This is a genomic window from Puniceispirillum sp. (SeqCode) (assembly GCF_965657105.1).
GTDB lineage: Bacteria > Pseudomonadota > Alphaproteobacteria > Puniceispirillales > Puniceispirillaceae > Puniceispirillum.
The window spans coordinates 1-48,204 of record NZ_CBFHNB010000006.1 but is presented as its reverse complement, the minus strand read 5'-3'; the positions used below and the strand labels follow the sequence as shown (position 1 = coordinate 48,204).

45 protein-coding genes and 1 pseudogene are annotated in these 48,204 nt (G+C 47.0%); 26 read left to right on the top strand and 20 right to left on the bottom strand.

Annotated elements, in window-relative coordinates; genetic code table 11:
• A pseudogene (locus tag ACTF7Q_RS01865) lies at nucleotides 1–236 on the bottom strand (GNAT family N-acetyltransferase); the annotation flags it as partial.
• Between the two features lie 48 nt (nucleotides 237–284).
• Entirely contained in the window at nucleotides 285–581 is a 297-nt protein-coding gene (locus ACTF7Q_RS01860) for a hypothetical protein (RefSeq protein ID WP_438996154.1), read from the bottom strand.
• Between the two features lie 54 nt (nucleotides 582–635).
• On the opposite strand from ACTF7Q_RS01860, the gene ACTF7Q_RS01855 reads away from it, so the two are divergent.
• From ACTF7Q_RS01855 to ACTF7Q_RS01845, 3 genes are all read left to right on the top strand, one after another.
• Nucleotides 636–863, top strand: a complete 228-nt coding sequence (locus ACTF7Q_RS01855; protein ID WP_438996153.1) for a hypothetical protein — start codon at nucleotides 636–638, stop codon at nucleotides 861–863.
• Nucleotides 864–1,071: 208 nt separating this feature from the next.
• Nucleotides 1,072–1,938, top strand: a complete 867-nt coding sequence (locus ACTF7Q_RS01850) for a YDG/SRA domain-containing protein (RefSeq protein WP_438996152.1) — start codon at nucleotides 1,072–1,074, stop codon at nucleotides 1,936–1,938.
• 181 nt (nucleotides 1,939–2,119) lie between these two features.
• Nucleotides 2,120–3,574, top strand: coding sequence for an N-acyl-D-amino-acid deacylase family protein (locus tag ACTF7Q_RS01845; protein ID WP_438996151.1), 1,455 nt, complete (start codon nucleotides 2,120–2,122; stop codon nucleotides 3,572–3,574).
• 9 nt (nucleotides 3,575–3,583) lie between these two features.
• Here the strand turns inward: ACTF7Q_RS01845 and ACTF7Q_RS01840 are convergent, their stop codons facing one another.
• The 4 genes from ACTF7Q_RS01840 to ACTF7Q_RS01825 all read right to left on the bottom strand — a co-directional run bounded on the left by ACTF7Q_RS01840 (nucleotide 3,584) and on the right by ACTF7Q_RS01825 (nucleotide 5,900).
• Nucleotides 3,584–4,258, bottom strand: a complete 675-nt coding sequence (locus ACTF7Q_RS01840; protein ID WP_438996150.1) for a class I SAM-dependent methyltransferase — start codon at nucleotides 4,256–4,258, stop codon at nucleotides 3,584–3,586.
• A 7-nt stretch (nucleotides 4,259–4,265) separates the two neighbouring features.
• Nucleotides 4,266–5,108 carry a carbon-nitrogen hydrolase family protein gene (locus ACTF7Q_RS01835; RefSeq protein WP_438996149.1) on the bottom strand — a complete coding sequence of 281 codons (843 nt, stop codon included), beginning with the start codon at nucleotides 5,106–5,108 and terminating at the stop codon, nucleotides 4,266–4,268.
• 29 nt (nucleotides 5,109–5,137) lie between these two features.
• A complete protein-coding gene (locus ACTF7Q_RS01830) occupies nucleotides 5,138–5,485 on the bottom strand; it encodes a RidA family protein (protein ID WP_438996148.1) in 348 nt (115 codons plus the stop codon).
• Between the two features lie 208 nt (nucleotides 5,486–5,693).
• Nucleotides 5,694–5,900, bottom strand: coding sequence for a SlyX family protein (locus tag ACTF7Q_RS01825; RefSeq protein WP_438996147.1), 207 nt, complete (start codon nucleotides 5,898–5,900; stop codon nucleotides 5,694–5,696).
• A gap of 153 nt (nucleotides 5,901–6,053) precedes the next feature.
• On the opposite strand from ACTF7Q_RS01825, the gene ACTF7Q_RS01820 reads away from it, so the two are divergent.
• Nucleotides 6,054–7,202, top strand: coding sequence for a cystathionine beta-lyase (locus ACTF7Q_RS01820; RefSeq protein WP_438996146.1), 1,149 nt, complete (start codon nucleotides 6,054–6,056; stop codon nucleotides 7,200–7,202).
• A gap of 147 nt (nucleotides 7,203–7,349) precedes the next feature.
• Here the strand turns inward: ACTF7Q_RS01820 and ACTF7Q_RS01815 are convergent, their stop codons facing one another.
• Nucleotides 7,350–7,646 (bottom strand): hypothetical protein, encoded by a 297-nt coding sequence (locus ACTF7Q_RS01815; protein ID WP_438996145.1) that lies wholly within the window; start codon nucleotides 7,644–7,646, stop codon nucleotides 7,350–7,352.
• A 10-nt stretch (nucleotides 7,647–7,656) separates the two neighbouring features.
• Nucleotides 7,657–8,268 carry a hypothetical protein gene (locus ACTF7Q_RS01810; RefSeq protein WP_438996144.1) on the bottom strand — a complete coding sequence of 204 codons (612 nt, stop codon included), beginning with the start codon at nucleotides 8,266–8,268 and terminating at the stop codon, nucleotides 7,657–7,659.
• Between the two features lie 411 nt (nucleotides 8,269–8,679).
• Here ACTF7Q_RS01810 and ACTF7Q_RS01805 point away from each other — a divergent pair, with 411 nt between their 5' ends.
• The 4 genes from ACTF7Q_RS01805 to ACTF7Q_RS01790 all read left to right on the top strand — a co-directional run bounded on the left by ACTF7Q_RS01805 (nucleotide 8,680) and on the right by ACTF7Q_RS01790 (nucleotide 13,192).
• Nucleotides 8,680–9,468 carry an MBL fold metallo-hydrolase gene (locus tag ACTF7Q_RS01805; protein WP_438996143.1) on the top strand — a complete coding sequence of 263 codons (789 nt, stop codon included), beginning with the start codon at nucleotides 8,680–8,682 and terminating at the stop codon, nucleotides 9,466–9,468.
• A gap of 299 nt (nucleotides 9,469–9,767) precedes the next feature.
• On the top strand, nucleotides 9,768–10,610 hold the full coding sequence (locus tag ACTF7Q_RS01800) for an EamA family transporter (protein ID WP_438996142.1): 843 nt from the start codon (nucleotides 9,768–9,770) through the stop codon (nucleotides 10,608–10,610).
• A gap of 238 nt (nucleotides 10,611–10,848) precedes the next feature.
• Entirely contained in the window at nucleotides 10,849–11,880 is a 1,032-nt protein-coding gene (locus ACTF7Q_RS01795) for a Fe(3+) ABC transporter substrate-binding protein (protein ID WP_438996141.1), read from the top strand.
• 133 nt (nucleotides 11,881–12,013) lie between these two features.
• The gene (locus ACTF7Q_RS01790) at nucleotides 12,014–13,192 is read left to right on the top strand and encodes a cytochrome P450 (protein WP_438996140.1); all 1,179 of its coding nucleotides are present in this window, start codon (nucleotides 12,014–12,016) and stop codon (nucleotides 13,190–13,192) included.
• Nucleotides 13,193–13,209: 17 nt separating this feature from the next.
• On the opposite strand, the gene ACTF7Q_RS01785 is transcribed toward ACTF7Q_RS01790, so the two are convergent.
• The 8 genes from ACTF7Q_RS01785 to ACTF7Q_RS01750 form a co-directional block, all read right to left on the bottom strand.
• The gene (locus ACTF7Q_RS01785) at nucleotides 13,210–15,786 is read right to left on the bottom strand and encodes a Gldg family protein (protein WP_438996139.1); all 2,577 of its coding nucleotides are present in this window, start codon (nucleotides 15,784–15,786) and stop codon (nucleotides 13,210–13,212) included.
• Entirely contained in the window at nucleotides 15,783–16,565 is a 783-nt protein-coding gene (locus tag ACTF7Q_RS01780; protein WP_438996138.1) for an ABC transporter ATP-binding protein, read from the bottom strand. Before ACTF7Q_RS01780 ends, ACTF7Q_RS01785 begins: the two co-directional genes overlap by 4 nt.
• A gap of 42 nt (nucleotides 16,566–16,607) precedes the next feature.
• The gene (locus ACTF7Q_RS01775; protein ID WP_438996137.1) at nucleotides 16,608–16,907 is read right to left on the bottom strand and encodes a hypothetical protein; all 300 of its coding nucleotides are present in this window, start codon (nucleotides 16,905–16,907) and stop codon (nucleotides 16,608–16,610) included.
• A 24-nt stretch (nucleotides 16,908–16,931) separates the two neighbouring features.
• A complete protein-coding gene (locus tag ACTF7Q_RS01770; RefSeq protein WP_438996136.1) occupies nucleotides 16,932–17,816 on the bottom strand; it encodes an ABC transporter ATP-binding protein in 885 nt (294 codons plus the stop codon).
• 55 nt (nucleotides 17,817–17,871) lie between these two features.
• Nucleotides 17,872–18,705: an ABC transporter permease gene (locus ACTF7Q_RS01765; protein WP_438996135.1), complete on the bottom strand. Its 834-nt coding sequence runs from the start codon at nucleotides 18,703–18,705 to the stop codon at nucleotides 17,872–17,874.
• A gap of 26 nt (nucleotides 18,706–18,731) precedes the next feature.
• Nucleotides 18,732–19,592: an ABC transporter ATP-binding protein gene (locus ACTF7Q_RS01760; protein WP_438996134.1), complete on the bottom strand. Its 861-nt coding sequence runs from the start codon at nucleotides 19,590–19,592 to the stop codon at nucleotides 18,732–18,734.
• A 40-nt stretch (nucleotides 19,593–19,632) separates the two neighbouring features.
• The gene (locus tag ACTF7Q_RS01755) at nucleotides 19,633–20,520 is read right to left on the bottom strand and encodes an ABC transporter permease (protein WP_438996133.1); all 888 of its coding nucleotides are present in this window, start codon (nucleotides 20,518–20,520) and stop codon (nucleotides 19,633–19,635) included.
• Between the two features lie 230 nt (nucleotides 20,521–20,750).
• Nucleotides 20,751–21,857, bottom strand: coding sequence for a taurine ABC transporter substrate-binding protein (locus ACTF7Q_RS01750; protein WP_438996132.1), 1,107 nt, complete (start codon nucleotides 21,855–21,857; stop codon nucleotides 20,751–20,753).
• 316 nt (nucleotides 21,858–22,173) lie between these two features.
• Here ACTF7Q_RS01750 and ACTF7Q_RS01745 point away from each other — a divergent pair, with 316 nt between their 5' ends.
• The 8 genes from ACTF7Q_RS01745 to ACTF7Q_RS01710 all read left to right on the top strand — a co-directional run bounded on the left by ACTF7Q_RS01745 (nucleotide 22,174) and on the right by ACTF7Q_RS01710 (nucleotide 32,684).
• Nucleotides 22,174–24,570: an FAD-dependent oxidoreductase gene (locus ACTF7Q_RS01745; protein WP_438996131.1), complete on the top strand. Its 2,397-nt coding sequence runs from the start codon at nucleotides 22,174–22,176 to the stop codon at nucleotides 24,568–24,570.
• A 215-nt stretch (nucleotides 24,571–24,785) separates the two neighbouring features.
• Nucleotides 24,786–25,274 carry an aromatic-ring-hydroxylating dioxygenase subunit beta gene (locus ACTF7Q_RS01740; protein ID WP_438996130.1) on the top strand — a complete coding sequence of 163 codons (489 nt, stop codon included), beginning with the start codon at nucleotides 24,786–24,788 and terminating at the stop codon, nucleotides 25,272–25,274.
• A gap of 76 nt (nucleotides 25,275–25,350) precedes the next feature.
• On the top strand, nucleotides 25,351–25,752 hold the full coding sequence (locus ACTF7Q_RS01735; protein ID WP_438996129.1) for a Rieske 2Fe-2S domain-containing protein: 402 nt from the start codon (nucleotides 25,351–25,353) through the stop codon (nucleotides 25,750–25,752).
• Between the two features lie 173 nt (nucleotides 25,753–25,925).
• Nucleotides 25,926–28,814, top strand: coding sequence for a molybdopterin oxidoreductase family protein (locus ACTF7Q_RS01730; RefSeq protein ID WP_438996128.1), 2,889 nt, complete (start codon nucleotides 25,926–25,928; stop codon nucleotides 28,812–28,814).
• Entirely contained in the window at nucleotides 28,811–29,560 is a 750-nt protein-coding gene (locus tag ACTF7Q_RS01725; protein ID WP_438996127.1) for a 4Fe-4S dicluster domain-containing protein, read from the top strand. The genes ACTF7Q_RS01730 and ACTF7Q_RS01725 overlap by 4 nt, the downstream gene beginning before the upstream one ends.
• Before the next feature lie 17 nt (nucleotides 29,561–29,577).
• The gene (locus ACTF7Q_RS01720; protein ID WP_438996126.1) at nucleotides 29,578–30,516 is read left to right on the top strand and encodes a dimethyl sulfoxide reductase anchor subunit family protein; all 939 of its coding nucleotides are present in this window, start codon (nucleotides 29,578–29,580) and stop codon (nucleotides 30,514–30,516) included.
• A gap of 208 nt (nucleotides 30,517–30,724) precedes the next feature.
• The gene (locus ACTF7Q_RS01715; RefSeq protein WP_438996125.1) at nucleotides 30,725–31,399 is read left to right on the top strand and encodes a hypothetical protein; all 675 of its coding nucleotides are present in this window, start codon (nucleotides 30,725–30,727) and stop codon (nucleotides 31,397–31,399) included.
• A gap of 190 nt (nucleotides 31,400–31,589) precedes the next feature.
• Nucleotides 31,590–32,684, top strand: a complete 1,095-nt coding sequence (locus tag ACTF7Q_RS01710; RefSeq protein ID WP_438996124.1) for an SRPBCC family protein — start codon at nucleotides 31,590–31,592, stop codon at nucleotides 32,682–32,684.
• A 235-nt stretch (nucleotides 32,685–32,919) separates the two neighbouring features.
• Here the strand turns inward: ACTF7Q_RS01710 and ACTF7Q_RS01705 are convergent, their stop codons facing one another.
• On the bottom strand, nucleotides 32,920–33,924 hold the full coding sequence (locus ACTF7Q_RS01705) for a LysR family transcriptional regulator (RefSeq protein WP_438996123.1): 1,005 nt from the start codon (nucleotides 33,922–33,924) through the stop codon (nucleotides 32,920–32,922).
• A gap of 329 nt (nucleotides 33,925–34,253) precedes the next feature.
• Between ACTF7Q_RS01705 and ACTF7Q_RS01700 the strand changes: the two genes are divergently transcribed.
• The 4 genes from ACTF7Q_RS01700 to ACTF7Q_RS01685 all read left to right on the top strand — a co-directional run bounded on the left by ACTF7Q_RS01700 (nucleotide 34,254) and on the right by ACTF7Q_RS01685 (nucleotide 38,682).
• Nucleotides 34,254–35,018, top strand: a complete 765-nt coding sequence (locus tag ACTF7Q_RS01700; protein WP_438996122.1) for a sulfite exporter TauE/SafE family protein — start codon at nucleotides 34,254–34,256, stop codon at nucleotides 35,016–35,018.
• Nucleotides 35,019–35,206: 188 nt separating this feature from the next.
• Complete coding sequence (panB, locus tag ACTF7Q_RS01695; protein WP_013046982.1) at nucleotides 35,207–36,094, top strand: 3-methyl-2-oxobutanoate hydroxymethyltransferase; 888 nt, start codon at nucleotides 35,207–35,209, stop codon at nucleotides 36,092–36,094.
• A 245-nt stretch (nucleotides 36,095–36,339) separates the two neighbouring features.
• The gene (locus tag ACTF7Q_RS01690) at nucleotides 36,340–38,016 is read left to right on the top strand and encodes a formate--tetrahydrofolate ligase (protein WP_438996121.1); all 1,677 of its coding nucleotides are present in this window, start codon (nucleotides 36,340–36,342) and stop codon (nucleotides 38,014–38,016) included.
• A 303-nt stretch (nucleotides 38,017–38,319) separates the two neighbouring features.
• Entirely contained in the window at nucleotides 38,320–38,682 is a 363-nt protein-coding gene (locus tag ACTF7Q_RS01685) for a hypothetical protein (RefSeq protein WP_438996120.1), read from the top strand.
• Here the strand turns inward: ACTF7Q_RS01685 and ACTF7Q_RS01680 are convergent, their stop codons facing one another.
• Together ACTF7Q_RS01680 and ACTF7Q_RS01675 are read right to left on the bottom strand one after the other, a co-directional pair.
• Nucleotides 38,683–39,378, bottom strand: a complete 696-nt coding sequence (locus ACTF7Q_RS01680) for a flagellar basal body-associated FliL family protein (protein ID WP_438996119.1) — start codon at nucleotides 39,376–39,378, stop codon at nucleotides 38,683–38,685. It lies immediately after the preceding gene.
• Nucleotides 39,379–39,515: 137 nt separating this feature from the next.
• Nucleotides 39,516–40,355, bottom strand: coding sequence for a LysR family transcriptional regulator (locus ACTF7Q_RS01675; protein ID WP_438996118.1), 840 nt, complete (start codon nucleotides 40,353–40,355; stop codon nucleotides 39,516–39,518).
• Between the two features lie 137 nt (nucleotides 40,356–40,492).
• Here ACTF7Q_RS01675 and ACTF7Q_RS01670 point away from each other — a divergent pair, with 137 nt between their 5' ends.
• Genes ACTF7Q_RS01670 through ACTF7Q_RS01650 form a run of 5 tightly spaced genes read left to right on the top strand, consistent with a single transcriptional unit; the run spans nucleotide 40,493 to nucleotide 46,008 of the window.
• A complete protein-coding gene (locus ACTF7Q_RS01670) occupies nucleotides 40,493–41,974 on the top strand; it encodes an aldehyde dehydrogenase (protein WP_438996117.1) in 1,482 nt (493 codons plus the stop codon).
• A gap of 16 nt (nucleotides 41,975–41,990) precedes the next feature.
• Nucleotides 41,991–43,034 (top strand): LLM class flavin-dependent oxidoreductase, encoded by a 1,044-nt coding sequence (locus ACTF7Q_RS01665; protein ID WP_438996116.1) that lies wholly within the window; start codon nucleotides 41,991–41,993, stop codon nucleotides 43,032–43,034.
• A gap of 29 nt (nucleotides 43,035–43,063) precedes the next feature.
• Entirely contained in the window at nucleotides 43,064–43,897 is an 834-nt protein-coding gene (locus ACTF7Q_RS01660; RefSeq protein WP_438996115.1) for an alpha/beta fold hydrolase, read from the top strand.
• Between the two features lie 31 nt (nucleotides 43,898–43,928).
• Nucleotides 43,929–45,617 carry a thiamine pyrophosphate-binding protein gene (locus ACTF7Q_RS01655; protein ID WP_438996114.1) on the top strand — a complete coding sequence of 563 codons (1,689 nt, stop codon included), beginning with the start codon at nucleotides 43,929–43,931 and terminating at the stop codon, nucleotides 45,615–45,617.
• Between the two features lie 4 nt (nucleotides 45,618–45,621).
• Entirely contained in the window at nucleotides 45,622–46,008 is a 387-nt protein-coding gene (locus tag ACTF7Q_RS01650; protein WP_438996113.1) for a carboxymuconolactone decarboxylase family protein, read from the top strand.
• A gap of 21 nt (nucleotides 46,009–46,029) precedes the next feature.
• On the opposite strand, the gene betC is transcribed toward ACTF7Q_RS01650, so the two are convergent.
• Entirely contained in the window at nucleotides 46,030–47,571 is a 1,542-nt protein-coding gene (betC, locus tag ACTF7Q_RS01645; RefSeq protein WP_438996112.1) for a choline-sulfatase, read from the bottom strand.
• Between the two features lie 200 nt (nucleotides 47,572–47,771).
• On the opposite strand from betC, the gene ACTF7Q_RS01640 reads away from it, so the two are divergent.
• Nucleotides 47,772–48,204: DNA-3-methyladenine glycosylase I (locus tag ACTF7Q_RS01640; RefSeq protein ID WP_438996111.1), on the top strand; the 433-nt coding region annotated here is incomplete at its 3' end.

Here is a 48,204-nt window from a genome sequence, read left to right as displayed (position 1 = left end):
GCATCGGTGGTTAGTACAACACCACCAATTAATTTGTGCTGTCTGAAAATACTCACATTGAATGGCTGGTCTTTTATGATGTGCAGAAATTCGTCAGCGTGATGTTCGGTATAGGGATAAGGAACCCGCGTAAGCCATTTGGCAACCTCCCATGCGCCAATTTCCCTGATAAGAGTGCTTTTGTCGCGCGATGTCGCTTTACGCAATATGAGGCGCTTAGTGGTGATTTCAGGCATGTTGCAAATTACCTTAACGGCATTAATATTTGCCAGAAACGGTTAGGGCTATGACGGGCATAAAGCGACAATGTCGGTTTCATATTCTGGAAAATAGCGCGCAATTACGGGCAATTCAAAGCGTGCCAAAATAGATATGTTTGGCTCGCGTGCCAATAGAAAGTCAAACGACAAAGCTATAAGCTGTTCTTTGGATATAACGCCCTTGGTCAATGTGTAATGATAGTCATCGCTGACGGTTACGATATGTGTCGTGTGGGTGGATGCGGAGACCGTGCCTGTGCCTGTGACTGTGCCTGTGACCGCAAAGGTGACGTCGGTCTGGGCTTTAATATCAATGGACATGCTTCATGGCACCGCTATATGTAAAGATACATGCGCACGATAAGGGAGGCCATAATGTTTAGAAACCCGAAATATCTTGAATGGTTTGGTGTGATCACCGCCATCACCTATTCGATGCTGGTCGCCCTGAATATAGGCCAAGAATTTGTTGGTTTTACATTGCTGTTTATATCAGCCATTTCAATTGGCCTATGGGCCTATGCAGGCAAGCATAGAGGCATTCTATTTTTACAGTTTTTCTACGCTGCCGCTGGCATTGTTGGCATGTTGAGATGGTTCTAGCCCTATAGCGAAAACCAGATTATCCAGCGTTAGTGAAGATATATTAGGTTAAAGATGCCCGCCGCACACAACTATTATAGTGGGTCTGATAGACTATAAAAGCAGGGGCATATGTCCCTGCTTTTTGGGTTGGGGAAACAAGTGTAGTTGTTGTTTAATTTGAGTATTATACTACCCAAATTAAACAACAACTATTTTATGGTAATATATGTTTGGGACTGTAGAAGGTGTCAGTATAGGACAAATTTTTAAGTCAAGAAAAGCGCTTGCGGAAGCTGGTGTTCACACTCCATTACAGGCGGGTATTTCGGGTGCGGCGGAAGGTGCCTATTCAATCGTGCTTTCTGGTGGTTATGAAGATGACGTCGATGATTTGGATTACATTATATATACTGGTCAGGGTGGTCGAGACTTGGCTACAGGGCACCAAGTATCAGATCAAGAATTTATTAGGGGCAACAAAGGTTTAAAATTGAGTTGTGATTACAACTTGTTGGTTAGGGTCGTTCGTGGGTATCAAATTGAATGCGGACCCGAAAGTGGTTACCGATATGATGGATTGTACCACGTCAAAAAATACGAAAGAGTTAGAGGCGCTAGTGGTTTCGTGATCTGTCGATTCCATTTGGAAAGTAATCAAAACCGTAAATATATTGAAAAAAAATTAGAAGGAAGCTTTAAGCCTGCTTTTCAGCCAACTGCCCGCCAAATGTCATTGGTTTCACGATTGAAACGTGATGTTAAATTGAGTGAAAAGCTTAAAACCATGTATGATCACACTTGTCAGGTATGTGGTATAAAACTTAATTCTGCTTTTGGACCAATAGCAATCGGTGCCCATATAAAGGCATTAGGGCACCCTCATAATGGTCCGGATATTATTCAAAACATGCTTTGTTTATGTCCAAACCACCATGAACAATTTGACGCGTTTGCCTATTATATTGACCCAAAAAAGTTATTAGTAAGAAACTTAAATGATCTTGATGGGCAAAGAATTAAAGTTCATGAAAACCATAAAATTTCAACTGACTTTCTTTATTATCATTATCAACAATATGAAAAAGCTAATTAAAGTTTCAAGATTGTGCCTACTATATATTTAGATTTTAGACCTTATTAACTTGGTGTCGGTCACGTCTAAATTGCCCCTATTATAAACGACTTCTGTTTTGGTATCTGAAACGCTAGCATATAGTGTGTGCTGGTTTCATGGCATGCTGTGCTGTGCAAGATCGCCCAGATAGGAGAAATAGATGCTAAAAGACATTATTCCAGATCATATCATCCGTAACGGTCTGGTCATTGATGGCAGTGGCACTGCGGGCGTGAAGGCTGATATCGCGATTGCGGGTGACCGGATCGTGGCTATTGGGGATCTGGCGCATAGTGACACTGCACATGTGACCGATGCAGACGGGCTGGTGGTTGCGCCTGGTTTTATCGATGTGCATACGCATGATGATGCCGCGCTGATTATCAGGCCTGATATGGAAGCCAAGCTAAGCCAGGGTGTGACCACGGTGATTTGTGGTAATTGCGGTATTAGCGGCGCGCCTTATGATCTGAATAGAGAACCACCAGGATTGCTAAGGTTAGTGTTCAAATCCGAAGAATTTGTCGCGCCTGACCTTGCTAGCTATATGGCCAAAGTCGATGCTGCGCAGCCCTCGGTCAATAGTGCGTTTCTGACTGGCCATACGACATTGCGTATGAATGCGATGGGCGAGGATCTGGATCGTGCCGCCACGCCTGATGAGATTGACTATATGAAAGCCCAGCTTGCACAGGCACTGCGTGACGGGTCTATTGGCCTGTCAACGGGGTTGTTCTATGATCCGGCACATGCCGCGCCAACCGAGGAAGTTGTCGCCCTTGCTAGCGTGCTGGCGGATTATAACGGTATTTATACAACGCATATGCGTGACGAAGCTGATCATGTTATCGAAAGTGTCGAAGAATCACTCCAGATTGGTGCCAGAGCCAATGTGCCTGTGGTTATTTCACATCATAAATGTCAGGGGAAGCAGAATTTCGGACGTAGTATCGAAACCCTGAAAATCATGGCGGCGGCGCGTAAAACCCAATCCGTAGCGCTAGATATATATCCCTATGAAGCTTGTTCGACTGTATTGAATAAAACTAATGTCATGGGCGCGTTGCGCACCATCGTCACGTGGTCGGATCCGCATCCTGAGATGAGTGGCCGTGATCTGGATGATATCGCCGATGAACTTGGCCTGAGCCCGCTTGAAGCGATGGAAAAGCTGATGCCAGGTGGTGCCATATATTTCATGATGGATGAAGCTGATATTGACCGGATCATGACGTCTGAAAATGCGATGATAGGGTCAGACGGTCTGCCCGAAGATGCGCATCCGCACCCTCGCTTATGGGGCACCTTTCCGCGGGTGCTTGGGCATTATGTGCGTGAAAAGCAGCTTATGCCGCTATATGACGCGGTGCATCGTATGACAGGTTTGTCGGCAGGTAATTTCATGCTGAAAGACCGGGGTTTGATCATGCCTGGCTATTATGCCGACATCACGATTTTTGATCCCGATACAGTCATTGACAAAGCAACCTATGAAAAACCAAAGCAATATGCTTCGGGTATTGAAGTGGTTATCGTCAATGGTCAGATAGCCTGGCAAAATGGCAGCGCATCAGGCGCGCGCGCTGGTAAAGTGTTAAAACGAACTATTGCCTGAGTGGATTATTTATGAATTGCGGGTGATTAAAAAGGTGTAATCCTCTTTCACCTCGCGCGTCGCGATCGCACGGGTAGGGCCAAAACGGGCGCTTGCCTTGTCGATAAAATCATCGCGGTTAGCGTAATAAATATGATTACTGATCTTGGCTTTAGGCGCGCATAAAAGATTTAGCGCCATACCCATGCGGCTGTTTTGCCAGCAGGAATCCAAACAGGTAAACATATAGGCTTCCCAGCGCCGGATATCGTCACTATGGCATAGGTTGAAGGTGCCTGAAAAGACACTGAAATCAACAGTCGAAACGGGTTTTTTACCGCATGTGAACAGATCTGATGCGTTTGGAAAATTTTCCTGACATGCGGCGATCATCGCTGGGTTTATATCCAGTCCCATATAGCGAAGATGGGCATATTGCGGATGTGTGTTGATAAATTCCAGCATGGCGCCGTATCCACAGCCAATATCAGCGATGCTAAGGGTGCGGGGGGCTGGCTTTTTCCATGCTACATGTCCGGTTACAACGGATAAAAGCGCGGCAAAGCGCACCATTTGATTTTGCCGTGAATTCCAGAACACGCCTTGAGGGGTGCTGCCGCGTTCATCTAACCGGTTGGCATAGGCCTTGTTGAGGCTTCGTTCGATAAATGACTGGCTGATAGCACGAAACAGAGTTGATAGCATATTTGGCCTAACCTGACTTTAGCGGCAGGGTGTAATCGTCAAGCCGGTCATGCAGGAACGCATAGTCACGGCGCGCATCTCGCATCATGCCTTTATTGAGTGTCACGAATTTAAAATCTTCCTGTGTTTCTGCAAATATGACAGGCGCAATTGTGTCATCCATCCACGGCCAGCAGAATAGCGAATGGCCATAATCTTCACCTGCACGATTAAGCGACATAAAAAAAACCTGGTTCTCAATGGCGCGGGTTGTTGCAAAGGCATGCCATGATGGAAATGACGGATCACGGAAATAGGCACCAGAATGCAAGATAACATCGACACCATGATCAAGCACCAAACTACGGGTCAGTTCGGGCATGCGAATGTCATAACAGATGATCGGGGCAAGACAGAATCCCCTTACCCTGAAGGTGAATAAATGCGAACCGCGTGTGAAATAGTCCTTTTCCATCGACGCACCATAATGTGCTAAATGGAGCTTGTCATAATGCCCGATGAGTTCGCCATCCGGATTGATAATTGCCACGCAAATGAAACAGCCGTTCTGATCCTGTCGGGCAAAGCTGTAGCTGATAAATACGCCACATTCGCGGGCGACATCGCGCCAAATTTCAAAAGATGCACCCGTTAGTGGCTCGGCAAGCTGGTCTAAACAGTCAAAGCTTGCACGTGCGTAATCAATACTTGAAAGTTCAGGCAAAACAACTAGGTCAGCATGCTGATACGATAATTGCTTTCGCACCTTTTTAGCCGTTACGGCTAAATGCGCATCGCGCTCGGCTGCTGAGGTCATTGCTGGGATGTCAATTTGGCATCCCAAAAGCGTGATTGTATCATTCGCTGTCATATCCGTTGCCCTCTAATGTGAAAGAGTGGCTATGATTTTGCGGCGATTATCGTGATTTCGACAAGCAATTCTTCCGAGGCCATTTCGACACGGCCACAAGCGCGTGCAGGCGCAGCACCATCGGGAACCCAAGCTTCCCAGATTTTATTCATGGCATCAAAATCATCCATTGATTTTAACCATACGACCGCCTGTAAGAGGTGTTGCTTTGAACTACCGGCTTCGGCTAGCAAAGCATCGACTCGTGACAAAGCTTCGGTGGTTTGGGCTTCGATTGAGTCGCCACGATTGCCAACCTGACCACATAGATAGATGGTTTCATTATGCGTTACGATTTTACTCATACGCTGGCTTGTGTGCATACGTTCAATGGTCATCAGGTAAACTCCTATAACAGCGATCTGCTTTTCATGCTAAAAACCAAGCTATACTAATGTTGACAATATGCCTAGATACAGGATTGTATTAGACAGTTCTTCCAAGCCATATGTGTATTGGGGGTAGGGACCTAAAGGCAGTCGCAGGGCTATTGTCAACAGACAGGAACGCGACACGCCGCAAATTGCTAGCTCATCAAAACATAAATTAATAATGCGGTGGCGGTACATCCTCATCGGCAGTCAATATGCCGCTGTCAGTTGGTGCATTTTGTAATTTGCTTTTGAGGGTGCCTATATCCAGGCGAAGCCGTTCAATTTCCTTTTGCTGGGCATATAGCTCATCACTCATCTGCAATAATTCAGCTTGCAGGATGGCAGTTTTTTCTTCGAGATTTTTGATTTTCGTGTCCATAGCCCTTTTTAGCATTGTTCGGCGACTGTGCAAGATGTGACATATATAACCTAGTGCCAAATGATAATGTTTTTCGCGTGACTTGACGGTACGCATAGCCATATGATTTTTGTAATAATGCCGGATGTCCGGTGGCTGACATAGGAAATCGATATGGACTGGCGTACTAAATTACTCGACCCAACCCCTCAAGCACGTAATGACTTCACCGCTTTGACGACACCTGTCTATCGGGGCTCAACGGTTGTTTTTGACAGTCAGGAAAAGGTAAGTGATGACTGGCAACAAGCTGAGAATGGCTATTCTTATGGTCTTTATGGAACGCCAACAACGCTTGAGCTAGCCACGCGCATTGCCACTATTGAGGGGGCGCATCGCACCTTTATCGTGCCTGGTGGGCAGGCTGCCATTGCGCTTGTCTATATGGCATTCTGTAAAGCGGGGAGTCATGCGCTTGTCCCTTTTTCAGCCTATGGCCCTAACCGAGAAATGGCCGAAGGGATATTGCGTGATTTTGGCGTAGAGGTTGAAGCTTATGACCCGTTAATCGGTGGTGATATCAGTGCTCTGTTTCGCGATAATACGACGCTGATCTGGTGTGAAAGTCCCGGTTCGGTGACGATGGAAGTTCAGGATGTCCCCGCCATTGTTGCGGCAGCCCATAGCCGAGGCGTTTCGGTAGCGCTTGATAATACCTATGCCGCTGGCGTGCTGTTTGATGCCTTTGCACATGATGTCGATGTCAGTATTCAGGCCTTAACCAAATATGTTGGTGGGCATAGCGACTTGCTTTTAGGGTCAGTATCATCACGTGATGCGCGCGCTTATAAGGCACTAGGTTCGGTTTATCGCCAGCTGGGTCTGGCGGTATCGCCTGATGATTGTTCATTGGCGTTACGTGGCTTGCAGACTTTGGCGGTGCGCCTTGAACATCTTGAAAAATCAACATTGAAGGTGGCGCACTGGCTGGCGGGTCATAAAAGCATCGCCAAGGTGTTTCATCCTGCCTTGCCTAGCTGTCCGGGGCATGCGCAGTGGCAACGCGATTTCAAAGGCTCGGCAAGTATATTTTCTTTTCTGTTTACTCACGAAGTAACCCCACAACAGGTCGTGGCCTTTTTGAATGCCTTAGCTATTTTCAAAATAGGCCTTAGCTGGGGTGGAGTAACAAGCCTTGCTGTTGTTTATCCTGACCTTGATCGACCTGGACAAGATTTTGGTGGTAGATTGGTTAGGTTGAACATTGGTCTGGAAAGCCCCGATGACCTGATAGCTGATCTGGAACAGGCTATTTCTGGATAATCTGAGTAGCCCTAGCATCAGGTTTTTCATCAGTGATAGATTGTTTCTGATGCGCGCTGTCGCGGTTTTAGATTTTTTGAGACAGTTCAACGTCTTTTCATATAGGCTGCCAGACACAAATTCGCGCCAGAGATGTATCAGGCTTAGCTAAACATCCTTTGCCACAATATGATACAGCCCAGACCGAACCGAGCCGACTTTTTTAATGAGCCCGTTTTTGATGAGTGTCTGGAATGACCGGTATAATGTAGGGCTGGGAATATACTGCGTTAGTTCGTGATTGCGAATATCATCAAGATGCACGGGCTGGTCTGTATTGCCTCTAAGCAACACCAATGTTGAAATGATCTTTTTGTCAATTTCGGTCAGGGAAGAAATTTGAAGATCATGTTCCATCTCGGCAAGCAATTGCCGTAGATTCGCATAATGGCTGAATGAAGACATTATTATCTCCTCATCTATTTTCGAAATATCTACCATAACGAAATAATATCATGAGGACAAACATTGAAACAATAAGACCTAAAGTATCACCAGTGATATATCTGAAGCTAAGCTCAACTACTTTGCCAAAGTCCAAACGAGCATCTATAAAATAAATGCCACCAAACGTACTAATAAATGACGCCAAAAACCCAGCAAACAAGATGTTGCGCCAGCTTTTCATCTTACCCGATGGATAGACATTCATTTTCATCAGTTTTAGAAATTCAAAGGCAATGACCGCGGACGCTGAACTGGCGAGGCAATATATATAAAGCGCCGGTGCCTGAAGAGTCAAAGGCTCATAAAGATGCGCGCTAATCACGGTCGCGGGGAAAAGTGCCAGAATGGCTTTGGGGCCAAGCAACCAAGCAGCGATTACACGCACCGCATGTGGAAGAAATAGAAGGCTAGCATATGTCGTAGACTCATCAAAATAAGCTTTTTCAATTGGAAATATAAAATTCACCTGCAAAAAAAACAGACAAATATAGGTAACTATGACGGCGCTAAACCAATGCGTGCCAATTGCGGTAAGTATAGATTTGACAATAGTATATGAGGCTTCAATCCTGTGCTTCATAAAACCATAACATGACCAAGAACTAACACTAAAATCTATACTTACTATATTATTGCGAAGTCTTAGCATGTCAACTGATATGGTTTTATATATAGCTAATTTTAAGAATACGTCTAACTTGTAATGTAAATATAAATCTTATTCTGAAACAGTGCAGTGTTCCATTCGCATAGGAAACACGCTTTTATATTTGATCAAGAAACACCAGTAAGTCTGAAACAAGGCAGATTAGTTTGTGCTTGGACAGCTTGTCTATGACTCCGATATGAATGGTGCCCAGATCGCCACCCTGTTGCCGAATGGGATATGGGTTAATCTTGTAAAACCCCGAACAGATATTGCAATCGCCGGTGCAAAGTGAGACGGTCTATCCATCGCCTTTGGCAAGATGGCTAGTCGTGAGCATGTAGTATGGATGTTACATTTTTTGGGGTTCGTGGATCGACGCCGGTATCGGGTAAGGATTATGTCGAATTTGGCGGTAGCACCACATCGCTTGATATCATCACCCCACAATGCCAGATTATTTTTGACACGGGCAGTGGATTCCGCAACATCAAAATTCGCGACGATCTGCCGGTCTTTATTATCTATAGCCATTTTCATCATGATCATATTCAGGGGCTGGCTTTTAATCCCAGCTTGTTTGCCAGCCGGCAGGATATCTATGTCTGTAGCGCGCTGACCGACAAGGCTGATCTTCGTGATAAGTTGCAAGGTTATTTCAGTGGAAGCTATTTTCCCGTTGATGCGATCTCGGCACTTAGTCATCTCGAATTTATCGATTTTGCCATGCTGAATGCCTTGTTGCCAGCTGGCCATATGATGGCGTCTATTCCGTTGTATCATCCGGGTGGTGCCAGTGGCTATCGGCTAACCGCAGGTGACAGGACGCTATGCTTCTTTCAGGATCATGAATATGAACCTGCCAGTCAGGTGGCATTACATGAATTTGCATCATATGCTGATCTGGTTGTCTGGGATGGGATGTTTACTGATGCCGAGTTGCAAAGCAAAAAGGGCTGGGGACATTCATCCGTTGAACAGGGGATTCAATTTGCGGCTGAGACTGTGTGTAAAAGGCTTGCGATAGCGCATCACGCACCGACACGAACTGATACAGATATCCGCACTTTGCAGGCTAAGTATGAAAATGAAATTGTTTTTTTTGCGCGTGAAGATATGGCACTGTCGATCTAATATTAGGGTTAAGTGAAAATGCGTAAAATTAAATCTTTGGTGATATGGGCGTTATCGAGGATGGATTTGATGGAGAAACACGTTGTTTGACAGCATGTGAAACCCCATGGTTTCGGAAAAGCCATTTGACGACAAGGTGGCGCAATCGGGTCTGTTTGCGCGTGATGTGTTGTGTATCTTGTCCTATCGCTTGCGGACGTTGCAAAAGCCCCGCTAGCTTCGCGTAGCAAAGCCTAGGCATGTGGTGTTGCTAGCACCTGAACAGAAAATTTGTTTATAGATATTCAGAGGCAGGCAAAATGGATTTTACTGTGATTATCGTGGTTTTGCTGGCGGCCTTTTTGCATGCCTTCTGGAATTTTCAGGTACGTGGAAGCGATGATAAAGCGCTGGGCATAGGCGCGATCATGATAGGGCATCTGCCACTTGCTGTTATAGGACTGCTGGTTGTTGGTTTACCACCTGTTTCCAGTTGGCCTTATCTGTTGGGAAGTGCGGTTTTTCATTTGGGGTATCAGGTGTTTTTGATGCACGCATATCGGCATGGCGAACTGACGCAGATTTATCCGATTGCGCGCGGTGTTGCCCCCCTGCTTATTACACTTGTCAGCATACTGGTGATCAAAAGCGATTTTTCACAGCAACAGCTTTTCGGCATTATGATGGTATCCGGGGGTATTATCTTACATGGCATTTTCCAGTTTCATCGGACACAGACACCGTTGACGGGTTTGGTTCTGGCGTTGATTACTGGTTGTTTTATTGCGGGCTATTCGCTGGTTGACGGGCATGGAACGCGTCATGCAGGAAATGCGTTAAGTTTTTATGGGATGGTGACCGTCATCAATGGCGCGGTTTTCATATTATATTTGCGGCTGTTTCATCACGGGGTTCTTGGCCGTATTTCGACAGAAGGGCGCAAAGTTCTACTGATTGGGGGGAATTTATCCTATATCGCCTATGTGCTGGTGTTATGGGCGTGTCTATCAGCACCCATTGCCGTTGTATCTGCTTTGCGCGAGACTTCGGTTATTTTTGCGTTGTTCCTTGGCACTATGCTGCTCAAAGAAAAGCTAACGGCTATGAAAATTGTGGTGACAATAATCATCCTTGCTGGGGTCATCACTTTACGGCTTGCCTGATCAGTGGCTGTGCCACCAAGTATAGTTAACAGAGTGAAATCATAAAGCTCATGTTGTTTTCAAATAAGAATGGGTAAAGACAATAGGGCAATGCTCATATATACGATTGCGAATTATTATCATTTATTGTTGACTAGATATAAGAAATCACCTAAGTAAATTTAATAATAATAACCATTCTCATTATTATTATCAGTAAATGGCACTTACAGAATAGATGTAATAAAGGAAAATTGACGTGAAGACCTATATAACAGGATTTTTTATCAAGCTTACGGTGGCGGGGATAGCTGTCTTTGGACATTTAGCGGCGCATGCCTCGGAGCTGAATATCTATTCGCATCGCCAAGCCTTTTTGATTACACCGTTTCTGGACGCCTTTACAGACGAAACAGGCATCAAGACAAATGTGGTCTTTGCGTCCAAAGGTCTGGCGCAACGGCTTGCAGCCGAAGGAGCCAACAGCCCTGCTGATCTTGTGCTGACGGTAGATATTGCCCGTCTTAGTGTATATGCCGAAAAGGGTTTATTTGCGCCGGTTCAGTCGGATATTCTCAATCAGGTCATCCCACAACATCTGCGTAGTCAGGATGGTACATGGTTTGGCTTATCAAAACGCAGCCGGATTGTTGGCGTGTCAAAGCACCGGGTTGCTGATGGCGCTGTTCTTCGCATTGAGGATCTTGCCGATCCAAAATGGCGCGGCAAGATTTGTTCGCGTCCGGGATCGCATGTATATAACCGCGCGCTGGTGGCATCGATGATTGCTGCCCATGGCGAGGTCAAGGCCGAAGCATGGGCGCGAGATTTGGTGGCCAATTTTGCCCGACGCCCTCAGGGTAATGACCGTGCGCAGGTGAAAGCTATTTTTGAGGGGCAATGCGATATCGCCATTCTCAATCATTATTATTACGGCAATTTGCTCACCTCTGATGATGCCGCGCATCGCCAATGGGCTGATTCAATCAATGTTGTTTTTCCCAATCAGGGCGCGAATGATCGCGGTGCACATGTGAATATTTCAGGTGGTGGCATCGCTATTCATTCCAAGAATAAGGGGGATGCCCAACGCTTACTGGAATTTCTGGTATCCGAAAAGGCACAAAGCCTCTATGCCAAAATCAATTATGAATATCCAGTCAATGAAAGCCTGGATCTTCCCGATGATCTCAAGCTTTGGGGCACCTTCAAAGAAGATCAAACGCCCATATCCGAAATTGCCAGACTATCAGTCACGGCGCAGAAAATCATTGATCGGGTTGGCTGGTAAACCGATCAGTTAAAGCGGTCCTCTGTGTGCAAAAATTTATGAACCTCATGGCATGAAGCGGTTTTGATACTGCTTTGCTTGTCCATGATTTATCTATAGGCTTAACATATCTATGTAAGTGATGGAGTTGTTTATGCCGTTAGCCCCATGTGATGACACTGTCACGATAGCTGACCTGACGCACGACCCTTATCGGTTTTATAAAAAAGCGCGACATCACCATCCTGTAGTCAATGTGTCGTCAGTCAAGCGCACTATGCTGACCAAGGCAGAAGATACAAAATTTGTCAAAGATAACTGGCAGATATTCAGTTCTGACGATCCAAGCACACCTATGAAACGGGCATTTCAGGCGCATACGCTTATGCGTAAGGATGGTGTCGAACATATGCGGGAACGTAATGCGATGACGGCGGCCTTTTCACAACGTAACATTCGTGATGTTTGGGTGCCGCTTTATGAAAAGATCGCTGATGATTATATTGGGCGTCTGCCTCGTGGCGAAACAGTTGACCTGTTTCACGCGCTGGCCGCGCCGGTATCGGCGCGCTGTCTGTCACATCTCATCGGTCTTGAACATGCATCAGATAATGAGTTATGTCGCTGGTCGCAGACGCTGATCGATGGGGCAGGTAATTTTGGGTGGGCGGACGCGCCATTTGCAGCAACCGACAGGGCTAATGATGAGATCAATAACGCTATCCAAAAAACCGTTGATGATCATGATGCGAATGAAACTCCACATGCCATTGCGGCTATGCTGAATCTTGATATGCCTATGGATATTGATGTGATCCGCTCTAACATAAAAATTGTGATTGGCGGCGGTATCAATGAACCACGTGATGCCATGCTAACGGCGATTTATGGCTTGCTGACCAATCCCGATCAACTTGCTGATGCCAAAAGTGATAACGGTTTGTGGCAGCATGCTTTTGAGGAATCAGTGCGCTGGGTGGCACCCATTCAGGTTAGTTCACGTCGCACACTAGAAGATGTCGAAATTCGCGGCTATTTAATTCCCAAAGGTGATGTTGTGATGACGATTCAAGCTTCGGCAAATCACGATGAAGATGTGTATGAAGATGGGCATCTTTTTAACCTTCATCGGCCAAAGCAACCACACCAGGCATTTGGTAATGGACCACATTTCTGTCTTGGAACGCATATTGCGCGTCGCACGGTTGCCGATATTGTTCTGCCAAGATTATTCGACCGGTTTCCCAATCTGGCGCTTGATCTGGGCAAACCAGTATTATTCCAGGGTTTTGGGTTTCGTGGACCAATCAATTTACCGGTAAAACTACATTAGGGCGTTTGGTCTGGTGCCTAGGCTTGTTTGCGCCGATACCAGAATAACAGGTTAAGTATCAGTGCCAGAAGTGGCCCTGCTATAATGTTAAAAACGGTTGCCTGCTGGAACAGGGTTTCAACATCCTCGCGCATGGATCGCCTTATTTGCCGTAATTTTTGACGCAGAGGTAATAGCATGGTTTGCAGGTCACGTATCTGATTCTGCAAATTGCTGGGCAGTTCATCAACCGATTTAGCCCCTGTGAGGCTCAGAACTTCGGTGATACTGCCTTCGACTTTGGCAATTTGATTGATGAAATTGGATTCGGTGTCTTTATAAATCTGCTGGGCGTTACGCATCATCTCTTCAACAAGAGTGAAAGAGCGCACCAGATTGCCACGTGACCGGATGCCAAGCAGGCGGTTATCCCCAGCAAGAAATTCGACCATATTCACCATGAAGGCAAAATTATCATTCAAAGGGCGCAGGAATGCGGCACCGCCTTCGCCTGAACCTTGCAAGCTCATCGGATCATAAATCCAATCAGTATCAGCGATCGCAAAAATAGACGCAGAATCCGCCCTAGAATCACCATCAAAGGCTGTTGGCAATGCGCCACCAACATGGACAGCAACCGAGCGCACACCGCCCTCATCGGGCTTAAAGCTGGCGGCAAGCTGATCAGGCGCGGAAGACCGGAATAATTTACGGTCTTGCGAACCGGTTTCGCCGCTTGTAGTGACCAGACTAGTGGCAGTCAGATCGCTATTTTCAAAGGATGACAGGCTGAAATAACCAGCTTCGGCAAAAAGCAGTTCGTTCAAATCGGCCGTTGTACTATGGGTGGTTGAGAGCGCATCACGCCGTACGCGAAGCCAATAAGGATAGTTGATTTGATTGCCATCATTACCCACAACGGTAGCCGCCATAGTGCTATCGCCAATAACCAGGTTTTGATCAAAGCTGATCCCATAGCTAGCTAGAAGATCGATGATTGTTAAGATGTCGGTCTGGCTGATCGGCGCTACCTCTAATTTGGCGTTGCCACGGTTTAGCCGTTGATGTGGGTCAACCATCACCATTAGCCCTTTGCCAGCCATGACATGGCTGTCAATCGCCCGCAACATGTCGGTTTTAAGAACAGGCGTGTCAATAACAAGTAACGCATCCAGATCGTTTGGCAGGCTATCACCAAAATAAGGGATGATAGCGATATCAAATTGGTTTTTCAGTTCTTCAAGGATAGCCAACCCCGGGCGTGGTTCATCAACATTCCGTGGAATGAATAATGATGAAAGGATGCCTATTTTCGGTGTTGTCTTGCGCCCCAGATTACTCACAGCAAGGGCAAGATCATATTCCAGCAATTCGGCACGGCGTTCATCAAAATAGGATATGGCGGCATGCCGGTCACCAAGCTGGAAAGTTGCGCCAAAATACAAGCTATCGCCAGATGACATGGGCACCCGCTGAATACCGTCGAGAAGTGCGCTTTCTTCGGTGACGCTATCCGGCTCGACAGCTACTTTTTTGATTATGATGCCACCATCCGCATAAGTTTCAAATTGGGTGAGCAGACTTTCAACCCGCCGTACATGCTGGCGGATACGTGCCGGTACAGGCGTTTCATCTTTGTTATAAAATAATGTGATATCAATCGGTGTTTTTACATGCGATCGGGTCTGTTTCATAATATGAATTGTTTCAGGATGCAGGCTAAAGCTTTTCTGTTGCGTAAGGTCGAGCGCAATAGGGACGCCTGATAATAGGCCAGACAAGCCCATGATTGATACAATGCCGCCAGTAACCAGGCCAAGGCGTGCACATATACTGGCCAGATTTAACGCTGCATTGCGCCGGAAACGCGACAGCAGAATGGTTGTCGCCCCCAGCGTCAGGCCTATCAGGGCGATAAAATAGACCAATCCAGCTAGATCAATCCGCCCATCAGCCATTTCATTAAGCCAATGGCGTGGGCTTGCCAGATATAATGTATCGGCAATCCATTGCAAAGCTGGTGGCAGGATCGTCACTTCACCAAGCCCTGAATCAAGCAACATCAATACCAGTAAAAACCCCAGTCCCAACACAAAAGCGGCAATCTGGTCTCGGCATAGCGCGGCGGCTAGCATTGAAACAGCATAGGCTGATGCCAATAACAAGCTGGCACCAATATACCCGGCAATGATGATGCCCCAGTCAGGTGACCCCAGATAGGCGATAGTCATTGCAAATGGGAATGTCATGGCAAGTGTGATCAACAGGATAAAGCTACCAGTAAGCCATTTGCCTATTGTGATACTGGCGGCTGATAGCGGCAGCGACAAGGTTAGTTCCATAGACCCTTCGTTATTCTGCCCATGAAAAGCCCGCATTGCCAATGCAGGTATAAAGACATTTGCGACCCACGGCAGAAACGTCCATTGCAAATCCATGACCACCAGATCAGTGCTGAAAAAGTCGCCAATAACAAAAACCGCAGTGGCCAAGGTCAGTAAGAACCCGACCTGAAAAATCAGTGTTAATGGCGAATAGGTTAATTGCCGCCATTCATGTCTGGCGGCCGCCATTATCATGGCCATTTGTGATGACTCAGCTTGGTTTGCTTTCATGATCCAGCCCCATTATCGGCTTTGACTGGTTCGGCTACACTTATATTATTGGGGTTTATACCATCTGTATTGGCGGCGGTTAACGCATGGATTGCGCTTTCAAGTCGTCCATTCTTATCAAGAAATTGCGCTGTTGGTCCATCGGCAACAAGTTGGCTATCGCGCATAACAACAAGACGCTCGCACATATTCTCGGCTTCTTCCAGAATATGCGTCGACATCAGGATTGTTTTGGTCTGGCCAAGATATTTAAGCTTTTCGCGCAATTGCGCTTTCTGGTTGGGATCAAGCCCGTCTGTTGGCTCGTCAAGGATCAATACAGGCGGATTGTGCAACAAAGCTTGACCAAGCCAGCTTCGTTGTCGCCAGCCTTTAGACAGTGTTCCCAGAAGCTTATGCCGAACACCGCCAAGATCAAGCTGGGCGACTACATCATCGATCAACGTGCGTTTCTGTTGTCCAGAAAAACCACGTGATTCGGCGGTAAAGGTCAAAAACTCCCGCACGCTGAGATTATTAAAGCCAAGCGCTGACTCTGGAAGATAACCAAGCTGATGTTGTGCCTGCCGACGCTGCGTGACAATGTCATAGCCATTGATAAAGGCTTGCCCCGCGTCGGGTGTTAGCGAGCCGACAAGCATCCGCATGATGGTTGATTTGCCAGCACCATTACTGCCCAGCAGACCAATAATCGAGCCCGCCTTAGCGCTGAATGATACATTCCGCGCAGCAGGTTTTGAGGCATAGGATTTGGATAGGTTTTGGGCGTCTATTAACACGATGATCCTGCTTGGCTACTTAATACCTGCGTGTCAGCCTATTCACCCGCGAAGATCGACAATGAACCCAGCAATAATAAACAAAATAACACTAACGCCCATAATGCCATAACCCAAGCGGTTAAGCCAACTTTCAAAAGATGGCTTGGGACGCGGTGATACATTTTTATCAAAGGCTGGTTTGGCAGCAGGATGAATATGCTTTTTGTCAATATCGTTATCGACAGTTTTGCCAGTAAAGAATTTTTCTATCGCAGCTGAGAATGTTGCGAGAATGGCACCAATTGTGGCCAGGGTGACAACGACCGGTTTAGCTGAAATAAGGAACAAGAAATCCAGCATGGTCGTTGCCCTGAAGCGTAGCCGTTAGGCTACGCCCTTAGATGTGTTTGCAAAGCTCTTCATCGCTTCTTCATGCAGAATAGCCATTGTTTCACGCTTATATTCAAACGCTTCGGCAGAGGTCAACATGCTGTAATTCCGCGGACGAGGAAGTTTGATATCAATAATCTTTTCAACCCTTGTTGGCTTATTCGTCAGAACAATCAGATTGTCAGCAAGGAAGATAGCTTCGTCGATTTCCGATGTAACAAACACATTTGTACGACGGTTCTCTTCAAATAGCTGCAGGAAGAACTCCTGCATTAGGCTTCGCGACATTGCATCAAGGCCACGGAATGGCTCATCCATGATCATCACTTTAGGCTCGTTGATAAGGGCCCGAGCCAGTTCGGCCCGACGTTGCATACCACCAGAAAGCTGAAGTGGGAATTTGCTCATGAATTCCCCAAGGCCAACTTTGACAAGTAGCTTTTTGGCTTCTTTTTCAAGATCCGCTGTTTTCATATCACCCCGTAATTTGGGGCCAAAAACAACGTTTTCAAAAGTTGTTTGCCATGGGATCAGCGCGGTTTCTTGAAACACCACCATCCGGTCTTTGCCGGGGCCAGTGATTTCAGCGCCATCAATTGTGATCTTGCCTGAGTCAGGCTCTTCAAAGCCGGCAAGCAAATTAACCAGAGTTGATTTTCCACAACCTGACGGCCCCACAATAACAGTCATTTCACCTGGCGCAATCGACAGGCTCAGATTATCAAGAATCTGATCTGACAACCATTCTTCACCAGAAGCCTTTGATACATTTGTTAGTTCGATCGTGCTACCTGCCTCTGGCTTACTTGCCGATTTATTTGCTTTGGTAGCACCGCCAGCACTAGCAGCGCGGGCGATGGAATTACGATTGGTCAACATTGGTATACTCCCTGTAACCTTTAATTGTTCTGTTGCCTAATATTACAAACGCTGTCTAGAACAGACGTCGCCACGGCATGAAGAATATCCCTAATTTACGAATTGAGCTCGAACAGAGATAGCCCGCGATTCCGATCGAAATCATGCCAACAACAATATGCTCAAGTGAACCACCCATATATGAACTCCAGATGAAGAAGCCGAGGCCACCGCCACCTTGTGTGCCACCACCTGAAATCATCTCGGCAGCCAGCACCACCTCCCAGGTAATACCCATACCCACGGCGGCACCTGTAAAGATTGACGGCAATGTGCCAGGCAGAATGATTCTATAGAACAGATGCCACTGGCTTGCGCCCATTGATTGCGCCGCACGTAGATACCTTACATCGATTGCCCGCGCGCCACCAAGAACGTTAATCACGATGGTAAAGAACGCCCCTAGGAAGGTCACAAACGCAATAGACATTTCGTTTGTAGGCCAGAAAATCAATGAAGCTGGCACCCAAGCTAGTGGTGGAATTGGACGAAGAATTTCAAATGGTGGGAAGAAAATCCCCCGGAAATACTTGTTCACTGCCAGCAGTAGTCCAAACGGAATACCCACAATCATGGCAACAAGGAATCCAGCCAGAACGCGTTGGAAGCTAGCAACCCAACTTTGCCAATAGCCCAGATTAGGAACAACATCAGCCCATGTGATCAGAACATCCACTGGTGGCGGGACAAGCCCGATTCCCAGCATGTCATAACCTGTCCAGTCATCAATCAATGCGCCAAACTGCCACACAACCAAAAACACAAAGATAGCCATGATTGCGCGTCTCAACTCAACGCTACGCATTATTTTTGAAAATTTAGAACGTTTTTGCACAGTACTATTTCCCATAATTCAATACCTTTCCGATCTGTGGCCTAAGCCATCTCGCGTTCGCCAGCCTGAAAGGCCTTGACTGCTTCTTCGTGGACCGCTTCATTCACTTCGCTCAGCAAGGCTCGGAAAGCTTCGGATGACTGCGTCTCGAATGAACGTGGACGCGGAATATTCACTTCGACAGTTTTCTTGAGCTGACATGGACGTGTGGTTACCACATGCGCTTTGTCGCCAAGGAAAATGGCTTCCTCAAGATCATGCGTGATGAAAAAGATTGTAACCTTTGTTCTGTCATAAGTCTCAAGCAGTGATTCGTGCATGATCTGTTTGGTCAATGCATCCATCGCGCGATAAGGCTCGTCTAGAAGCAGAACTTTTGGATCATTGATCAACGCTCGCACAATCTCGGCACGACGGCTCATGCCCGAAGATACTTCGCCAGGATATTTATTGATCACATCGCCAAGGCCAGCCTCGGCAAGCATCGTGCCAGCCTTGTCAATCGCCTGAACTTTGTTAAGTGCACCTTGAACCAATGGACCATAAGCGACATTCTCGACCAGTGTTTTCCATGGAAACAAAGCTCCATTTTGGAACACAACCATACGATCAGCACCCTGATCAGCTTTTTCACGGCCTGGACCACATAGCATCTCACCATCAACGTCGATCTGACCTTCGGTTATAGAGTGGAACCCAGCAATTGCGTTCAGCAAAGTCGATTTGCCACAGCCAGACGGGCCGACAATCATACAGATTTCGCCACCGGCAATTTCCATTGAACAATTATCAACAGCCTTAACATTCACCCCTTCAGGGTCATAGATTTTGGTCACATTACGGATGCTGATGGCACCTTTTGAAGCAGCCGCACCGTTTTTTGAAGCGTTTTGTTTTGTCATAACCTTATAATCCCTTTTTTAAATCGGTAATGAGGCGCTATTAGCGATCCTGTTGAGCTAGTTCGCGAACTTGCCAGTCCATGAGCTTGTCACCCAGAATGCGCACCATGACTGATGTTACATATCCAATGAAGCCGAGTGTGATCATGCCGATCACCATAGGTACGGTAACGTTGTTCATGTAGGCATCAACGATCAGATAGCCCAAACCAAGATCACCGGAGACCATTTCAGCGGCAACAAGCGAGAACCAAGCCACACCGATTGATATCTGTAATCCAGTAAAGATGTAAGGAAGTGCGCCCGGCACAACGACATTTTTGAACACGTCCCATTTGCTTGAACCAAGACAGCCAGCAGCACGGAAATAATCATCATCGATTGAGTCCACGCCAAGCATAGCATTCAATGTTGTCACGAACAAAGACGCCAAGGTGGCAAGGAAAATTACAGGCCCCTCAAAGCCCGGCAGAAGCAGGATCGATAGCGGCACCCATGCCAGAATAGGAATAGGGCGGAAGAGTTCCAGAAGGGGAAAAGCGTAGTCGCGTATCTTTTTAGACCAGCCCATGAACAGGCCAAGTGGCACACCAACACCTGTCGCAATACCAAAGGCAATGGCAATTCGCTGGCAACTTACCCAGATATGTTCGTAATATTCTGCGGTAAAAATTGAGATGCCCTGGAACGGCTCAGGTGAGAACCAGTCCTTTGAAATGGCAACTGGGCCAGGCAGTTTGGTAAAACGCCAAACTTCAAGCCCTTCACAAAGTATCCAGTAGGTAAACAACCACAATCCTACGCCTATTGCGGTTAGATATGGTGTTGGCGTGGATAACGCCTTTACAAATCGATATTGGACCATGTCCAATCCCTTGGGTGCTTCGGTGCGCCGTTGGCGTCCTGTCGCAACTTGTTGTGTGGCCATCTTTGTGAACTCCCAGAATTAGATTTTTGAATTCTTCTTAGACTAGTAACAAAATGTCGCACTTTTGCGCGCGCAATCAAAGCGTTTCAGTAATAGATCATTTTTAATAACTAAGTGACGCAATCAATAAGCTGAATTTAACAGTAAAAAAACAAATAAAAACATTCTCTTATATAAAAAAACCCTGAGAAAATTAATTCTCAGGGTGTCTATGTTATATTGCAAGCAAATTACTTTGCGTTGATAACACCAACTGGTGAAGTCATACCGCGGGCGCGAAGAACATCTTCAGCGAACTGTGGCATAACACCGCCTGAGCGAATTGTAGGTGTCGCAGCAGGCTTTTTCTTCAGTGAGTACAAGAATGCTGTAGCGTCAGCCATCAGGTTACGAGCACGATCACTGATAACGAAGTCCAGTGTTAACTTGTTAGAACCAGCGATTGGGCTGTCATACAGAGATGCTTTCAAGATTGACTTGTCAATCTGCTCTGTCTGTGCTTCGGCCATTGTTGCAACAGCGTCTGCGTTAGCTGGATCAGCCACGAAGATCTGCGCGTCAAGCTCGGCGTTCAACCAACCAGTAACGACATCAGGGCGCTGCTCGATCAAATCGTTCAGCATAACCATAAAGGCACCATCAAGTGCACCAAAATCGATGCCTGAAGCGCCACGACGTGCGATACCGCTCTCAACCATCTTTGTTGCAGTTGGCTCCCAGATAGCAGCCGCATCCAGCTTACCAGCACGGAAGTTAGTTGTGATAACTTCGATGTTCTGGTTCAGATACTTGCTTGGCTTGATGCCAGACTCAGCGAATGCAAGCTGGGCAAAACGGTCAGTACAAGCGCCATGTGGTGCAGATGTGATTTTGCCATCCATCCACTTAACAGCGTCTCTGCCATTAGCAAATTCAGGGGCGTCGTTACGAACTAGGAAGATGTTACACTGCTGCATTGATGTGCCAAGGGCTGCCACAATACGAATGTCTGTACCACCACGCTCAGGAATCACTTTAAATGTAGATGCAATCGCTGGCATGTCACCCATGTAACCAATATGCTGCTTCTCACCAGCCATCGCATTCACGATAACTGAACCCTGAAGACCAACTTGGAAATCAGCGGTTGAGCCAGCAGGTAGGTGATTCTTCCAGAATGCCATGCCGTTATTGACAACGCCTGTCCATGATTCTGTGTAATATGGCTGATAGCCAATTACCAAATCAACAGCTTCGCCGTCATTACCAAAATCTACAGTAGCCATACCTGTTACTGGAGACATTGCCATTGCACCAACCGCAATTGCTCCAAGAGTCTTAGATAGCTTGAAAGTCATACTTTCCTCCCATTTTTGAAAAACAGGGAAGCCGTGATACTGACACTTACATTATTAACAGAACTAGTAATAATAGTAGGCATAGAACCCATAACCCTTCCCCAAAAAACATGCTTATTATATGATTGTGCATGATATTGATTAAAGTAAAGGTTTATAACGCCTAACTATCAAGTCATATCTTTATTGGGTTCTTCAATCAAGTGATAGAACAATGCAATCGATTGTTGGCTACACTGTCATTTTCTTATTTGTTACAGTTCTTTCATAAATATAAAAAATTACTGAATATAAAGTAAAACGGGAATCAAAAGCCATGCCAACAATCAACGATCAGCAAGAGACAAATAAGTCAAAGGCGCCGCACAGCGACTGGATTGATCAGAAGATTTTTTCGGATAGCAATATATCGACTGAAGAACAGCAAAAAATATTCAAAAATATTTGGGTGCCTGTTTGTCACGAATCTGAGTTACCTGAGCCGTATGATTTTCGTACATCAAGCATTGGCAATGAGAATATTATAATTCTGCGAGCTGCTGACAATAAAGTTCATGCTTACTTAAATGTATGTCCGCATCGTGGCATGCTTATCGAGCGTCGGCCACAAGGTACGTTCCTCGAAGGGCAGGCATCGGGTAACCCAAAGCGCATCACATGTATGTTCCATGCTTGGCAGTTCGACATGAAAGGCAATTGTGTCTATGTGGCACGCGAAAAAGAAGGATACCAGGATCGCTTTTCAAAAGATGAGGCAGGTCTGCGCCGTTTGCGCTGTGAGATTAAATATGGTGGCTTTGTTTGGGTGAATATGAATGACAAACCATCCGTGTCGCTTGACGATTGGGTTGGCGCGCCTCTTAAAGTGCTTGCTGGCGCTCTTGATGATGAGCCTTTAGAGGTTTTCCATTATCATAAGGAAATTTTAAATACAAATTACAAGCTCAACCACGATAGAACCATCAAATTCCATCAGGATTTTATGAAGCAGGCCGATGATTCATCTGTGACGCCAACCAGAAAAAATGATTATGAGTTCGGCCACGCGGTAGCGGGCACCTTTGGCGAAGGCGGAAATGGCCAGGATGGTCTGACATTTCCAAAAATGAAACCAGGTCAGTGGTTTATGGTTGATCTATTCCCTGGTTTTAACTTTAGCTTGCATGGATCGGCTTTGAGCGTCAGCACAATCACACCGCTTGGTCCTGATGAGGTGATGATCGAATATCGTGGGCTTGGCCTGAAAAGCGATAGTGACGAGGCGCGGAGTGCCAGAGTCAAGCATCATAATAAAATCTGGGGCCCATTTAAAATTGGCGGTTCAGCGGTTAACGCGTCGGAAGCTGGCGATACGGCACCTAACGAAAACGCTTTGCGTCAGTATTATAATGAATGGGGGCGCTGGATGAAGCGTAACCCAGAAGATCTGGACAAGGCTTATTCTGCGGTGCCGTCTGAGCCAGCGTCAAATGATAGCGCCGCAAAGACAGGCTATAATGTCGTGGTTGTTGGTGCCAGTCATGCGGGTATTAGCTTTGCTGATAAAATGCGGAAAAGCGGTTTTGAAGGGAATATCACCATTCTTGACCGTCAAAGTGGTGGCCCGATGGAGCGCCCGCCGTTATCTAAGGCATTTCTGATTGATGAAGATGAAAAGGTTAATCCGGTTTTTCTACTCAAGCGGAAAAAATGGTATAATGACCAAGACATTACCTTGCGAACCAAAACCAACGTTCAAAAAATTGACCTTGAGGCAAAATCATTGATTCTCGACGATGGTGAGCAGGTTCATTTTGACAAGCTGGTTATAGCCAGCGGGGCTGTGCCACGGATGCTACCTAGTGCCGAAGGGATGCGGAATGCGTTTATTCTGCGGCAGCCTGCTGACGCCATAGCAATCCGTAACAAGATGAAGGAGGCAAAAAGCGCTATTATTATTGGTGGTGGATATATAGGCCTTGAAGTTGCAGCCTCATTCCGAAAAAAGGGGATCGAGGTTAACGTTATCGAAGCCGCAGATAGAATCCTTGCCCGCGTTGCAAGCCCCTCAACAGCCGACTATTTGGCTGACCTTCACAACAGCCATGGGGTGAATTTGTCAACTGGTATCGGCGTTGAAGATATAATGCAGGACAATGGCGCCTTCAGTGGGGTCAAGCTGACTGATGGAACCGTTCTGACAGGTGATATGCTGATTGTCGGCATTGGTGTGGTGCCGGATAGCAAATTGGCTAATGATGCAGGCATTGAAACACAGCGTGCAGATGGTGGCGCGATACTGGTTGATAGCCATATGTATTCAAGTCATCCGGATGTGTTGGCGATTGGTGACGTTGCTTTGCAACGCAGCGCTTCGCTAGCCATTGAATCAGTCCATAATGCCCAAGAAACCGGTGCAATAGCCGCTTCGACATTGATGAAAGTCGCACCACCTACCATTCAAACGCCGTGGTTCTGGTCGGATCAATATGATGCCAAGCTTCAATCAGTTGGCGTTGTACCGGTGGGTGATGACGAGGTTTATCAGGTTACCCGACCAGGTAGCCGCGAGGGTGGAATTTCGTTCTGGAGCTTCAGACAGAAACGGCTTGTTGCGGTAGAGGTGTTCAATGACCCAGCTACCTATATGATGGCCAAACAATGTCTTGATTCCAATGTGTCACCAGACCCGGATCAAATTGCCGACATAGCCTATTCGCCACTTGATCAATAATTATTTTGGAATTGATAAGTGGCAATCGGTTTGCACTTAAAAACACGAAACAGGATAATGTCTAAAAAGGATAGTTAGGGTTCGACTTAACCCTGATTTCAACAGCGAATTACTAACCACGTCTAAAAAAACTTATGATCTGAGAGCTATCGCTAATGGAGCTTTCAAGATCTAATAACAATATAATTAGCCATTATATGGCGAGAGGAGATGCAATGGGACAAGATATCGAAAAGCAGATTGAAAGAACAATCTACAAAGCAGCTATCGCTTTGGACGAGCTCAATTGGGGGGGCTGGTTCGAATTGTGTGATGATTCATTTCATTATTCGATTACATCCTTTAGCCCTGAAATCAATAAAGAGATGATTTACTTCTCTGGCGATAAGAAAGAGCTTCAAGGATTGATGGATATGCTGCCAAAGCATAATACAGATCATTCGCCGCTTCGCCGTCATACCTCTGTATATACGGTCGATATTTCTGACGATGGGCAGACAGCTGAAGCTGTAAGTTCGGTTGTTGTCTATCAAAATATGCTTGATGGCATCAATGCGCATCTAGACTCAGGCGAAAGCCGTCTTTTCGTAGTTGGTAAATATCATGACAAATTCACCATTAAAGATGGTGTGGCAAAATTTGTTAATCGTGAAACCAAGCTTGATAACCGCCGTATGGACAAAGGGTCGCATTGGCCAATCTAGTCGGTAAAAGCTATTTGCGGTTATGGTCTGACAAAGTTTATAAGATTAGGCCGAATTATGGAAGGAAACCATTGATATGAGCTGGATTAAAGTTTGTGCTACGAGTGAAGTGCCACCAGGTTCAATAAAAAAACTTTGGGCTAGTGTCGGGGGTGGTATTCCGCTTGTGGTCGCGCATCATAAGGCTGGTTTCACTGCGTTACCTCCTATTTGCCCTCATATGGAAGAACCATTGGACGAATCTGGAACAATTTTGGGTTGTAAGCTAACCTGCACAAAGCATTTGTGGTCTTGGGATCTGGAAACGCTGGAATTGCAAGATGAGGCTGAACTGCCCCTTAAGACCTATGATACCAAGGTCGATGGTGACAATGTTATGGTTTTCGTGACCGAGCAACTTGAGTATGATTTCAATGAGGAAGACGACATCGATGATGATGAATTCTTTGGCGATGATGACGATGACGATTTTGATTAGGGATATGGCAAACTAATCGCTTAATGTGTAACAAGTGTCAAAACAGAATAATTGATGTTATGTCATCAGTTTTTACTAACAAAACAGATGATTATCTGTATTACATGGAAAAGATTTTCACTTATTCTATGGAGCTGTATAGATAATCATGATGTTTTTAGGGGTCAATTAAGATGGATGCACCAATTAGTGACAATAACAAAGATCCGGTTATTGATCTTCAGACGAATCCCGCGGATGAGATTAAAACCACAACCTGTTACATGTGCGCATGCCGTTGCGGTATCAAAGTCTATCTCAAGGATGGTCAGGTACGCTATATTGAGGGTAACCGCGACCACCCCGTGAATAAGGGTGTTCTGTGTGGCAAGGGTGCTTCGGGCATCATGACGCAGGTGTCACCAGCGCGTTTGACCTCGCCGCTGAAACGGGTTGGTCCCCGCGGTTCAGGTGAATTTGCTGAAATTTCATGGGATGAAGCGCTTGATCTGGCATCAAGCTGGCTTGGCGATGTGCGGGCAAAAGACCCACGTAAACTTGCCCTATTTACCGGACGCGATCAAAGTCAGGCGCTTACAGGCTGGTGGGCGTCACAATTTGGCACACCAAATTTTGCCGCGCATGGGGGTTTTTGTTCGGTCAATATGGCGGCTGCCGGACTTTATACATTCGGTGGATCGTTCTGGGAATTTGGCGAGCCTGACTGGGATAAAACCGAATATTTCATGCTATGGGGTGTAGCCGAGGATCATGGTTCAAATCCAATCAAAAAGGCACTTGGCAAGCTGAAAGAACGCGGCGTCAAGGTTGTCGCCATTAACCCCGTCAGAACGGGTTACGGCGCAATTGCTGATGAATGGCTGGGCGTTAAGCCTGGCAGTGACGGTTTGTTCGTATCGGCATTGATTTATGAATTGATGCAGGCTGGCAAGGTCGATCTTGATTATCTTGTGCGCTACACCAATTCACATTGGCTTGTTATCCAGAATCCGGGTGCCGCCAATGATGGTTTGATCGCCCGTGACAAAGACGGCGAACCATTGGCTTGGGACAAAAACCAGAACAAGGCAGTTGGTGCCAATACCTTAGAGATCGATCCGGCGTTGAACGGCTCATTCAAGCTGACCGATGGATCGCAGGTCGTCCCGGTGATGTCGTTGATCGCAGAGCGCTTTCTGGATAGTAAATTTGCGCCTGAGTCAGTTGCCGAAGAAATTGGTATTCCGGCAGACACAATCAAGCGTATTGCAAGTGAACTTGCCGAAGCGGCTTTCGAGCGTGAAATTGTTATCGATCAGCCGTGGGTTGACTGGGCTGGCCGCAAACATGACAAGATGATCGGGCGTCCGGTATCAATGCATGCGATGCGCGGTATTTCGGCGCATTCAAACGGTTTTAATACATGTCGCTTAATTCATCTGCTTCAAATCTTGCTGGGTTCAATCGATTGTCCTGGCGGTTTCCGCTATAAGCCACCTTATCCAAAGACGATTCCACCAGGGATCCGTCCGGCAGGTAAAGTTGATCAGGTCAAACCCAATACACCGCTTCCAGGTCCGCCTCTTGGCTTTGTAAAGGGACCAGAAGATTTGCTGGTTGATGACAATGGAAAGCCATTGCGTATCGACAAAGCCTATTCGTGGGACGCTCCAGTATCGGCGCATGGCTTGATGCATATGGTCATCAATAATGCCGGCTCGATGGATCCGTATAATATCGATGTGCTGTTCATGTATATGGCCAATATGGGCTGGAATTCGTCGATGAACGTGCCTGATACATTGCGTCATCTGACAGCCAAAAACCCTGATACGGGTGAATATGTCATTCCAAAAATCATCTATTCGGATGCGTTTTATTCGGAAACGGTGCCGTATGCGGATCTGATCTTGCCTGACACGACCTATCTTGAAAGATGGGATTGTATTTCGATGCTGGATCGCCCGATCTCAGACCCTGATTCTGCGAATGATGCCATTCGCCAGCCAGTTATTGAGCCAGATCGTGATGTGCGCCCATTCCAGACTGTCATGCTTGACCTTGGTGCTCGCCTTGGTTTGCCTGGCATGACTAATGAAGATGGTTCGGCAAAATATCCAGGTGGTTATGCTGATTATATCACCAATCACCAGCGTGCTCCGGGCATTGGCCCGCTTGCAGGCTGGCGTGGTGAAGATGGTTCAAAATATGGTGTCGGCGAGCCGAACCAGAACCAGCTTCAGGAATATATTGATAATGGTTGTTTCCATGCCCACGAACTTGAGCCGGAAATGCGCTATTACAAGCATGCTAATAAAGCCTATCTGGACTGGGCTAAATCGGTTGGGTTTAATGGTTCAACAGACCAGATTGTCTTTGAGCTCTACAGCGAAACCTTGCAGAAATTCCGTCTAGCCGCCCAGGGACATGGTGATATTCAGCCGGAAGATTCGCATCGTGAGCGGATTACGTCATTCTTCGATCCTCTGCCATTCTGGTATCCGACTTTTGAAGGCGAAATGGTCAATAAAGATGACTATCCGTTTCATGCAATTACCCAGCGCCCCATGCATATGTATCACTCATGGGGATCACAGAATGCCTGGCTTCGTCAGATCACGAATGCGAACCGTTTATATATGAATCGTGAAAAGGCCGAAGCTCTGGATATCCATGATGATGACTGGGTCTGGCTTACCAGCCATATAGGCCGCGTCAAATGTCAGGTGAGTCTAATGGAAGGCTGTAATCCTGACACATTGTGGACATGGAATGCGATTGGCAAGCGCGGCGGTGCATGGGGCCTTGATAAGGATGCCCCAGAGATGAAGCAGGGCTTCCTGCTTAATCATCTGATCTCGGAATTGCTGCCGGAACGCGAAGGTGGCTATCGCTATTCAAATAGTGATCCGGTTACAGGACAGGCTGCGTGGTATGATTTGCGGGTGAAAATCAGCAAAGCTTTGCGAGAAGAAGCAGGCACGGCTGAGCCTTATTTTGAGCCGTTCAAGGCGCTTTCCGATGCCCCACTACCTGATGAGTTGGCGTATGGCGCACAATTTAACAAGGGATCAAAATCATGACATCGCTTCCTGCTACTACTAAGAAAAAGCTTGGCCTTGTCATCGACCTCGACACCTGCGTTGGCTGTCAGGGATGTGTGACCTCTTGTAAAGAATGGAACACGTCGGGCTATTCAGCGCCATTGACCGATATTGACCCTTACGGTCAGGATCCACAAGGCGCTTGGCTGAATCGTGTACATGGTTTTGAACTAGGCGAAGGTCTGGAAAGTCGGACCGTGCATTTCCCCCGTTCATGCCTGCATTGTGAAGAACCAGCCTGTGTAACGGTCTGTCCCACAGGTGCCAGCTATAAGCGTGAAGAAGACGGCATCGTTCTGGTCAATCCGGATACATGTATCGGCTGTAAACTTTGTTCATGGGCGTGCCCATATGGTGCGCGTGAATATGATCCATCACACGGCGTTATGAAGAAATGTACATTGTGCGTTGACCGTATTTATAACGAAAACCTTGAACCTGAAGATCGTCAGCCAGCCTGTGTGCGTGCCTGTCCAACAGGAGCGCGTCATTTTGGTGATCTGGGTGATCCCGAAAGTGACGTGTCAAAACTTGTTGCCGAGCGTGAAGGTTTCAACCTGCTGGAAGAATTTGGTTACAAGCCCGTGAATAAATATCTGCCACCACGTAAACGCCGTGATGCAGTCACCTCACAACCTGCAGCATTGAAGGAAACAGTTGGCCCCAGCGATGGTACCAAGACTGAAAAATTCTTTGCCTGGGCTGACCGCAAGCTTAGCCGATAAGATAAGAGGACAAAAAGATGCATCCCGCTTATTCCGTTATTTTATTTACCACAGCATCAGGTGCCGGTTATGGCCTGTTGATGTTGCTTTCACTGGCATGCTTTATGGGTGTTTTGCCGGAAAGTCAGGTTTATGGCTTTGTTAGCATGGCACTGTCGCTTGGTTTGATCACCGTCGGTTTGCTGTCTTCAATGGCGCATCTGGGTCATCCTGAGCGTTCTTGGCGTGCCGTTTCGCAATGGCGTACATCCTGGCTGTCACGCGAAGGCGTTTTTGCCATCGTAACCTATGCGCCAGCTGGCATATTCGGTATTTCATGGGTGTTCTTTGGAAAGCTTGATGGCTTTGTGCCTTATGTAGCCTTGCTGACAGCTATCCTGTCAGTTGTGACTGTCTATTGCACAGGTATGATCTATGCGTCTTTGCGCACGATCAGTGCATGGAACCAGAAGATGACAGCCCCAAATTACATTATCATAGCGCTTTCAAGTGGGGCGATCTTACAGGTTTTGCTGCTAACTATCTTTGATCAGGTTAACAGTTCGTCGATTGGTCTGGCCTTGATGCTCGCGGCGACAGCTTTGGTTGCTAAATGGCTGTATTGGGTCAAGATTGATAGAACTTCGATCGGCTATACAGTTGAACAGGCTATCGGTTTAAAGGGACATGGCAAAATCCGTCAGATTGAACCTGCCCATACGCAGCCTAACTATGTCATGCGTGAAATGGGGTATGCTGTAGCCCGCAAACATAGCCGGCAGATGCGAATGCTATCTACATTGCTTTGTTTTATCGTGCCGGCGGTTTGCATGGTGCTAAGCCTTGGTATGTCTGAACCTCTGTTCTTTGCCGCAGTTGCGACAGCTAGCCTTGTTGTTGGGTTGGTGATGGAACGGTGGCTATTCTTTGCCGAAGCTGTCCATGTTGTGACACTGTATTACGGCAATTCGCAATAATACAAACTGTATCATCCCTAATTGATGTGCTGAAAATTTTATAATTTTCTATGTGGAGAAGCGCTTGACCTATAACTGGCCAGATATTTCAACATTTACCAGCCCAGATTATAAAAAAGCGCGGTATGAAGCTCACAACGCGTTGTTTTGGTTGGCTAGAGGGGCGCATAGCTATTTAGATGCCTTGCCTCAAAACAAGCATTTAGAAATGGAATGGCAAAGTGATCGTGAGACGCTTTGCACAAAGGTATTTGACGGTGACCTTCAGATTGGCTTGAGCATACCTGAGTTGGAAATTTTCTTTTGTGAGAATGGTGAAAAGGTCAGGCATAGTTTCTGGTTTGATGACCGCACACCTGCCTATGTTGAAGCCTGGTATCTTGTTGAACTTCTGCACCGTGACCGTGACCGGTCTAAATTCACCATTGAGCTACCATTTGAGTCGAAAAACTTTTTCTTAGGTGATACGGAAGAGCATGATGCGCCAGCCGTAGCGGTTGAGTTAAAAGCGATGCATGACTGTTTCGTAATTGCCGCCGAAATTTTGTCGCAAACACAGCAAAAATTAGCCAATAGCGGTGATGTTGTTGCCGAAATAGGCGACATTTCCTGCAAACCAGAGAATTTTACCCTGAGTTTTGAGGTTACGACTAAGCCAGACGATCGTGCTAATGTTTTGGTGGGGATGAGTCTTGGAGATGATCTACGGCCAGCGCCATTTTTCTTTGTCAGTAAAAACTATGCAGAATCAGCCAAAAATAACCATGCGCTTGATTTTGACGCCGCCAATTTATTGTCTTTAAATAAAATGTCTGAGCAGAAAATGGATAACGCCGCCGTTATCAATCAACTGCTTCAAGATGCAAAATCTTGTCTTGGGTGATCAAGCCTAGGCAAAAGTGACGTCATGTAAGGGGTTTTGGTTATTATTGCGCTGAGGAAAAAGATGTTTTTCATAGCCTCTGGCTATTAGACAATTTTCAAACACAACAACGAAATTGTTGACACTTCATGTGTAAAAGCCCGAAAGTGTATCTAGTTTAATATATTACCGATCGTTGATGGAGGGTTTTATGCCACCAAGAAATCATAAGAAATGGTTAGCCACACCAAAAATTGAGTATATCTCAAGTGAGTGCTACAACAATTATGAGATATATGAGCAGGAAATTGAGCATATCTTTGCCAAAGTATGGGTGCCAATGTGTCACAAAAGTGAGATGGCAAACAAAGGCGATTTCAGATCAAGCCAGATTGCCTTTCAAAATGTCGTTGCTGTAAATCATGGCGATAACATCAAAGTATATCTATGCCCACAGATTGATAGACTTGCAGGTAACGGTATTTCAGTAGATGGTCTAACAGAACTGCATAGCGGTGTTCAGCATGGCGGTATGGTCTGGGTAACACTTGATCCTAACCCATCACAGAGCATTGATGAGTGGACATGTGGTGCGTTTGACTGCATCGCTGAAGCGATCGATACCGAAGAAATGGAAGTTTTCCATTATCACAAGTCAATCATTGATACGAATTACAAGCTATGGCACGACACTAATAGTGAATTCTATCATGACTTTATGCACTATCATAACCGTGTAACGGGCTTCAACGATGCGTATTTCGCACGTAAGAACATCCCATTCGACAATGGTCACGTGAATGTCAGTAGCTTCACAGTGCAGTATGAAGAGTATGAAGGCTTTGAAGATAGAGGCGAACTGTCATTCCCTAATCTGCCACCGAACCAGTGGTATATGGTTGACCTGTTCCCAGGCTTTAACTTCAACCTAAGAGGCAGTGCCTATCGCAGTGACTCAGTCACACCACTTGGTCCGAACAAAGTTCTGATCGAATTCCGTGGCTATGGTCTGAAGAAAGATACACCGGAAGAGCGTGCCACAAGAATTGAGCATCATAACTCAATCTGGGGTCCATTTGGCCGTAACCTGCATGAAGATCTGATTGGTGTTGCTGGTCAGGGTACAACCATGCGTGAAGGCACAGAAACCCGCAGAATTCTGCATGGTCGCCATGAAGGTGGAACTATTCATGATGAAGTCGGCATGCGCCATTACTACGCCGAATGGGGTAAGCATCTGGGTGTAAATCCAGAGAACCCACTTGGTCATGCGGTTGAAGATGACATGGTTGTTGCAGCCGAATAGCAATAATCAAACATATTAAGAAATGGGCTGGTGTGCTTTATGTCACCAGCCTTTTTTTATGGTTACGATATTTTGGATTTAGCGTGAAATATACCCGTCAAAGGCATGTGACTATGGATAGCTCACCGAGGCATTATCATTGCGCTAGGTTGGCAATGGCAACATGAATGCGCAATGATAGAAAGGCGCAGAGCGAATAGTTGAACGGTTCTGCCGTAAGGTGCGCCTGTCAGTCCTAGTCGAGTCCAGCAGCTTCCTTGATCGCGGCATAGCCTGCGGCATCGTTTTCGTCGTCATCCTCTGGCATGAACTGTTTTGGGCCATAAAGGAAGTTATGCAATTCACCTGAGTCACTAAGTTCCTTTGAAATCTCAACCGCAATGCGGGACATTGGCATTTCGGTTTCAGCCTTAACCCAGAATAAACCAACATCCTTTCGAACAACCGGATCTTTTAACAATAAGACCTTGGTGCCGTCATGCAATCCAGGCATGCGGGTAAAGTGATAGGGGATAACGGTACATAATTCTGTGTATTGCGTCTGAAACATAAGATGCAGAATCGACTCTGACTCGATCTTTGGAATGACTTCGCATCCAGCTTGTGTGAAGGTGCTGTCGATAATCCTGCGTTCGTGCATGGATTTGCGCAATAGTGCGAAAGGTAGCTGGGCGGCATCTTTCCAGGTTATTTCTTCAACATCCTCAAATTCAAATGAGTCCGGCACCAGCAATCCCCATGTTTCGGTAAAAATGGGCAGAACATTACACCAGCCAAGCGCGTCAGCGTCATCAACATAGGTGATAGCACAATCAAGCGAATAGTTATCAAGGCCAATTTTGATTTCATCATTGCCAACAAATCGTACATCCACTGACAAGCCGGGATAAGCTTTACGAATACGTTGCAGAATAATCGGCAGAACAGGTGACATTGATGGCATCGCGCCAATCGATAATTTGCCATGCAGATTACCCTGCATTTCAGCAATTGAATTACTGAGAGCGTTGAAATTCGCAATAATTAAGCGACCCCACGAGGCCACTTTTTCACCTTCGGCGGTAATACCGTAAAGACGTTGTCCACGACCACGTTTAAACAGGGTTACCCCAAGTTCAAGTTCTAATTGTTTAATACCGTTCGAAAGGCTTGGTTGCGTCACGTTACAACGCGCAGCGGCACGGCCAAAATGATTCTCTTCGATAACGGCAACAAGATATTCCAGTTGTTTTAAAAACATTAGGCAACTCTCCAAAACTTTAACTTGTTTGATGCCATCTATTAAAAAGATGTTCTAACAAAAATGTTATCTATAATAAGCACCTTATACCTGTTTTTTTATAGATCAAAGCTAAAATTAAATGTTTTGTTTATAGTTAGTATGAATTTGATTATAGAGGTGGTGTTACTTTCCTATTTTTGTCTAAGTAAAAGCACGACTTGTCCTGTGTCTGGTGCTAGCGTTGGTCAGCTAAATAGAGTGCTGTTTTGCGCTTTAGGAGCTGTCAAACTGGTGGATTGCCCATGCCACTGATTGCAGATTTGTGGTGTTAGGTCTGGGGATGGTAAATGGAATTTGACGCGGCATTATTAGCGGCTTTTATAATGTATCTTGGGTGTGGTTTTTTGGCAGGCGCGCTTATTGGCTGCATAGGTATTGGCGGTGTCGTGCTGGTGCCGCTTCTGGTATATTTTGGTGATGTTGACATCAAGCTGGCAATTTCAGCGGCTATGTTTGCTTACATAGTATCGGGCCTTGTTGGCACGTTCATTTATGCTCAAAGTAAATCAATCCAATGGTCTATGGCATTGATATTATTCATTGGTGCCGCCCCTGGCGCTTTGCTGGGTAGTTGGCTTGTAGCGGTCATAGATGGTGATTTTTTGAAAGCCCTGATCGGGATTTTGGCGATCTTGTCAGGCGTGCAAACCCTACGCGGTGGCGTCAAGACGGATCATAGCGACACCCCATCAATAGGCGCTACACCTCTGATTGGTATTGGCGCGATCACAGGTATTCTGTCTTCACTGACAGGTACAGGCGGGCCATTGGTGCTGGTGCCATTGTTAATGTGGCTCCGGCTACCAATTCTGCTTGCGATCGGTTTGTCACAAGCCATACAGCTGCCGATAGCGACTTTTGCATCGGCGGCTAATCTCATGGCAGGTAACTTTAGCTGGGTCATTGCTATTAGTCTTGCGATGGGGATTTCAACCGGTAGCTTGATCGGCGCCAGGGTTGCGCATAGATTGCCAACAGCAACACTCAAGATAATTGTTGCTGTCGTCCTGGCATTTGTTGGTGGTTTTCTGTTCCTCGATGTGCTGAGCTAGGGCGTTCGAAAACCTCCTTATGATGCCCCTGTAGAACATAGCCGATGCCACATATCTAATAGGTGTCAGCCATTTATTTGACAGTTTTTCTTATGCCAACGCACAGAAAATTGTAACCTTAGGTCTTGGATAAATACAAACACCCTAACTAACGTGAAATTCATTTATGGGAATATTAGGAGAGAGAAATGTCAGATACACCGCCACGCAGGAAAGTGACCTATAAAACACTACTCAAGAAAATGGAAAAGGGTGAGCCGATTACACAGCTTGCTGCTTATGATTATCGGACAGCCGTTGTGGCGGATCGCTTGGGTATGGACATTCTTTGTGTTTCAGACACAGGTGGTATGATCCTGTTTGGTCACCAAAGCACTGTTTCAGTCAGCTTTGACGAAGTCATGATGATGTCACAGGCGATTGACCGAGGGTCACAATATGGACTGCGTATGGTCGATATGCCTTATTGGAGCTTCCATGTTTCAAAAGAGCAGGCTGTTGAAAATGCTGGCCGTTTCGTTCATGAAGCCAATGCCGAAGTCATGAAATGTGAAGGTAACCGCCATCACGTTCCCGCTATCGAAGCGATTGTGAATGCTGGTATTCCAGTTCAGGGTCATATCGGTATTACCCCGATGCGTATGCCACAGCTTGGTGGATTTATCGCACAGGGTAAAACTGCCGCCCGTGCCCAGGAGCTTGTTGACGATGCCAAGGCCATGTATGACGCTGGTTGTTTCTCAATCCTTTGCGAAGTGACAACATCTGAAGTTGCCGAATATCTTGCAGAGACTCTACCGGTTCCGGTTATCAGCCTTGGTGCAGGTAATTGTGCAGATGGTGTTCACATCATCTCGTCTGATCTATTCCACCTTTGGGAAGAGCATGTACCAAAGCATTCACGGATTTACACTGACCTGATCCCGATCATGGAAGATGTTATCACAAGATATATGAATGACGTTAAGACCAGAAATTATCCTGGTCCAGAAAACACCATTAATATGCCTGAAGATGAGTTGCGTAAATTCGCCAAGGCCATGAAATGGGAGCGTAAGCTCGAAGAGCTTGGCTAAACCATATGACTATCATATAGCAGGGGCCAATCAGACTATGCTTTGGCATTTTAATCTGACGCTTAACGGCTCCTGCTATATCTCATTTATTTTGAGTGATGCTTATATGTAACATCTGCCACAAAATGGCTTCGCATTTGCGATAACCTGTTGGCTTGATTGTATATATCAGAACCTATAAACCCCTATGGCCTGCCCATATTTGGCGCAAGCTGGCAACGTTGATTAGAAGTTGAGAGACCCTGATGACTTATAAAAGCGATATCGAAATTGCACGTGAAGCAAAGATGCAACCAATCCAAGAGATTGGTAATAAGCTCGGCATTCCTGAAAAGGATCTTTTGCCGTTTGGTCATGATAAAGCCAAAGTGTCGGCTGAATTTATTGCCTCTAAAAGAAGTGGCACTGATGGCAAGTTGATTTTGGTAACGGCGATTAACCCGACGCCAGCTGGTGAGGGTAAGACCACCACCACTGTTGGTCTTGGCGATGGCCTTAACGCCATTGGCAAAAAGGCGATGGTCTGTATCCGCGAAGCCTCGCTTGGCCCATGTTTTGGTATGAAGGGTGGTGCTGCTGGTGGTGGTTATGCTCAGGTCGTTCCGATGGAAGAAATGAACCTGCATTTCACGGGTGATTTTCATGCTATCACCTCGGCACATAATCTGTTGTCAGCGATGATTGACAATCACATCTATTGGGGTAATGAGCAGGACATCGATCAGCGTCGTGTGGCCTGGCGCCGTGTTGTTGACATGAATGACCGTGCGCTGCGTGACATTGTCACCAGCCTTGGTGGCGTATCAAACGGGTTCCCACGTCAGTCTGGCTTTGACATTACCGTTGCGTCAGAGGTTATGGCGATCCTATGTCTTGCGCTTGATATTAATGATTTGCAAAAGCGCCTTGGTGACATCATCGTGGCTTACCGTCGTGATCGTAGCCCTGTCTATTGCCGTGACATCAAAGCTGATGGTGCAATGACGGTGCTTTTGAGCCAGGCCATGCAACCTAATCTTGTGCAAACGCTCGAAAACAACCCAGCATTCGTTCATGGTGGACCATTTGCCAATATTGCGCATGGATGTAACTCGGTTGTTGCCACAACAACAGCGCTTAAGCTTGCTGACTATGTTGTAACGGAGGCTGGTTTTGGTGCTGATCTAGGTGCCGAGAAATTCATGAATATTAAATGCCGTAAGGCTGGTCTTGCACCAAGTGCGGTTGTTCTTGTTGCCACTGTGCGCGCCATGAAGATGAATGGTGGCATTGCCAAAGCTGATTTGGGGGCTGAAAATGTAGCTGCTGTTCAGGCTGGTTGCCCGAATCTTGGTCGCCATATCGAGAACCTGAAATCCTTTGGTGTTCCGGTTGTTGTCGCGGTGAACCATTTTGTTACCGATACAGATGCTGAAATTAAAGCCTTGCAGGACTATGTTGCCGAACAGGGTTCAGAAGCCATCGTTTCAAAGCATTGGGAGCATGGATCAAAGGGATCTGAGGCACTGGCTATCCGCGTGGCGGAAATCGCTGATGCTGATATGGCTAACTTTGCACCGATTTATCCGGATGAAATGCCGTTGCTGGAAAAGATTGAGACAATTGCCAAGCGCATTTACCGTGCTGATGAAGTGATTGCTGACCAGAAAATTGTTGCGCAGCTCAAGCAGTGGGAAGAGCAGGGCTATGGCCATCTTCCTGTATGTATGGCTAAGACACAATATAGCTTTAGCACAGATCCAAACCTGCGCGGCGCGCCGACTGGCCATAGCGTGCCTATACGTGAGGTGCGCTTGTCAGCTGGTGCGGGCTTCATTGTCGCTATCTGTGGCGAGATCATGACAATGCCTGGTTTGCCACGGGTACCGTCAGCCGAGTCGATCATGCTGAATGATCAAGGCCAAATTGAAGGTCTGTTCTAATACAGCCTCTGTTGTTCGTAAGATACTATTCATAATCGTAACAACTTTTACGCGATAATCATTTTCAAAGGGCGCTGCTCAGGCAGTGCCCTTTATTTTTGTGCGTATAACGGCAAGATCAACACATGGGGCTCAACACAAGGATATCCCGCGATTCGGGTTTAAAATAGGATATTCTGCCATAGACGCGCTTTGCGATTCGCAAAGTTTGTTCAATAGTCTTGACATTGCAACTTCCAGGTGATTCTCTGCATCTAGTTATCGGGTTGCCGATATTGTCTAACCCCAATGAAGGTTGCTTTTGTGAAGAGTATTTCGGGGACTGCCACATCGAAGAAGGGTGTAAAAACCGAAACGTCAACTTTGTTAGGTTGGTTCAAAGGGCGTTTTTCCTTAAAAACCGGGATTGGCAAGACTGTAGCGCCCAATATCTCTGAAGCTTTGCGCCAGCAACGCAAAAGTGACCGCACGGCAGCTTATCTTGAAAAGGCAGGCAATACCGAAAATGACGATATCTTCGGCGCGGTTATGGATGCGTTTAATGATGACTCAATCAAGCCATACGCGGTCATTGAACCTGACCCTATCGAAGTGCCAATTGAACCAAAACCTGTCCCAAGCGAATTTGTGCTGTTCAAGCGCAAGCCAGTTCGCTCAAAAGGGTAGCTAAAAAATACGGAAACTCGTGAAATAAAGCGAGTCTATCTGGCTTTTATAGTCATATTTTAATAATTCTTCATTAAGTGCCAAGCGAAGAATTTCTGTGGCGGCTTCGCGTTTTGGAACCGTATCAAGATCGTCTTCTTTGAATTCACCAAGATGCCCCAGAATAACTGACCGAAACGCAGGTTCCATATCGGTCATCTCGAGCAAGAAATTATCACCTTCGATATATTTGGCCAGTTTGGCGCAGGCAATTTCAACCGACACCATCTTATTGCTATTTTTCAAATTTGTCGTAAAGGCCAGTACGAAGGAAAAATATTGATACTCATCCGGCATCATATTTTCGGCTGATGCATTGTCAGTTGGTAAATTATCACTTGTTGCGTTATCGGCGTCTGCACCTTTCAAATCATCGCCAAGAAGTTCGGCACCCCTCAAAGCGGCGCTGACACTCATGCCGGATTGCTTACGTAATTCATAGGCCTTGCTGATATCAACAGCGGACGGAGATGAATCTGTGAATAAAATGTGGCTTCCAATGAACAACACGGCAATGATCATAGCAGGCCCGCCAATAAGCGCAGACATTAGCAAGCGCGCCTTGCGCTTTGCCTTTTGCTCGGCGGCTTTTATCTTTTCTTTTTCGGCCTCGTCTTCTTCATCATCGAGGTCGTCAAAATCGTCTGCATCATTCATGAACGTGTGATCCGGTACTCATCAAAATATGTTAATTATGGCTCGGTGCCGTGGTGACATCGGTCTTTGCTTATACACCATTACGGCAGAATTCAGCTTTTTCGTAGGGTAGGCAAAGAGGATACCGACTTCCCTTGCTACACATCAAAGATATTATCGCATAATTCATCGAACCATGGCCATGATTTAACAACCCGATCATTGCTGACCAGATAAATATGTCGGTCAAAAATAGGCGCATCTTCAAGCGTGAATAGCTGCCCATTATCACAATATGGTTTGGCTAGCTCAACAGGCAAATAAGCCGATCCACCATTTTCCAGTAAATAGTCGCAAGCCCACACAGATGAACCGATCGAAATGCGGGCTGTTCCGGCGTCACTATAGGCTAATGTATGCTGGCGGGCGAAATTTTCACCCCCATCAACATAAAGGTAATTGGAGTCAAACCGAATAGGACTGTCCTTGCGGGTTGAAAATAAAGCCAGCTTTGTAGTGGCTATTTGACGGCTGGTAAAACTTTCATGCCGCCGAGGTTGAAAGCTAAGCGCCATATCGATGATGCCAGTATCAAGCCATTCATTCATATCACGGGTTTGCCCTGGCCATGCTGCCAGAGCTGTTTGTGGCTGTGTGTTGCGAATACGATCAAATAGACGATGCCCCCAATAGGGCCAGATATCGGGAATACATCCAATATTGCAAATCTGATTAACTGACCCAGGCAAAGCTGTCTCGCTTCGTGCCTTTTGCCATAGGTCAAGCATGGCTTCGGCATAACGTTTGAATTTCAACCCTGCAAGCGTCATAACCGCACCTGATTTCTGGCGATATATTAAAGTCTGCCCAAGATCCTGTTCCAAAGCATTAAGACGTGTGGTGACAGTTGATTGAGTGACATGCAGGCGTTCAGACGCGCGGATAAGGCTGCCTGTATCGACGATTGCCACAAAGGTTTCAAGCGTAACAATGTTCATAATTGTCTCATCTATGATCAAATAATATATTCTAATAAATCAAACTTAATAATCGGAATAATTCGTTTAACAAATATTGCTTTTTTTGTCATTGTTTCATCACAAACGGATCGTTCCTGACAGATAGGTGGCTGGAAATGGCAAATATAGTTGATTATAAAATGCTGGTTGATGGGGCGTGGATTAGCTCGTCAGATAACAAAACCTTTGACAGCGTCAACCCAGCAACCGGCCAAGTATGGGCGCGTGTGCCAGAGGCAACGGCGGCAGATGTCGATATCGCCGTGCGGGCGGCAGACAGAGCGTTTCATGACGGGCCTTGGGCGACGATGAGCCCGACCGAACGTGGTCATTGTTTGCGCCGGCTTGCCGAGCTGCTGGCGGGTCACTCAGAACAGCTTGGTCATACTGAAGCTGTTGATACAGGCAAAATGCTCAAGGAAACGCGGTGGCAGGCAAAATATATTGCCGAATTCTTTCATTTCTATGCAGGCTGTGCTGATAAGATACATGGTGACACCTTGCCGATCGACAAGCCAGATCTGTTTGTCTTTACTGATCGTGAACCGCTGGGCGTTATCGCGGCTGTTGTGCCCTGGAATTCTCAACTTTTCCTGAGCGCCGTTAAGATTGGTCCGGCGCTGGCGGCTGGAAACACAGTCGTTATGAAAGCGTCCGAACACGCCTCGGCAGCGATGCTGGAATTCGGCAAGCTTATTAAACAGGCAGGTATTCCCGATGGGGTGGTTAATATTATAACTGGACATGGCGAACCGTGCGGCAAGGCGCTCACATCGCATCCGCTGGTGGCGCGTATATCCTTTACCGGCGGGCCTATTGCTGCGCGTCATGTATTGTATAATTCGGCAGAAAATTTTGCCGAAGTATCATTGGAACTTGGGGGTAAATCTCCAATCATCGTATTTGATGATGCCAATATTGAAAGTGCGGTAAATGGCGCTGTTGCGGGTATATTTGGCGCTGCAGGTCAAAGCTGTGTAGCTGGATCGCGGCTTTATCTGCATGAAGATATTGCCGATGAATTTCTTACACGAATGAAAACCGCTGCCGAAGGTATCCTGATTGGTGATCCTCTTGCCGAAGAAACGCAGATGGGGCCACTTTGTACGGTTGGCCAGCGTGATGTGATTGAGCGCGAAGTTGCCCATGCGGTGAGTGAAGGTGGCCATGTTTTATCTGGGGGAAAACGCCCAGATGGTCTTGAGGGCATCTATTTCGAGCCAACGATCATCGAATGTCCGCGTCAAGATCTGCGGATTGTTGATACCGAACTTTTTGGTCCAGTTGTCAGTGTTCTGCGGTTCCGCGATGAAGCAGAGGTTTTGGCGCTGGCTAATGATACTAAACATGGGCTGGCAGCTGGTATTTTTACGCGCGATAGTGCGCGTTCGATCCGCATGGCAAAAGCTGTGCGTGCAGGTATCGTTTGGGTTAATACCTATCGCGCGGTATCGCCAATCGCCGAATTCGGCGGTGTCAAAGGATCTGGATATGGCCGTGAAAGCGGGTTTCAGGCGGTCTATGATTATACCAGACCAAAAACAATCTGGATGAATACATCAGACGAACCGCTAGGTGCGGTTTTTGTGTCCCGTTGATGAAGAGGAACTGAATATGAAATTTCAACTTGCTGTGAATCTTGAGCGTCTTGATGATTCAATCGATATGGATGCGGTTCAACGCCACACGCTGGAAATGGTGCAGATAGCCGAACAGGGTGGTTTTGATCTTGTATGGTCTGCCGAACATCATGCGCTGGAGATGACAATAGCGCCCAACCCGTTCCAGATACTAACATGGTGGGCAGGGCATACGGATCGTATCCGCCTAGGCACAGCCGTGGCCACAGCCCCCTATTGGCATCCAATCAATCTGGCTGGCGAGGCGGCCTTTACCGATCTGATTTCGGGAGGGCGCCTTGAGTTTGGCATTGGATCTGGCGCCTATCAGCGTGAATTTGATCGCATGCGCCCCGGTTTGAAGCAGTCAGATTCATGGCAATATATGCATGAGATGTTGCCTGCCGTAAAAGCGCTCTGGCAAGGCGATTATGCTCATGATGGTGAATTTTGGTCATTTCCGACATCGACCTCGGTGCCAAAGCCAGTCCAGCATCCGCATCCGCCTATTTGGGTCGCCGCACGCGCGCCGATCACCTATGACTATGCGGTCAAGCATGGCTATAACATCATGTCCTGGCCGTTAACGCGTCCATTTTCCGAAGCCGAATTATATAAGGGACGACTTGATGAGGCGATGGCGGCCAATCCGGATGCGCACCGGCCAACATTTGCGATGATGCGTCATAGTGCGGTCTATGCCAAAGCCGAAGACTGGACTAAGCCAGTGCAAGCATTGCAACGAACGCTTGGGCAATTTGAAAATCTGTTCAAGAATCTGGGTGATGTGGTGAATGGTTTTCCAAAGCAGATCCCTCTTGATGAGCTGGAAAACCGTGATGAGTATAATGCCGATATGTTGCGTGAGAATCTGATGTTTGGCACGCCGGACGAGGTTATCAACAAGCTGAAGCGCTATGAAGCTTTGGGTGTTGATGCTTTTATTTACTATGCAAGTATGAATTTAGATATGGCGTCACAAAAGGAATCGCTCAAGCTGTTCTGCGACGAAGTCATGCCTGCCTTTTCGAAATCATGACAGCGTAAAGCGTCAATAAGGGGAAGCATATGCCTGTTTCGGGTAATGGAACGGTCTTTGACCTTTATGAGTCTGGTAACAGCGGGCCTGATAACAGGCCAGTTATTACCCTTGTGCATGGGTTGGGATTGACGCGGGCGACATGGGATGCCCATATCCCGCATCTAGCTGAACATTATCGCGTGCTTAACTATGATCTTTATGGGCATGGTGACACAGCGCCACCGCCACGACGTCCGGATTTGAGCCTTTTTGCCGAACAGCTTGCCGATCTGATGGATGAATTGGAGATAGCACAATCTGCCGTAGTTGGATTTTCACTTGGCGGCATGATTAATCGGCGGTTTGCGATGGATTATCCTGGCCGTGTTTGGGCTCTGGCTATTTTGAACTCACCACATGAACGTGGCGTCGAAGCCCAGAAACTTGTTGAAGAACGGGCGGCAAAGTCGGATGAAGGTGGTCCCGCTGCCACACTTGATGCCACTATCGAACGTTGGTTTACCGCTGATTTCATCCAGAATAATGACGATGTGATTTCCCGAATCCGTAGCTGGGTGCTTGCAAATGATCCCAAAGTCTATGCGCAATGCCGTCAGGTGCTGGCGCATGGTGTTCTGGAACTGATACGCCCCGCGGTATCAATCGACGTGCCATCACTGGTTATGACTTGTATGTATGATAGTGGCAGCACCCCGGCCATGTCGCATGCGATCGCCAGTGAAATTGAAAATGCAGATACAATCGCAAATACGATTATTGTGCCTGATCTTCAACATATGGGGTTGGTTGAACAGCCAATGCTGTTTGCGGCACCGGTTCGTAATTTTCTTGATAAGTATAATGTGAATAATTCTGGCTGAATGCCATTAGCTGTTGAAAGGTAAGTTTGTTATGAAAAAAATGTCTGGCGGTCAGGCCGCGGTTGAGTCACTTAAGGTCGAAAATGTGTCCCATGTTTTCGGTTTGATTGGCTCGGCCACAATGGAAATGTTTGACGCGCTTTATGATGCTGATGCGATCAATTTCATCGGCATTCATGATGAACGCACAGGCACGCATATGGCAGATGGTTTTGCCCGCGCATCGGGCAAGCCGGGCGTTGTGCTGGCGGGGCAGAATGGCCCTGGTGCTACCAATCTGGTAACTGGATTGGCGCAGGCGTCGGCAGCTTTCTCGCCGGTTGTTTCGATCGCAGGGGCGCTGTCTTCAGGGCATGTGTATCGTGATGCGTTTCAGGAGGTTGATCAACAGGCGCTATTTACGCCAGTGACCAAGAAAACCTGGACTGTGACCCAAACCGCGCGCGTGCCTGAAATGTTCCGCGAGGCATTTCGAGTGGCTATGGCACCGCGTCGGGGGCCGGTGCAAATCAATCTCCCGCGTGATATTTTGGCAGAAACGATTGATTTTCCAGCCTTTCAATCGCCAGATACCTATCGCGAACACAGCATGCCTGCCGCTCCAGAAAATGTGATTGAAAAAGCTGCCAAGATGTTGCGCAACGCCAAAGCACCTGTCATCGTCATTGGTGGTGGCATCAAAAATAGCGGTGGTCAGGCTGATGCTCTGGCTCTTGCCGAAGCCTTGAATACACCCATCATAATGGCACCAGGTCATGGTGATGCGATTCCCTTTGGTCATCCGCTAAATGCTGGTCAGATGGGGCCGCGGGGCAATCTAGTCGCATCACGTCTGGCACGCGAAGCCGATGTCATTCTGGCGCTGGGCACGCGGCTTGGCTTTAATTCGACCTTCTATTCCTATGATAATATAAATGCCGATGCGGCGATTATTCAGGTTGAGCTCGAAGCCACCGCCATTGGCCGTTATTTTCCGATTGCGCTTGGTATCTGGGCTGAGGTGCGCGAGACCGCAAAGCAACTAACCAAAGCGGTTGCAACCTTGCAGGGGCGCGCCGAAGTCGAAGCCTGGACCGCGCAGTTTAAAACGGATCGTGCCGCTTATCTGGCTTCGCGCGATGCTGATGCGGCTTCCGATGTTTTCCCGATCCAGCCATCCGGTTTATTCAAGGAATTGCGCGGTGTCTTGCCTCATGATGCGGCCATTACAATGGATGCAGGCACATTATGTCTGCAAGCGACCGATGCGCTGAATTACTGGCAACCGCCCAGCCTGTTCACGCCGCTTGATTTTGGGCTTGTTGGCTTTTCGCATGCTTGCGGTCTTGGCGTAAAGCTTGCCTGTCCTGATCGTCCCGTTGTCAGCATGATGGGTGATGGTGGTTTTGGAATGACAATTTCCGAGCTAAGTACGGCTGTTCAGCATGGCATCAACACCGTCACAATTGTTATGAATAATCAATGCTGGGGCGCGGAAAAAGCCTATCAGCGTGATTTCTTTGGCGAGCGATATATTGGTGCTGATGTGCATAGCCCGCCCTTTGACAAGGTTGCCGAGCTATATGGCGCGGCAGGTTTCAAGGCAGAACGGATAGGTGATGTTGGGGATGTGGTGAAAGCCGCTTTGGACGCCAATAAACCGGCGGTAGTGGAAATTGCGGTTGATCCCGAAGCCTTATTCAGCTTCCGCCGTGACAGTTTCAAACATCGGGGAGGGTGAGTTTATGACTAATAACGACATGTTATTTCCACATACAGCGGCGCATAAAGCCAAAGGGGACTGGAATCCTGTCTGGGATAAATTAGCCGAGCTGGATGCCGAATTTCTCGAAGCCTATCTGGCCTTTCGCAGTGTGCCGCATCGCGAAGGACCGCTACCCCAGAAATATAAAGAGCTGATTATGATTGCGATCAATGCGGCCACAACGCATCTATATGCTCCTGGTGTTCGCCGGCATATGCAGAACGCACTAAAGGCGGGGGCCACCCAAGAAGAAATCTTCGAAGCAATTCAGCTGACCACGGTGATGGGCATTCATGCTTGCAATCTGGCGGTGCCGATCCTGATCGAAGAAGTCGAAGCCATGAATAAGGCCAATAACGGCAGCTGATCAGTCAGCAGCCTGTTATGGCTATTTATCAAGCGGTGGAAAGCGGGTTTTGGCCGCGGCCACCGTCCAGTCCATATGATTGCGGACATATTCTTGGGCGGCATCGCGGGGTGGGTTGTAATCCCATGCTGTCAGGCCACCATGTTGCATAGCATTATAGACTGATTGCCGCTGTTTCTGCTTGGCAATGACATCTGTGCGGATAGCAGCGCTATTCCAGCGAGAGGCGACCTCGGCGGCAAAGTTATCTGCAATCGTCTGATATGCGGGGTCATCTGCAAGATTGGTCATTTCGGCAGGATCATTGGTGAGATTATATAGCTGTGCGGGATCGCCGTCGCAGTGGATATATTTATAGTCTCCACGACGGATCATGAATACAGGATGGCCCGTCATTTCGGCGCAATATTCACCTATCGCATCACCGTTATCTTCAACAGCGCCTGTTGCCATTGGCCAGAGTGAACGCCCATCAATTGGTTGCCCCAGTTCAGGCTTGTCATGGCCAGTCTGCGCGGCAATGTCGATCATGGTGGGCAGGATATCGACCAATGAACAAGGGCTAGCAACCGCCCCTTTGACCACATTAGGCCCAGCCATCAACAATGGCACCCGTCCCGAATGTTCAAAGAAGTTCATTTTGTACCATAGGCCACGTTCACCAAGCATATCACCATGATCAGCGGTAATGAAAATGATCGTATTATCAAGTTGACCGGTTTCATCGAGAGTGCGGACAATGTCGCCAACCTTGCTGTCAAAATAGGACGTGTTGGCATAATAGGCGTGTCGCGCGTTACGGATTTCATCCTCGGTTACGGCAACAGTACTGGCCTCAATTCCATCCATAAGACGTTGTGAAAACGCATCTTGTTGATCGCGTGTCAATGTATAGGCTGGCATATCTATATCTGCCTGATCATAAAGGTCCCACCATTCTGGTCGTGCAACATAGGGGTCATGAGGGTGAATGAAGCTGGCAACCATGCAGAAAGGCTGGGTTTTTTCACAGGCATATTCCATTAATTTGCGCTTTGCAAAAAAGCATACTTCTTCGTCATATTCGATCTGAAAGGTGGTTGCGGCAACGCCAGCTTCGCGCACTGAATCCATATTATGATACCATTTATCAATTCGTTCATCAGGCAGTTCCCAGTCGGGTGTCCACGCGAAGTCTGACGGATAGACATCTGTTGTGATCCGTTCTTCAAAGCCGTGGAGCTGATCGGGGCCAATAAAATGCATCTTCCCTGACAAGCATGTTCGATAGCCCATCGCCCGAAGATAATGTGCAAAAGTGGGGACGGATGACGGAAATTCGCTGGCATTGTCATAGGCGGCAATGCGGGTCACCAGCTGACCTGACATAAAGCTAAAACGAGAGGGCGCGCATAAAGGGGCATTACAATAGGCCGCATCAAAGCGCATGCCTCGTTCGGCTAACGCATCTATATGCGGCGTTTTCACAAGCGGATGCCCATAGGCACCAGTGAATTGGGGCGCGAGCTGGTCAGCCATGATCAGCATAATATTCGGTACAGCCGAAGCGTTATCTTGTGTCATTTTACCCTCGTGATGCCAATTTGCATGATGATTTTAAGCTGATCCATCTAATACTGGGACGCAAAAAACAGGTCAGGTCAAATATTTTTTTGTTATGCGGCTATCCAATCGTGATGCTGTGCTGAAGGCATGATATGCTAGCCTGCTGATCTGAGCCCAATTAGCCAATGACTGACAAAACTACGCAACAGGGGGGTATCATGTCTGAAATTAATGCCAGCAAGACGCGCTGTTTTGGTAATGGCGCTGGGCATGACGTTCTGGCGGCTTATCATGATAGTGAATGGGGCGTGCCTGTTCACGATGATCGTTTGCTGTTTGAAATGCTGACCCTTGAGGGGGCACAAGCCGGTTTGAATTGGGAAACTGTTCTGAAAAAGCGGGCTGGTTACAAAGCCGCGTTTCATGATTTCGACCTGCATAAAGTCATTGCCATGACCGATGCCGAGCTTGAGGCATTACGCGGCGATATAGGCATTATCCGCAACCGTCTGAAAATCTATTCAGTGCGCAAGAACGCTATCGTCATTGCCGAAATTCAAAAAGAATATGGCAGTTTTGCCAGCTATCTATGGCAGTTTGTTGATGGCAAGCAGATCAAAAACAGTTTTGCGTCGCTTGATGATATGCCCG

Bases quoted from the DNA above. Each gene is read 5' to 3' on its own strand.
- ACTF7Q_RS01760 (WP_438996134.1), bottom strand. From the start codon at position 19,592: ATGACAAAACAAAACGCTTCAAAAAACGGTGCGGCTGCTTCAAAAGGT.
- ACTF7Q_RS01820 (WP_438996146.1), top strand. From the start codon at position 6,054: ATGGACTGGCGTACTAAATTACTCGACCCAACCCCTCAAGCACGTAAT.
- ACTF7Q_RS01800 (WP_438996142.1), top strand. From the start codon at position 9,768: ATGGATTTTACTGTGATTATCGTGGTTTTGCTGGCGGCCTTTTTGCAT.
- ACTF7Q_RS01715 (WP_438996125.1), top strand. From the start codon at position 30,725: ATGGAATGGCAAAGTGATCGTGAGACGCTTTGCACAAAGGTATTTGAC.
- betC (WP_438996112.1), bottom strand. From the start codon at position 47,571: ATGACACAAGATAACGCTTCGGCTGTACCGAATATTATGCTGATCATG.
- ACTF7Q_RS01655 (WP_438996114.1), top strand. From the start codon at position 43,929: ATGAAAAAAATGTCTGGCGGTCAGGCCGCGGTTGAGTCACTTAAGGTC.
- ACTF7Q_RS01755 (WP_438996133.1), bottom strand. From the start codon at position 20,520: ATGGCCACACAACAAGTTGCGACAGGACGCCAACGGCGCACCGAAGCA.
- ACTF7Q_RS01680 (WP_438996119.1), bottom strand. From the start codon at position 39,378: ATGAATGATGCAGACGATTTTGACGACCTCGATGATGAAGAAGACGAG.
- ACTF7Q_RS01745 (WP_438996131.1), top strand. From the start codon at position 22,174: ATGCCAACAATCAACGATCAGCAAGAGACAAATAAGTCAAAGGCGCCG.
- ACTF7Q_RS01720 (WP_438996126.1), top strand. From the start codon at position 29,578: ATGCATCCCGCTTATTCCGTTATTTTATTTACCACAGCATCAGGTGCC.
- ACTF7Q_RS01650 (WP_438996113.1), top strand. From the start codon at position 45,622: ATGACTAATAACGACATGTTATTTCCACATACAGCGGCGCATAAAGCC.
- ACTF7Q_RS01810 (WP_438996144.1), bottom strand. From the start codon at position 8,268: ATGAAGCACAGGATTGAAGCCTCATATACTATTGTCAAATCTATACTT.
- ACTF7Q_RS01675 (WP_438996118.1), bottom strand. From the start codon at position 40,355: ATGAACATTGTTACGCTTGAAACCTTTGTGGCAATCGTCGATACAGGC.
- ACTF7Q_RS01850 (WP_438996152.1), top strand. From the start codon at position 1,072: ATGTTTGGGACTGTAGAAGGTGTCAGTATAGGACAAATTTTTAAGTCA.
- ACTF7Q_RS01825 (WP_438996147.1), bottom strand. From the start codon at position 5,900: ATGGACACGAAAATCAAAAATCTCGAAGAAAAAACTGCCATCCTGCAA.
- ACTF7Q_RS01725 (WP_438996127.1), top strand. From the start codon at position 28,811: ATGACATCGCTTCCTGCTACTACTAAGAAAAAGCTTGGCCTTGTCATC.
- ACTF7Q_RS01660 (WP_438996115.1), top strand. From the start codon at position 43,064: ATGCCTGTTTCGGGTAATGGAACGGTCTTTGACCTTTATGAGTCTGGT.
- ACTF7Q_RS01785 (WP_438996139.1), bottom strand. From the start codon at position 15,786: ATGAAAGCAAACCAAGCTGAGTCATCACAAATGGCCATGATAATGGCG.
- ACTF7Q_RS01730 (WP_438996128.1), top strand. From the start codon at position 25,926: ATGGATGCACCAATTAGTGACAATAACAAAGATCCGGTTATTGATCTT.
- ACTF7Q_RS01815 (WP_438996145.1), bottom strand. From the start codon at position 7,646: ATGTCTTCATTCAGCCATTATGCGAATCTACGGCAATTGCTTGCCGAG.
- panB (WP_013046982.1), top strand. From the start codon at position 35,207: ATGTCAGATACACCGCCACGCAGGAAAGTGACCTATAAAACACTACTC.
- ACTF7Q_RS01835 (WP_438996149.1), bottom strand. From the start codon at position 5,108: ATGACAGCGAATGATACAATCACGCTTTTGGGATGCCAAATTGACATC.
- ACTF7Q_RS01670 (WP_438996117.1), top strand. From the start codon at position 40,493: ATGGCAAATATAGTTGATTATAAAATGCTGGTTGATGGGGCGTGGATT.
- ACTF7Q_RS01840 (WP_438996150.1), bottom strand. From the start codon at position 4,258: ATGCTATCAACTCTGTTTCGTGCTATCAGCCAGTCATTTATCGAACGA.
- ACTF7Q_RS01775 (WP_438996137.1), bottom strand. From the start codon at position 16,907: ATGCTGGATTTCTTGTTCCTTATTTCAGCTAAACCGGTCGTTGTCACC.
- ACTF7Q_RS01765 (WP_438996135.1), bottom strand. From the start codon at position 18,705: ATGGGAAATAGTACTGTGCAAAAACGTTCTAAATTTTCAAAAATAATG.
- ACTF7Q_RS01845 (WP_438996151.1), top strand. From the start codon at position 2,120: ATGCTAAAAGACATTATTCCAGATCATATCATCCGTAACGGTCTGGTC.
- ACTF7Q_RS01805 (WP_438996143.1), top strand. From the start codon at position 8,680: ATGGATGTTACATTTTTTGGGGTTCGTGGATCGACGCCGGTATCGGGT.
- ACTF7Q_RS01710 (WP_438996124.1), top strand. From the start codon at position 31,590: ATGCCACCAAGAAATCATAAGAAATGGTTAGCCACACCAAAAATTGAG.
- ACTF7Q_RS01830 (WP_438996148.1), bottom strand. From the start codon at position 5,485: ATGACCATTGAACGTATGCACACAAGCCAGCGTATGAGTAAAATCGTA.
- ACTF7Q_RS01735 (WP_438996129.1), top strand. From the start codon at position 25,351: ATGAGCTGGATTAAAGTTTGTGCTACGAGTGAAGTGCCACCAGGTTCA.
- ACTF7Q_RS01855 (WP_438996153.1), top strand. From the start codon at position 636: ATGTTTAGAAACCCGAAATATCTTGAATGGTTTGGTGTGATCACCGCC.
- ACTF7Q_RS01690 (WP_438996121.1), top strand. From the start codon at position 36,340: ATGACTTATAAAAGCGATATCGAAATTGCACGTGAAGCAAAGATGCAA.
- ACTF7Q_RS01700 (WP_438996122.1), top strand. From the start codon at position 34,254: ATGGAATTTGACGCGGCATTATTAGCGGCTTTTATAATGTATCTTGGG.
- ACTF7Q_RS01860 (WP_438996154.1), bottom strand. From the start codon at position 581: ATGTCCATTGATATTAAAGCCCAGACCGACGTCACCTTTGCGGTCACA.
- ACTF7Q_RS01665 (WP_438996116.1), top strand. From the start codon at position 41,991: ATGAAATTTCAACTTGCTGTGAATCTTGAGCGTCTTGATGATTCAATC.
- ACTF7Q_RS01740 (WP_438996130.1), top strand. From the start codon at position 24,786: ATGGGACAAGATATCGAAAAGCAGATTGAAAGAACAATCTACAAAGCA.
- ACTF7Q_RS01770 (WP_438996136.1), bottom strand. From the start codon at position 17,816: ATGTTGACCAATCGTAATTCCATCGCCCGCGCTGCTAGTGCTGGCGGT.
- ACTF7Q_RS01790 (WP_438996140.1), top strand. From the start codon at position 12,014: ATGCCGTTAGCCCCATGTGATGACACTGTCACGATAGCTGACCTGACG.
- ACTF7Q_RS01750 (WP_438996132.1), bottom strand. From the start codon at position 21,857: ATGACTTTCAAGCTATCTAAGACTCTTGGAGCAATTGCGGTTGGTGCA.
- ACTF7Q_RS01705 (WP_438996123.1), bottom strand. From the start codon at position 33,924: ATGTTTTTAAAACAACTGGAATATCTTGTTGCCGTTATCGAAGAGAAT.